This window comes from Paenibacillus sp. GCM10023252, assembly GCF_042653305.1.
Lineage (GTDB): Bacteria > Bacillota > Bacilli > Paenibacillales > Paenibacillaceae > Pristimantibacillus.
This window is the reverse complement of record NZ_JBHSHW010000038.1, coordinates 1-57,671: the sequence shown is the minus strand read 5'-3', so window position 1 is coordinate 57,671 and position 57,671 is coordinate 1. Positions and strand designations below refer to the sequence as shown.

The following is a 57,671-nucleotide window of genomic DNA, read 5'->3' as shown; positions in this document are numbered from 1 at the left end:
CGAACGCCTGGCGAACCGCTTCCTCCGCGCCAAGCACATCTCCTGCTGCTTGCGCTTCAGCCAGCACTTCTCTATTCACTAGCAGCGCCTTAGCATACCCCGTCTGCACATTCAACACGGAGCGAATCATTGCTGGTATCTTAGGCTCAATATTGTGAGACTGGTCAATCATGTAGGCAATGTTATCTACCGTCTCACGAATACTTGCTTCTCCATCTAAGGAGGCTGATACGATCTCATGGAAGATGAGGAATAATTCATAGGGATTCATGGAACCAACGATTAGATCATCATCCGCGTACTTGCGGCTGTTGAAGTGGAAGCCGCCAAGCTTATTCTCATCAATGAGGTACGCAACGATGTGCTCGACGTTCGTTCCTTGGGCATGATGTCCCGTATCGACGAGCACCTGAGCCTGATCACCCAGCTTGATCGCTGCATTGTACGCCATTCCCCAATCCGCCAGGTCAGTGTGGTAGAAGGCAGGCTCGAAGAACTTATACTCAATCAGCATCCGCATGGAGGGGTCAAGCGCGTGGTACATCTCCTGAAGCGCTTCCTGCATCCAAGCCTTGCGCTGGCGCAGATGGCCCTGACCCGGATAATTGGTACCGTCCGCGAACCAGAGACTAAGATCCTTGGACCCCGTCTCTCTAGCAATATCGACACAGTCCAGCAGATGCGTGATTGCCTTGCGTCTGACGGCCGCATCCGGATTGGTCACGCTTCCAAGCATATATTCATCATCCTGGAACAAGTTAGGATTCACGGCGCCGATACGCACTCCTACACTCTCCGCATGCCGGGTCAGCTTGCTGTAATCCTCGACATGGTCCCATGGAATGTGAATGGCTACACTTGGACAGAGGCCGGTCAATCGATGGACCAGAGCCGCGTCATCAATCTTCTCATACGGCGTGCGAGGCGCATCCGAATGGCGGAACACCTTGAACCGGGTACCCGCATCTCCGAACGCCCATGACGGCGTCTCGATCTGAAGAGCTCTTAAGCGACCCTTCACCTCCTCTAGGTTAATTCCTCTGTCTCTCTGCTTCTCCTCGAACCAAGCATAAGCACGATCGGTCATGCTGCACAGCTCCTCCCAGATAGGATACATTCGTCCCACTTAAGCAATACACGTTCTGAACTCCCTCGTTAACTGCTCCAGATCCCCATCCTTGCGGAAAATACTCGAAGTCCCCGCGACAAAAATGTCCGCTCCTGCCTCTCGCATCTTGACCGCGTTATCCCAACTGACATTGCCGTCGACCTCAATCGGAATATGGCTGAAGCCCTGCGCATCCAGATAGGCTCTTGCCGCTCTAATCTTCCTCAGCGTAGCGGGAATCAGCTTCTGCCCGGCGAACCCCGGATTGACCGTCATAATGAGCAGCATGTCGATGTCATCCAGCACATGCTCAATAGTATAGATAGGCGTGGCAGGATTAAGCGCTACACTTGCAAGCGCCCCGTATTCACGTATGGCCTGCAGCGTTCGCTGCAGATGCGGAGTGGCTTCCTGATGGACGGATACCACGTCGCCTGCTCTGAGCTGGAACAGATGAAGATGCTCCTCCGGCTTATGCATCATGAGATGCAGATCGAACGGAATGGCGGTCATGTCTCGTACGCAGTTCATGAAGTCAGGTCCAAGCGTGAAGTTAGGCACGAAGTGTCCATCCATCATATCGAAGTGCAGGTATTCTACCCCCGCCTGCTCCAGTGAGCGTACCGTGCCCTCCAGTCTCCTGAAGTCTACGCACATCATGGAGGGTGAGATTCTGCTAGCGGTGCTGCCCATCCTCTCTCACTCCCTTCTCTAAGGCTTAACGATGACTCGGAACCCCGTATGGCTCTCCGCCTTAACAATCGCTTCATTGATATGCTCTAGCGGATAATGATGAGTCGCGTACTTCTTCATATCAATGCTTCCATTATTGATAAGCTCTACTGCTTGCTGATGATGTCGGGGCAGGGATCCATGCGCGCCATGGACGAACAGCTCCTTGTAATGAATAATGTTCGTATCCAGCGTTACCATGGAACGATCCTTGGGCAGTCCGCCGAACAAGTTCACCCGGCCGCGGTTCTTCGCCATGTAGATGGCATCCACTTGAGATTCAGGCGAAGGATTGCACGTAATGACGACATCTGCGCCAAGTCCGCCTGTCTCCTCCAGTACTCGCTCTATCGCATTCTCTTCCGCCGCGCAGATGTACGCATGCGCCGCTCCAATGCCTCTTGCCATCTCTAGGCGAGGTCGGGAACGATTCACTAATAAGACTCTGGCCCCCATCTTCGCAGCCACTTCGCACAGCATGCAGCCTATAGGTCCGGCACCGATAACAACGACCGTCTCGCCAAGCTTCACATTCGACAGCTCCAGCCCGTTCAGCACACAGGCGAGCGGTTCAGCAAGCGCGGCCTCTTCGTAAGAGACATGATCGGCAATCTGGTGGATGGGACCATAGGACGTCATCATTCGGTTAAGCAAGACGTAATCCGCGAAGCTGCCAGCGAATTGATAGCCCATTGCATAGTTAATCTGGCAGTTGTTGCCGATGCCGGCTTCGCAGAATACACATTCTCCGCAAGGCACATCAGCACCAAGCGAGATGCGGTCTCCTACCTTGAACTTCGTGACGTTGCGTCCTACTGCCGCGACCTGGCCGGCTGACTCATGTCCCAGAATCTGAGGCAGAGCGACTCTGCTGTTGCCATGATGATAGATACGGATATCTGATCCGCAGATGCCCACAGCCTCTACCTTCATCAAGATGCTGTCATCATCCAGCACAGGCATATCTACCTCTCTAACTACCATCTCATTCAGTTGATCCAATACCGCCGCTCTCATCATTCCTGGCTCCCCCTCGTAAGGCTAGATTGCTCTGGCACTGACTGCTCATGCACAACCATTACTTTATTGTAGAACTCCGTGCGATCTCTCATCATAACCAGCGCATCCTTCAGCTCAGGAAGCGTCACCCGATGCGTGATGAGAGCCTGAGCCGGCAGCTTGCCGGATGCCATATAAGCCATAGCCAGCTCCCACTCATTCTTGGGCAAGCTGCTGTAGGAAGAATTCCACGTTCCGGTCAAGGTCAGCTCCTTGCGGAGAATCTCCCAGTACCCTCCCTGCGACAGCTTCATCTCCCCTGCCGGATTGCCCATGAGGACGACGCGTCCGAACGGTCTGGCGGCCTTCAGACAATTGTCCCAGGATGGCGAGCTTCCCGCTCCCTCTACACAGACATCCGCTCCCTTGCCGCACAGCTCACGAACCCAAGCGGCCACATCATGCTGGAGAGGATTCACGGTATGCTCGAATCCGAGCTTCTCGGCGAAGGCCAGCTTGCCCTCATCAATATCTGCGAGCATGACCGTCCTCGCTCCCCAAGCTCTAGACCATAGGGCAAGCATTAACCCGATTGGCCCGGCCCCGCTGATCAGGACATGATCGCCAATATCGATCTTCGCCTTGCGGAGCGCATGAATGGCGACCGCAGCAGGCTCAACCATTGCCATCTCTTCATAGGACAGACCATTCGGAGCAAGCACCAGATTCCATACCGGACTAACTATATATTCCGCCCAGGCACCGTCACGACGTGAGCCCATATAGTCGTAGTTGTCACACAGGGCATATTCCCCTATCTCACAGGATGCACATTCCTTGCAGGGAAGCAGCGGGAAGACACAAGCTGCCTTGCCTATGAGGGAATCATCGGTATGCGGTCCGACGGCAATAATCTCTCCTGCGAATTCATGTCCGGGAATAGTAGGGAAGCTGTAGGTTCCCTTGGTGAACACCCTCGGAATGTCTGAACCGCATACCCCGCAGGCACGAATGCGGATGAGGACTTCCCCTTCCTTCGGCACCGGAGCTTGCACCTCTTCCAATCTTAAGTCGCCAACCGCATGCAATACACTAGCTTGCAAGGACAGCGCCTCCTTCCTGTTAGTCCTTCACGAATTGTCGCCAGTATTGAACGGACTCGGCATGGTCGGCGATAATTCTGAATTCCGTTCCCCACGCTTCACGATGTCCAATCTCGAATACAAGCTCTGCTTCTTCAAGCCCAGACTCCTCTATCGCCTGCAGCAGCGGTTCTCCAAGAATAATGCCCTGCCTGTTGTACTCCTCGGTAAAAGGCCAATGACGGCTGTGATTCAGCTCCGTCTGTTGAATATGAATAATCGGTGAATCCTTGCCAAGCTCCCGCACCCAGCGGTAAGGATCGCGGTCGTTCGGATGCGGCGCATGGCCCACATCCAGGCAGATCTTGAACGGCACTCCTGCATTCTCATTCAACCTCTGCAGCAGCTCCTTCGTATCCTCTACCGTATTAGCCATCTCTCGGGGAATCGACATCGGCTCGAACATTAAGCAGGTCATGCCTAGGTCTCTCGCATACCAGCTGAGCTCATTCCAGTTCTTAATCCCTTCCGAGATCATGTGCTCTCTCCTCGCCGCATCATCGTAATCTGCGAAGGTGAGAATACCGAAGTGGCTTCCAGTACAATGGGCTCCCATCTCCCTTGATACCTTGGCGAACTTCTTGAACCACTCCAGCCACACCTTCCTCTGCTTAGCGTCCGGATGCATGAAGTGGTTGACCCGCGTGAATGCGCTGGTGAAGGTACTCGTTACCTCTAACCCGTACTTGCTTGTATTCTTCTGAATGAGCTCTACCTGCTCCTGAATAATCTCATCCGGCAGGAATACGTTCAGCAGATCGGCAACGAACTGAATGTTCTTCACCCCCATCTCTTCTGCGACAATCCGAGCCCATACGTGAGGTTCAACATACTTATTAATGGCGAAGCCAAGGTTCATTCCAAGCTTGAGGTTGGCCGGCATATGTCCTTCTCCTTTCTATGTTTCAGTAATTATGTATTTAATACTAATATGTATTAGTGATACATTCAATTGTTATTTCTTCATCCCCCTGGCTCCCCCTTCACAAATTTGGCCAAAAAAAAAGCACCTCCGCATTCTCATGCGAAAGTACTTTATTAGCTCTTAGTGAGTCAAATCCCGAACGCTCTTGCGCTCAATTAACTGGGTAGGAAGCTGCAGCGTCCTTGGCGGCATCTCTGGATGTTGGATTCGCTCATGGAGAAGCAGGGCAGCTTGAAGGCCGAGCGGCTCTCCTTGCTTGCGAACGGTCGTCAAGGGAACAGCCAGCAGGCTCGCCATCTGGAAGTCGGTATAGCCGACTATGGACAGCTCGCCTGGAATAGTAATACCTGCTTCTAATGCAGCGTTCATAAGCTGCAGAGCGACATAATCATTCGAGCAGAATACAGCGGTCATCTGCGGGTTGTCTCGAAGATAACGGAGGAGAATGTCCCGAGAATCAGTCTCTTGAAGTCTCTGCCCGTCTCCTGGGCTCGTGAGCACAGAGGAGGACTGCACGGGAACACCTAGATTCACATGTGCGGCAGCATACCCATCATAGCGGTCCTCGCGGCTCATGATCCCGGTAATCTCCTCCGATATGAAGCCGATGTGCCTATGTCCCTTGCGAATGAGATACTCCGTAAGCTCATACGCACCCTGGTAGTGATGGTGAACGACGCTGGACAGATTAAGCTCTCGGAACAGCCGGTCTACGACGACAATCGGGAACTTGTCTAGGTGCATACGCAGCACCTCATCCCCACAAGTCCTCCGATTGCCGGGGAAGAGCAGGATGCCAACTAATCTGGACTCCTCGCGAAGCTCACGAATGAATTGGTCCTCCTGGTGAACGCTCCCGTCTGTGAATCGGAACAAGGATTCATAACCAAGCCTCTTCAGCTCTCTTGCTGCCGCCGCACACACTTGGCCAATATATTCATCCATGACAGGGACCACGATGCCTACTGCCTTCGTTCCAGCTTGAACGGCTTGACTGTCAGTATATGACTCTACCCCTTCAGGCTGTCTGGCCAGGAAGGTTCCTCGTCTAGGCATGCGGTATACGATGCCCTCGCTTACAAGATGCAGCATCGCTTCCTTGCTCGTTCGCGTTGATACGCCGAACAGCTTCGCAAGCTCAACCTCAGATGGCATGGGGTCGTGGGGCTTCAGACCTCGTTCCCGAATGAGTTCTAATATTTTCACACGCATCTGTTCATATAGGACAACCGGACCTCGTACCAGCTTCTCTCCACTCGACATAACTCCGCCCTCACCATCTCTCGTCTCATTCGACGCTGATACATTCGTAGTCCATTAATGTATCAACATCATACAACGGGGGAGGCCATGACGTCCAGAGGAGCTACCGAATGATTGCCCTCATCCCCTCAGGCAGCCTTATCTCATCGTAGTGAATATCGCCGTTCTCATCCTTATGCCACTTCACTTCGATTAAGCCTCGGGCATGGGGGACGGTACCCTCCGCCGAGGACACCCCAGACGTATCTACATGCAGTATGACCTCATCAGGCTCATTAACGGTCGGGAGATGCACGCCAAGCACATGCTTGCTCAGGAAGTAAGTCGGGCAAGCCGACCAAGCATGGCATAGACTGAGGCTCAGATCATAGTATTCAGGAGTCTGGCGCAGCCCCTGCTGGAGGAACCAGCCCCAGCCTTGCCTCATCATATGCTCAGCGACATCTGCAAGTCCGAGGAGATATAGTCCTTCGAAGATGTAGAAGGAGAAGCTTGGGGATACGTACACACCTTGCTCAGGACCATAGCCGTTCACGAATAAGGAGCGCAGATCTTCCTTCACATGACGCATGACCCTCGGTCGCTGCTCCTCGGTCATCACCCCAGCACGCGCAGCGAACAAGCTGGCGTGAACGGAATGGGTGCTGCGTGTTGGATTATCGCTGTAGCAGCCCTTGTCTTCATCCCAGAGTACACGGCGGATGGACGACTCGAGGATATTCATTCGACGCTCCAGCTCTGCTTGATCCTGTTCTCTGCCGATGACACCAGCAAGTCTAGCAGCCCATCGGAGTGCAATGAGATACGTGCAGCTGAATACACAGTGAACCCCCGTACTATCCATGTACCCATCTGTAATCGCCAAGTCGCCATGGAATCCCCCATAGTGCGCCTTAACACCGCGCTTCACGTCCCACTCCGAATCAAGCAGCAAGTCATCTCGTTCATCCGCGAGCTCATGGAACCAGGACAGATTACGGGTAATGGCTTCCCAATATTGCTCGATGAGCTCACGGTCGCCCGTCTGCTCATAATAGACGCCGAAGCCTTCTAGTGCATTCAATGCAAAGTCCGATATCGTGTAATCCCCTGTGTTCGGATAGACAGCTCTGAACTTGCCGGTGGTGTCAGGAGATTGTCCAACCAGCTCCAGACAACGTCTCATTAAGGCATGATCGCCGAATAACACAAGATTATTATGATATTGAATATTGGTATCCCGAATGTACTGCCCTCTCTCCCTCGTGACGCAATCGGTATAGCCATCTTCCATATTCACAGCTTGTGTCCTCGCCCCCATGGCCCAGATCTCATTCAGCAGAGGATCGGAGCAGTGGAACCTCCCCTTCTGCTCTGCTGGATAGCTTGCCGAACGAAGCTCCAGCCCTCGGAGGATGATGTCTCTCTGCGGCTTACGAACGGTGAGCTGCAGGTAGCGGAAGCCTCTCGGCTGTGTGATCCTCCAGTCCAGGAGCGCTTGATGGTCCGCTCCAATGGCCCGATCGCCCAGTCCATACCAATGATAATGACGGAGATGCTGCTGATCCGCGTTCAGATGTTCGCTGTAGGTAAGGTCTGCGACGGCACCTCCAGCTCCTTCAAGCAGCAGACGAGGCCGCGTTAGCCTAGTCATGCCTAGATCAATGAGGACTGAGAAGCCTTCCGGATAATCCTCCTGATGGAAAGTATGACCTTCTAATTCATTAGGCGTGAGCTGCTCCCATGGTTCACCATAGCAGTCCCAGCCGGTCCCCATCTGAGGACTCGTTCCCTGTTCATCGGCGAACACAGGAATCCAGCCGCCGATCTCTTCCAAGTTGTCTTCCGGGGAGTAGGGCAGGAGCTTGCTGCGAAGCAGGCGGTCATACACCTCATGTGCAAGTACAGGGGTTCTCCGGAAGTGAGTGCCGCACCCTGAATCGCGCTCTGCAGAGACAAGGAGCCCTGCCCCCTTAGGAAGAGCGAGATAATGATGAACCATATCTTGAAGCGCCTCTCCGGCAGCCATATAGTAATTCCAGCCTTCATGCAATTGCACACGGTGATTGAGACGCATGCTGTGGACTTGTGATGGAACACCGGCCTCCAGCGGCTTGCCGTTCACCCATGTATGCTGGTAGTACAGCCCCATCGTTACGGTACAAGCCTCAGGTGTATAGATCCAGGTCGTGCAAGCATAGAATCTGCTATTCTGATCCGGCTCATGAATCTCATTCACATGGGGCATCGGTACACTGAAGCTGTATACCTCCTCCCGTTGAGCCAGTGGAAGGACGTGTAGCACTCGCTCCGGCTGAAGGAGTGTCCCTGACATGTAGGGGATGGAACGGGGCTTCAGCGCTCCCCACACTTCTTGGTTGCCCAGCTCTACTGCCGGCTTCCATGGTGTGTCCCCACCCTCTGCAATATGCCAATCTGTATGATCAAGCCGTTGATCATACAAGTCTGCAGCCTTCAGGAACAAGCTTGCCTTGGCTGCATAACGATAAGCCGGCGCTTCGCTGGCCAGCCATGGAGCCGTCCCAGTAGCAAGGTCGATTCTCGGTCCATTCCTCTGGGCGATGCCCCCCCAAGCCATGAATCCAGCTTGCGAGAGCATCGTGATGAAGCTCTTGTGGCCGACGTAATTCACTTGTACAGCAATGACGTTCCTTCCCGGCTTCAGGTGCTGCGACAATTCATGGGTGTCATAGAGCGGATACCTGGGATCGAATCGAACAGGGCCCGAGCCTATGTCATTCCCATTGACGTACAGCTGATAAGAAGTGTCCGCGAATAGATGCAGCAGCGCTTCCTCAGGACGGGCATCCAGCTTCAGGGTAAGCTTGAACCGGGCGAAGAGGTTCCTGCCTTGACCCTCTGGGTCTGTCCATATGGCTCTTACCTTGTCCGGCTTATCCGTTAATAAGGCGATCTTCTCTTGTTGTTCCATTCCTGTACACTCTCCCCTGCATGCATGATAATCCTTTACATCATGATGAGGTTAATTATAATGAAGCTAATCCTATCCATGCGGGTGTGAATGAGACAACATCATAGGGGAATGATGACAAATCGCCGGGAGGTATTGAGTGATGCGAAGTTCTAGAATTCTAACAGGCAGGGAAGTGTATCCTGACGAGCAGCCTATCCATGTCAGCCGTTCAGAGGAAGGCTTCTATCTGGAGCAGCATCGTCATGAATTCATTGAGATCATCTATGTGGAGGAAGGGAGCGGCTTCCATTATATTGAGGAAGAGCTCATTCGCGTGCAGCGAGGGGATATATTCTACTTGCCCGTAGGAGTCTCTCATGTGTTCAGGCCGTCGGGCCAGCCTCCTGCCCCGCCTCTCGTTATCTATAACTGCGTCGTGCAGTCTGCTTGCCTCATTCAGTTGAATAAGCAGTACGAGCTGAACCTTCCTTATTGTCCGAATGAGGATAACTCGGATGCAACTGGAGACCATCCGCGCAACTGGTATAGGTTCCGAGATCAGCAAGAGGAATTAGGGGGCATATTCCGAAGTATGGCACGGGAGAGCATGGGGAGGAGATCTGGCTATACAACTGCGCTTGCTGCCTGGCTGCTGCTCCTGCTTGTTAAGCTGTTCCGTCAGGAGGAGGAGCACCCTTCCGTGCCTGCTTCAATGGCCCACGCCAATGCCATGCAAGCCGTGCTTGGCTGGCTGGAGCTGCACTACAGCGAGGCCGTTACGGCAGAGAGCGCGGCTGCGGTGGCAGGGATGAGCACAAGGCATCTGCACCGGCAATTCAGACTGCACACGGGGCTATCCTTCCTGCAATACTTGCAGAACAGACGAATAGAGCGCAGCTGCCTCTTGCTAGAGACTACTGCGCTCAGTACCAGCGTCATTGCTGATCTGGCAGGCTATCGTGATCGGAAGAGCTTCTACCGCGTATTCAGGAGAATAACCGGTGTCACCCCGATGGCTTACAGGCAGTCTCGGCAATCGTGACAATGTCTCTTCCCTCACTAGAGGAATTGAATGTTGTGAGCGTGCTTCGTATGAAGCCACAGATCATCTTCATTCTTCACTCGCTTATCATTCAGATAGACATGCTCGAACATAATATGATCGATAGGATAATCTGATAGTCCTCCTATGATGGAACAAGTGTAGCCGCTGTTGAAGGACTGCTCGATGGCGTGGATGTTGCTGAAGTGAATGTTGCGTATGCCGCCCTTAGCTGCATCGAAGTTCCATCTGGAATCTACCATGCGGATATCGATAAGCTTATCGTAGAAGTGCTCAATTCGAATGTGATTGTACCGAATATCGCTGACGACCGCACGGTCCCCGTTATGAATGCTCATAATTGAGCCGAAGCCATGAACCGCGATGATGTCAATATTGTCGAATACTATATCGCTTACCGACTCCGTTCGCAGCTCGAATCCAATCTCAAGCGCATTGCCTGCATTCCCATCGCTCGTGTACATGACGCTGTTCTTCACCACGATGCCGCTGACATCCTGCCCCCAGTCCAGCTGAGCATTCTGAGGGTGAAGCTCACGCAGATCCAATGCCTTGACGGCAATGCAGTCATCATTGTTCCGAATGAACACCCCGTCGATGACCACATCCTTCGAGCCAACGATGTCGATGCCATCCGAAGAGACACAGTAGCCAATCTCCTTCACATTGCGTATGAGCACACGCTCACAGGCGCCAAGGACAATCATCCAGTGGGGGGCCTCAATTAGCGTAATTCCTTCCATGAGAACATCTCGGCACCCCTCCAGGACGACGAAGAACTGCCGCCCTTCTCCACGTTGAGGCACCAGACATCCATCCAGGACGCCCCTCCCAATAATCTGAATATGGTTAGCGTTCGTTGAACGAATGACGCCTCGGACGACAGCCCCGCCCTCCAAGTACACGGTCTGGCCGCTATGAATGCGTAGGATGCCAACGTCATAGACCTCGCCGCCTCTGAAGTAGAGGACATTCGGATCCTTCGGATCCGGCACATGTTCTTCCAGCGGATTGGCGAACAAGAATAGCGGCATGGCTTGTCCATTCAGCTCAATGTATAGATTCATCGGCTCCTTTATTGTGAAGCAAGCCGTGTCAGCAGCTGTCACCTCTGCTATGACCGCTCGGCTTAATGGACGAACGACAACGCTCTCTAACGGAGCATTCGAACGAATCCTTATGAATGCTTCTCCTGTGAAGGAGAACGTTGCGAAGTTCGCTACCGTGGCTGGGTACACGAAGACTGGCTCTCCGTTCACTTCTACTTGGGTGCCCTCCGCTGCCGGGCAGCTAGCTGGATACGTATAAGTAACAACTTCGCTATGGCTAGTATGACTGGTATGGCTAGTATGGCTAGTATGGTGCATAAGACAACTCCTTCGCTTATGATGTAAGCCCCCATACTATATCGTATCCCCTGATTCAGCTCTACCACTATCCTTACTATTGCTAACACTCTTGTGACTTGATCGTATGATTCTTCAAGCTGCCTAGTCCCCATTGCTCCTGGAGAGCAGTCAGGGCAGTCCTGCCTAGTACAGGAATATACAGCTCATACTCTGAACGTACGCCATCGTCAATTGGGTACCCTTGATGCACTTCCCGAGGACTTCCGCACCACTAGGGATGTTGGCAGCTTAACCATCTTCCGCTCAGCATCTGGATTATCCATGAGCCCCAAGAGCAGCTCTGCTGCCTTCGCACCTATCTCTTCCTCTTGCTGGACAACACAGGTTGGCGGCACTTGATTCATGAAGGAGTAGGTATCATCGTCGAAGCAGACGACGGATAGGTCTTCCGGCACTCTCTTGCCCATGGCGAGAGCAATCTGGATGATTCGCATACCGATTCCATAGTTGCTTGCGAATACGGCTGTTACTTGAGTGTTCCTATGAAGATAGCTGCGAATATCATCCTCATGGAGTTCATCCAACAGCAGTCTACGGTCAACAGGCAGCCCGCAATCCGACAGAGCGCGCTCATAGCCTGACAGCCTGTCCTCAAGACTTGTCGTTCCTGTCAGCTTAGAAGAAGCGAAGGCAATCTGTGAATGTCCTAGGTCAAGTAGATGCTTGACCCCTTCGTAGGCTCCCTGCTCATGATTGGAGCAGACACAGTTCGTCTCAATTCCCTTCAGATATCGATCTATAATGACAATTGGATATCGATCTAAGGTAAGCCTCAGAATGTCCTCGTTGTAGCTCTCCCCGTCAACGGGATAGACAATTATTCCGCTAACCCCAAGCTCGACTGCTTCTTGCATGCGAAGCTTCTCTCTTGCTGCATCCTCATAAGTGCTGCTAAGCAGCAAGCGGCATCCCGCTTGGTCTAACGTCCTCTCTATCCCCTTCAGCAGGTTGCTGGTGAACCTGTTATCCACACGTGGCAGCAGCAAGGATACGATAGGCTTCTTCCCCCTCTGCTTGTCCGAAGCATACAGAATCGGTCTCCCATTCTTCGCGACGAAGCTTCCCTTGCCCTGAATGCGATAGATCCTGTCTTCCTCAACCAGCTTATCGAGCGCCTTCTTAATGGTGATGCGGCTGACGCTGAACTGCGAGGCAAGCTCATTCTCCGAAGGCAGCTTCTCTTCCGGCTTCCAGGTCCCTGCTTCAATGCCATCTATAATGTAATGGTGAATCTGAGTATACATAGGGGTCTGCTTCTCCCGTTGTGTCATCCATCCCACTCCGTTCCATGTAATAGTACAAGCATACAACTTACTCCTTATGAATTCAATATTTCTATTTACAATAAGCTTAATTACGAATATCATTGGTCTATATATAATATAACAAGTTAACTATACAAGTTGTATACTTGTATATGTAACGGAGGGTATCTAATGACAACACAGACTCATGTTCATGTCCTATCACACACACATTGGGATCGGGAATGGTACTTGCCCTATGAGAAGCACCACCTGAAGCTCATTCGACTCATGGATTCCGTACTTGAGCTGCTTGATCGGGACCCGGAATTCAAGAGCTTCCATCTCGACGGACAGACCATAATAATTGAAGATTACTTGCAGGTTCGCCCTGATATGCGGGGCAAGGTTGAGAAGTATGTTCGCGAAGGCCGCCTCATTAATGGACCTTGGTACATTCTTCAGGATGAGTTCCTGACGAGCAGCGAGGCTAATGTGCGCAACTTGCTGATTGGTCATCAAGATGCAGCTGCATTCGGCCCGGTAGCCAAGATCGGATACTTCCCTGATTCCTTCGGTAACATGGGACAAGCTCCGCAGATGATGCGCCAAGCTGGCATTGAAGCTGCTCTATTTGGCCGAGGCGTTAAGCCAACCGGGGCCAATAATGTAGTGACTGACGGAGACTTCGAATCTCCCTACTCCGAGATGGAATGGGAATCCCCTGACGGCTCTAAGGTGTTAGGCATTCTATTTGCCAATTGGTACCATAATGGAATGGAGATTCCCGTTGATCCCGAAGAGTCGAGAGTCTATTGGGAGCAGAGAATGCAGGATGCTGCTAAGTATGCTTCCACTCCGCACCTGCTCTTCATGAACGGATGCGACCATCAGCCAGTTCAAGCGAATCTGACCGAAGCGCTGCAGGTTGCGAAGCAGCAGTTCCCTGATGTCGAGTTCATTCATACGAACTTCCCTGATTATATTAGAACTGTGCAGGGAGCCGTTAGCCCTGATCTGAAGATCATTCGCGGAGAGCTCCGCAGCCAGCGCACCGACGGCTGGGGAACACTGGTCAATACAGCCTCCGCGAGAGTCTATATTAAGCAAGCCAACCAAGCCTGCCAAGCACTGCTAGAGAAGGTGGCTGAGCCGCTGGCTGTCCTTGCCAGCAACGTTGGAGTTCCTTACCCTCATGACTTATTCACGTACAATTGGAAGATGTTAATGCAGAATCACCCTCATGACAGTATCTGCGGCTGCAGCGTAGACGAAGTTCACCAAGAGATGATGACGAGATTCTCGAAGAGCCGCCACCTGACCGAAGGTCTGATTGAGGAGAGTACAGCGTCCATTACCGGGGAGATTAACACTGATATCTTCAACCATGCGGAAGCTGTTCCATTCGTTGTCTTCAATACGGCAGGAGTTGAGCGCAGCGGACTGATCCGCATCGACCTGGATCTGGAGCGCGTGCCGCTCTATGAACCATCCCCAGCTGAGATTGCGCAAGGGCTAGCCTCACACTCCATTGAAGGGAAGATCGTTAACCATGAAGGTCAACTCGTACCCGCTGTATTCGAGGACTTAGGCGTAGGATTCGGGTATACACTGCCATCGGACAAGTTCCGCCAGCCTTATATGGCAAGACGAGTTCGAGTTGCCATACAAGCAGAGCACGTTCCGGCTGGAGGCTATGCCACTTATGCGTTCATCCCAGGTCCAGCAAGCGAGGCTGCTGCTGCAGATCATCAGGATTCATTGCGTTCAGAGGGGAATACCGTTGCCTTCGATAACGATAAGCTGGGTGTCATCATTGCAAGCAACGGCACATTCACCGTCATGGACAAGGCAACCGGCAAGCTGTACCGCGACTTAGGCTCCTTCGAAGATACGGGGGACATTGGCAATGAATACATGTATAAGCAGCCTGCTGGGGAGCAAGCTCGAACAACTGCACACCTTCAAGCTGATATTCAGGTGCTTGAACAGAGTTATCTTCGTACAGTCGTTGCGATTGAATTAGATTGGGAGATTCCTGCCCACGCGGAGTCAGCGCTAACGGTCGAACAACAGCAGATGGTACACTTCCCTGACCGCAAGTCGCAGCGCACGAGCACGACTGTTCCGCTCAAGCTGCACACCGTGCTCACGTTGGAGAGGGGAGCCGACGTACTCGGTATCCGAGTGTCCTATAATAATCAAGCGGCTGACCACCGGCTCCGGATGCTGTTCCCAACGGACTTGCAATCCGATGTCCATGTGGCTGATTCGATCTTCGAGCTTGCAGAGCGGGATAATGTTCCTGCAGTAGAGTGGAACAATCCTAGCAACTGCCAGCATGTTCAGACCTTCGTTGCTGTGGATGAGCAAGCTGCTGGACTTGCCGTTGCCAATCTTGGATTGAATGAGTATGAGGTTATGCGTGACGGTCGCAATACAATTGCAGTCACTCTGCTGAGAAGCGTTGGTGAGCTGGGAGATTGGGGCGTATTCCTCACCCCCGAAGCCCAATGCATAGGGGAACAGACGGCTGAGCTCCAGCTCATACCATACCGAGGCAGAGGGAACCGTCACGATGCTGCTGTCAAGGCTGCTCTGTTCCATACACCATGGACAGCTGTCCAGACGACCGTTCATTCAGGCTCCTTGCCTGCGGTCCATCGCCCGCTTCAATGGGGGGGCAGCGAGTTGATACTATCTGCTGTGAAGCTTCATGCTTCCACTGGAGATCAGATCATTCGCTGGTACAACACCTCGAACAAGCCTGCACAGCTCACTATTCATGCAGATGCTGCCAAGCAAGCTTGGTACAAGAGCAATATACTTGAAGAGAACCTGCTGCCGCTCATACCTGCTGATGGCTTGCTGACGATAACCGTCGGCCCTGCAGAGATTATAACGTTAGGCTGCAGACGAGCAGATTAACTAAGGGTATGAAGTACACGATGTGCTATAGACTACCGTAATAGTAAGGCGGTGCCGAGCTTGTACGCTCCTGCACCGCCTTATACTGTGTTAATCCGCTTTTTCTTAATAACCTGCGTAATGATGAACATGAGAGGAATATAGCCGTATATGACATATAGGCCAATGGTCGAATACAGCTCATGCATCCGCCTGATGCTGCTGCGATCTTGTACGAAGTGCTCCAGTATGAGAAATCCGGCAAGTAATCCTAGCAAGCCTCTGCTCGGCTTCACTCTTAACGTATTCTTCATGCCGCGGCAAGCGACCCACAGGCTGATGCCAATGTTAGCTACAATCTTAATCATCCACAACGATATCGCTAAGTACTCTAATCTCTGTAGAATCGGCACCTCGATAATCATGATCATCGACAGTGTCGGCCATATAATCTGACGCAATTGTCCTTCGCTGTAATACATGAATGTAATGAAGGAGGTAATAAGATAGAGTGACGTGACGAAGATGACCGTCCAATGTGCCCACTTCTGCGACTTGGCCGGTGTCTTGATGAAGGGATAGTACATGATCAGCGCTTCGAAGCCCATGAATGGATACAGCATACTCTTGGAAGAGCGGACGATATCCTGGAGCGAATGGTTCATTACGGGCAGCAGATTCATGGGATGGCGGAACTTGAACGTAATGACGAGGATGGGAATAACAAGCAGATAGGAGAGAATCATTCCCCAGAAGGACAAGCCAGTAATCGCGCGGAATCCTCCCGACACGGTGTAGTGAATGAGCACAACCAGAGCTATACTGATGGCGAGTACGCCCATCTCTGGAAATATCCACACTTGAATAATCTCGATATAGGATCGAAATTCAACAAACGCGCCTGAATAAAAGTACAATACAATTAGCAAGTTAACGCCATTCCCGAGCCACTTCCCGAAGTATCTCAAGTTAATGGACGTTATGTCCTCTGCTTCGTGATGGGCGGTAGACAAAATACGATAGATCATCCAGAGAATAACATGCACGCTAATTGCCATGAGCAGCACAGAGATCCATCCATCGTAACCCGCATCTTGAATCAGTTCACGTTGAAAATTCAATACACCTACGCCAACCATACTGACATAAATAAGAAAAATGATAAAAAAGGGAGAAATCGTATTTTTTTCGTTCATCGTGTTAGCCATATTCTCCCCCTAGCCAGCATCGCCATTTTATTCTGTCAGACCATATTGGGCAATGTTTACTTTTACGTTCACCTTGGTCTCCAGCTGTGCATATTGTCTGTAGAACTTCTCCTCATTCCACTGCCTGGAGCGGCTTCGCAACAAATCACCGAATCCGATTGGATCTACTTTATTTTTTTGGAACAGGTCAATTAACGAATAAATCTCTTGACTAAAATAGGACTCCAACATGCGCTCCAACTGAGCAATCTCGTAATTGGAACGTAAGTTGATTCGATCGGGCAGATCCTTTACTTCCACTTTCAATTTCAAATCAATCGCAATAGAAGGAATCGGTTCGAAGCGATTTACGGTATAACTCACTTTAGAGTGTATGCTGCTCATTAAGAGGAACTCATTAGCACTGCTCTTCGCTCCTGAGCCTGCAATAGGAATCATGTAGCTTCCATTCTTCGAGTTGTCCAACAGCAGCTTGAGCAGGAAGGATTCTCTAATCCCAATATTGGCAACGTGCTTGCTGCCTCGGAATAATGCGAGTCCGTCTATCTTAATCTCTCCCCGCTCCACCTTCAGTCGCGGGAGGAATAGATCCCGGCCTTCGCCATAGTAGTTGAACAAGATCTCATGAAGATTCTGCATGGGCAAGTTCCCATTCCTCATGTTCTGCTCTATCATGGAGGATAGAAAATAAGGCCGATGTGTCTTCTGAACTATCCTAAGCAAGGCTGACCCTTCTCCGTCTGCTACAGCCATCTGAAGCATCGTGGGAATCTTGGGATCCCTGGACAAGCTGTTGATCTCCCCTTCAATTCCTTCACTAGCATAGGACTGCCCGAACAACACCATTCTTAATTGTCCGTATTGAATAGGGTCCTTCGTCTTCGTATTCAGTCTTGGCATAATGTCGTAATTCGAGTTCGACTCCGTATCCAGCAGCTGCAGCTCTGCTTGGCCCCTATCCTTGTAATGAGCGATTAGGACCGCACTTCTCACCCGATGATTAGGGGCTGTGTCGAAGCTAATCGTCTGAACCAATTCCATCTGGTCAATAATATGCTGATCACAGCCAGCAAGCAGCGCACACGTGAACGTGACTAGAATGGTCCACCTTGTCATCAGAGCCATATCCCAATCCTCCCTTCTTCCTATTAGCTACTCATCATCTAATTCATGCTTGCGCTGCACAACCTTCGGAGTGTACCTAGTTGGAGCACCGGTCCTTAAGTATTGAGGTCTGCGATTCAGCCATTGATACGAGGAACGAATGAAGCTGTCCCTTAGATCTGTCACTCGCAGCGGGAAGGCAGGCAGCATATAGGGAGAGCCCAAGGACGTTAGCCGGGTGATATGGACAAGAATGAATCCAATCCCGAAGAACATCCCGATGCCGCCCCAGCTTGCAGCAAGTATAATGATGGGGAACCGCAGGAAGCGAATCGTATTCGACATCTTGTAGATCGGTGTTGCGAATGAGGCTAAGGCAGATAATGCAACTATAATGATTAATACATTGCTCGTCAGAGCGGCTTCCACGGCCGCTTGCCCCAGAATAATACCTCCAACGATGCCCAAGGTCTGTCCGATTCTTGAAGGCAGCCTGGCCCCCGCTTCTCTTAGGAACTCGACCGTTATCTCTAAGAACAGAACTTCAATGAGCGGAGAGAAAGGTACGTTCTGTCTAGAGTAGATCAATGGCCCGAGCAGATCCTTCGGAACCACTTCGTAGTGGTACGTTGTTATAGCAACATACATGGCAGTAGCGAATAAGGAGAAGAAGACGCCGAATATCCGGATCATTCGGAAGAAAGAACCAATCATCCAAGGCAAATAATAATCTTCTGGAGATATAAAAAAATCAAACAAAGTAGAAGGCCCGGTCACAAAGTAAGGGGACCCATCGCTTATGACTGCAACCTGACCACTGATTAAGGCATAGACGACCCTATCCCTTCGTTCTGTTGATAGGAACAATGGAAATGGAGTCCATGTATTGTCACACATAATCTCATCGAGCTGAGAGGAATCGAATACGAGTTCAAAATCAATATCTCGCAGTCTTTGCTCCATCGTGTCTATGTATTGCTTATTGGTAACTCCTTCAAGGTACAGCAAGGCAACCTTAGTCTGGGAGAGGGAACCGATCGTAATCTCTCTGACAACTAAGTTCGGAACCTTGATTAGCGCTCTGATCAGCCGAATATTCGTATGAATATCTTCGACGAATCCGACCTTAGGACCAACTACACTGAATTCATTCTCTGTATCGTTGCTGTCTCTTAACCCTAACATATTAGGTATGTTAACGAGTGCACATGGAAGGCTGGACTTATCAATCTGAATCATGATAGAACCGCAGAGCAGCTTAGCTTGAACTGTATCAACCTCATACGTAATCTCAATGTCATCGATGGGAACCCATGCCCGGATATGTTCGAGTTGTTCCAGCTTCTCCTCTCTGCCGCGATCTTGCATAGGAAGTATCACATGATACTGGAGCAGCTTCTCATCTATTAATGTTTTGTAATAGGAGATAGTGAGTTGCTGATCTGGCAGATTAATGGATGTCGTTACGAAGTCACTGGATTGTGCACATCTCTCTAGCAGCTGTTGTAAGGTCTGGCTCGATACCTGAAGCTGGTTCATAGGCTAATCCGTGATTCCTTCCTTCTATAAGTTGACTGCACGCCTGTTATCATAACCAAAAACCCCTGAATTATCCTATTCAAGCACATAGGATGACTCAGGGGTATCACTCAGAGTTATTAATCAGGGTTCAAACTTAAAGGAAGTGTATGTCTCTAGCTAACTCTACGACCATTCTTGCCTCACGGGCGGACTGTGCGTGCTCACCATGAATTATGATATTGTCGAATACGATATCCTCTACCATATGCTCCTCATCCCAGCCTCGGATAATCGATACAGGGTACGGACCGTCAACAACTTGTATATCCTTGAAAACAATACCTCGAATGGACCCCCGCTCTTCATCCCTGGAATACTTAGAATGAAGAATCTTAATATCGAACAGCTTCTCCTGGGCATCCTCTACTCGTATGTTCTCATAGTGAATGTCAGAGATGGCCGCTCGGTCCCCGTGATGAATGGTGAACGTACCGCCGGACTGATGTCCCTCGAACTCACAGTGGATAATATCGCAATTGAAGAAGACGACATTGCGGATAGACTCGCAGCTGGTCTCATAGCCGATCTCAAGGCAGTTGCCCCAATTCGCGTTCCAGAGCACGCACCGCTCGACCCTCACATTGTTCACATTCTTAAGCCCCGCAGGATCCATATAGCTTACCGCCTTCACGGCAACGCAATCATCATTAGACCGGATGAAGCAGTCTTGAATGGTCACGTTCTCTGAGCCGACGACATCAATCCCGTCTCCTGTTCCTTCGAACGTAATGATGTTGAGATCAGCAATGGATACATCCGTACAAGCAATCGGAACGACATGCCAGTTCGCACCGTCCACGATAGTGATGCCTTCCAAGCGGACATCCCGGCACCCGACCAGCTTGATCATCTGTGTCCGATTCTCATAAGGAAGCACGGGACCGTTCCGCCAGTTCGATCCATCTAGAACGCCTCGTCCCTTGATTGTAATGCCGTCTGCATATTCTGCAATGACCCTTCCTCTCACAATAGCCCCTTCTTCAAGATACAGGGTCTCTCCCGCGTGCAATCTAATCTCACCTGCTTCATGAATCTTACCAGCTTCGTAATAATGAATGCCCGGTCCGCGAACGGGCTCGTCCTTCTCCAGCTCATGCACGAATAGCAGCAGCGGGCTTCTAAGATCGCCGTCGAGCTCCAAGCTCAGCTTGGATGGAGAAGCCACGCTCACTCGAAGCTTGCTTCCTTCCCGCTGCGGTGTCAGTCCTGCCTTCAGCGGGCGAAGCTTGTATTCTGAATAAGGGTGCAGTACATCTATCTCCATATCCGCCACGCCATTGAGCGATATAATTGCGTAGCTGGCCACGTCGCATTGATGCACGATAACCTCTTCTCCATTGACCTTAAGTCGATACTTATCCGAGAGCCGTACGCTCTGATTCAGTTCCATATGGCTAAGCTGCTGATTCATAGGTGAATCCATCCTCCTTCGAGATCGTCTGCTCCTATCCTAATTCGATGGAGCACGTCACACAATAGAAGATAGGCAATTGCCAACAGAATTCAGAGGTAGTGACGACGATATTCCCCGGAGAGGTTCAACAGCTTATTCCCCGGTTGAAGCGGATAACGAAGGATAGAGCAAGTGATAGACACGATAGATAACCGCTGCGGCTTCCGCTCTTGTCAGCGTATCATTCGGAAGCAAGGCGTTGCCGGTCCCCTGGATTAGACCTGCCGCTGCCAGAGCTGACGCGCTGTCCACCGCATAGCTGCACAGCTCTGATTCGTCAGCGAACGGTGCAAGAGCGGCATACTCCCCTTCAGGAAGGGGGTGTCCTCCCAGGGCAAGAGCGCGCTTCAGCAGGACCATCATGTCCTGTCTCTTCAGAGAGGCATCCGGCAGGAATCGCCCATCTGCTGTACCGTTCACAAGTCCGATAGAGCTTGCTGTGCGTATCGCATCATAAGATGGGTTCGAGACTGGCACATCCGCGTAAGATCGGCCTTCCTCCTTAGCTGAGAACGAGAACAGGCGAAGAAGCATGTGAACGAACTCGGACCGAGTGACTGAGGCTGTTGGATCATACTTACCTTCGGACTTGCCCCTAATAATGCCCTTGGCCGCCATGGATGCAATGTATGGCCTAGCCCACTCGGCTTGCTTCAGGTCATTGAAGGACGCTTCTACATAAGCTACCGCATATTCACCCAGCTCTGCCGCCTGGAAGACAACACAGCGTCTAACCGCATCATAATGCCCGCTTGAGACGGTCTGCGAAGAGCCTTCATCCTTGATGTGAAGGATGGTGATGAAGTCTGGGTTCTCTCCCTTCCCAAGCTTGTATGGAATGCTGACTTCCATTACAGCTGTGGGTTGGCTAAGCTTCACTGGCTTATCGTCAGCGAGCAGGGAGACCGCAACGCGCGGACGGTCTTCAACGATCTTCATGACCTCAGCTCGTAGTGCTTCCTTCCCTTGACCTATCGTAAGCAGCATGTCATCCGCGACCCCATTCGGCTTAGCTTCCGCGGCTGCCAGCCACAGATCCTTGTTCGTTCGTAAGCTGCCGAGCTCCGTGCTGACCATTAACTGCTGATTCGAATTCATAGCTGACAACGCTTGGACAGGAAGATCGACACCATAGGCATCAGCGCCCTTGGCCTCATCTAATGCAATCTCTACCGTCCGAACTTCCTGCTCGGCGCCTGCATCATTCTTGAAGACTAGCTTCACAGCTTCCGTATCCAATACCGCCTTCGCGAGTCCTTCATTCTGCGGGTAATAGGAGGTCGGTCGAATCGTTATTCGGCCATCTGGATGTCTTACAATCTGCGACTGTCCTGCTGGGTCCGTTCCTCCGCCAGTACCGCTAGGTCCAGGGTCCGTCCCTCCTCCCGCAGGAGGTCCCTCTGGCTCAGCTTGTTGAACGTTCTTATACCAGCCATAAGCAGGCGCTTCCGTAAGCAGAATATTATCCGCATAGAACTTCACCAGTGAGGTCTCGTCCTTCCAGATGAACAGCTGCGGCGATTCCATGACAGCTGGTGTGGTGAATGAGATCTGCTTATACGTATAGTTGCCTTCCGTGAACGACAGCTTGTGCTGAACATTCACACCGCCCTGCTGATACTGGAACCCAATCTCCGTAGGATGGTCGCTGCCAATCGCAGCTTCATGTGTTCCCCATGCACCAAGCACATACGTTGTATTGGGCTTAAGCGGCATCGGCTGACCGCCGCCGTCACCTGCAGACGGGTTGCCGCCTGTCCCTACTTGCAGAGCTTGCAATCCACTGACAACCCGGTCTGCTTCCTTGGTCACTGACAAGGTCGAAGACCAGTTCATCCAGCCTGTCAATCCAGCTTCGAACCCCGCATTAAGCACCGGATTCTTAACTTCAGTCAATACAATTCCGTCGGTATAGAAGTCATAGCCTGCACCGATTGCCTTCGGCTTCCAGATGAACAAGGTGCCGCCTGTAAGCTCCGGCGGAGTAGTGAAGTGAAGGCTCTTATACGTATACTCCTTCTCATTGAACGGAATTCTATAGTGCACTTCCTCCGATTCGCCCGGCACGGAATACTTCATTCCAATCTCCGTCTCCTGACCTGCAGCCGGACTGTCTGTATTCATGCCCCAGGCTCCAAGTACATAAGTCGTATTCGGCTTCAGAGCGATGCTCTGTCCGCCGCCGTCACCGCCGGCACCGGTATGCCCTACCTTCAGCGCGGTCACGCCGTCAATCACTCTCGTTGTATCTGTCTCTAAGGATTGGGTCCAATTCGACCATCCCATCAGCCTGTCCTCGAAGGATCCGTTGGCAACGAGATTACGTACTTCCTTAAGGGAGAGATCGTCGAGATAGACATCATACCCCTGCTCGCTCTTCGGCTTCCAGATGAAGAACATACCGCCAGACAGCTCAGCCGGCGTTGTGAACACGAGCTGCTTGTATTCATACTCTGCCTTGCCATAGACAAGCTTATGATGGACTTCACCTGCGACGCCCGGCGTAGAGTACTTGTAGCCAAGCTCCAGCTCTTGGCCTGCTGGTATATCTGCGCTTGCCTTGCCCCAACCGCCTAGGACATAAGTTGTGTTAGGCTTCAGCTCGAACGCTTGTCCTCCTCCATCTCCACCAGCACCCGAATGAGGAACCTTAAGCGCATGTGAGCCCGCCATCCCTTGGGGGCTCTCTACGACAAGGGAATTACTCCAATTCATCCAGCCGTTAAGCCCGCTCTCGAAGCTGCCGTTCGTCAGGAGATTAGGGGCCTCTGTATCAACAGCAATGGATTGATAAGCGATATTATTATGAAGATTGCCATCTCCTGCTTCAATGAGCTCCGCCACCACCTGGAAGTCCTTGCCCTCCTGGACTTGAATGGGTACCAGGCTTGTCAGCTCGATATCGCCTCCCGCTGGGACCGTTACGTTCTGAATCACCCACCCGGCAGGATATCCATTCTGCTTGAAGGCTACGTGTACAGGTGTATTCACCAGATCTACGGTTCCTCTATTCTTCACCTTCGCCGTTAAGGTAATGGCATTACCTGCGGATACAGGCCCATCCTGGCCTGTTCCAATATGTGCAATAACGAGATCGGGACTCCCTGATGGAATAGCGTCATCAGCAATGGCCGTCCGTTCATCATTCTCGGGCCGCACATCTCCCGCATATTCCACGACGGCCTTAATGGAGGCTCCCCCGCCATGCCACGCCAACACATCCGAAGATACCGTAAGCCCTTGCTGGAATGGCAGCGGCCCCGCTGCTTCCTTCACGGAAGACAGCTGATCATTCACATAGAACTTGACTGTGAACCGGTCCGTGTCAGCTAGATTGGACGTTCCCGTATTCTGTATGACGGCAGCGGCCGTCGCTTGGCCCGATGCTGCTGCTGTCCCGTCTACGGCCAGCTGCACGACCGCCAGATCAGCTCCGTCTTCCGTATACAGGCCATGGTTGTCGTCCCAGATCAGCTTACCGGACAAGGACAGGTTCGAGGGCTCGCTGCCATCTATCCGATTGACCTTCCAGCCTCCGGATTGTTCGGCTCCTGTCGTCAGATTGAACTTATCCGTTCCATCCCAGTGCCAGTACATGCGTCCAGCCTTAAGTCGGGGGGCGACATCATACATGGTCCGGACAGCCCCAGTATTCGATGGCAACCCATCTGTCCCATACTCTCCAATAATAATAGGGAGCCCCAGGCTGTGAATGCGTGTTATATATTGCTGAAGTCTTGTGCTGGCTTGATCCCATTCTCCATACATATGAAGGGCGTAGACGATACCGCCATAGACCGAGGATAGCGCTGGACCCTCCTGAATAACGGCGCTGTCCTGATCGCCGTTCTTATAGCCGTAACCTTGTCCCCAATTATGCTCATCCAGCACAATCAGATTATTCGCTCCCTCGGCACGAACCGCTTGAATGAATGTCTCGTGAACGTCCTTCCAGCGCTGAATGGAATCCGTCTTGGACAGTCCCCCCGTTCCTGGTTCGTTGAGGAAGTTGAACCATACATAAGGGTTGTCCCGATACGTTGCCGCCAGACTCCTCCAGAATGCAGTGGTCTGCTCCATAGAAGGGTAGTGCTTGTCCCCATCTGTATAGGCATTGTCCTTCGGATATTCCCCTGTGAAGTCATGATTCTCGAGCATGACAACCATCTTCTTCTTCGTGAACCATGTAATTAGCTTATCGAGATCCCCATTGTTATTCGGAACGCCGTTCGCCTCCAGCCGAGGGAACATATTGACACGAATCGCATTGAACTTCCATACCTCGGTCATGAGATCCAGATCCTGAATCGTATCTCTCGACCATGGCCATCTCGGGCCGTTAACGTTCACCCCTCGAATAATGAATTCCTGACCGTCAGGGCGCTTAATCGTCTGTCCGTCAAGGGTGAAGTTGCCGTCTGCCATCGTAGGCAGGGCACCAGCTGGCTCAGATGGCTGAGGTACTGCAGGGTAGATGGATGATGTCTCGGTAAGGGAGAAGTCATCCAGCCGGAACTCCTGCGTACCCGACTTCCATATTCCCAGCTGAGATTGGTTCGCTGCATCAGGCCCGTATTCGGTGTTCGCCGGCGTAATGAAGGTTGTCTCGTAATAGGCGTAGTCCGTATTGCTGACGGTAATGGTCTCGAAGTCCGACCGGATAGCTTCTCCGACCGTCTTCAGCTTAACGATTACGCTGCCGCTTCCTGACGATACCTTGCCCCAGAAGCTCAGCTTGTAGGACTTGCTCGGCTCCAGCGGAATGAACTGGCCCGCCCCTCCATTGCCCGCACTGCCAATGAGCAGCGCACTTGCACCGCCATGAACATCGCTGGACGTAATGTCTGCATGACTCCAGTTCGACCATGGAGCCATGCCTTGCTCGAAGCTGGCGTTCACAATTAAGGTATCCTGCGAAGCAGGCGCATTGCTTGCTTCTGCTGTCCGTAACGGAACGACAGGAAGAGCCACCACCGCCAACAAGATCATTAGCAAGGGAAGCTTTATCCATTTTATATAGACCTTTTTCATATTACCTTCATCTCCCTTAACCGATCGATTAGTAATAGCGCTTACATATTAAGTTTACGAGGGATTGTTCTCTCGTGCATCGTCAAGCTGTCGGATCAAGGGTAGACTTGTGTCGCGAGCTGCTGCTTCAGCTTGGGTCAACCTCTGAACAATAGTCTAACCCCGTACTGCATGGTGCAGTGCCGGGGTTAGATAGGGTTACTCCTTGACCGATCCCAGCATGATCCCGTTAATGAAGTAACGCTGGAGGAAGGGGTAGATAATCATAATCGGAATCATGGTGACGAAGATCTTGGCCGCGTTCAGCGTCTTGTTGGACACCTGAATGGCCGAAGGATCCGTCGCAATGCGTGTTGGGTCGATCTGGACGACAATCCCTTGAATATAGGTCTGGAGAGGAATCAGATTCTGGTCCTGCACCATGATGAGCCCGAGGAAGTACTCATTCCAAGTGAACACAATGCTGAACAGAGTGACGGTCGCCAGGACCGGGATGGAGAGCGGAATGTAGATCTGGAACAGCATCCGCCATGGTCCAGCGCCATCCATAGCCGCCGACTCGTCCATCTCCTTCGGAATACTCCGGAAGTAATTCATAACCAGAATGACGTTGAAAATATTCACAATCATAGGAAGCACAAGACCAAGGAAGGTATTGGTCAGATGCAGCTGCCTCATAATCATGTAAAACGGAATAATACCCGAGTTGAACATCATAACGAAAATCAGAAGCCACATATATATGGGCCGAAGCGGGAACTTCTTGTCACTTCGTGAGAGCGGGAACGCCAGCATGATAGACACGAAGAACGAGAGAACAACGACGGCGATGACGCGCTGGACCGAGATGCCGAAGGCATGGAGGAAGCGCTTATCCTGGGTGATCTTCACATAGTTCTCGAAGTTCAGCCCTTGCGGGTAGAACGTGACGAGTCCGGCGTTCGCGGGTCCCGGTGAACTGAGCGAGATCGATATCGTATGAAGGATCGGGAAGATACAGATGACGGAGACAAACAGCATAATTACATAGATGATGGCATTAACAGGATCAATGGGCTTACGGGTCTTCTTCACGGCTTGAGCCTTAGCCGGCTCAGCAATGGTAGTCAAGATGAGCTCCCCCTCTCTAGAAGATGCGGTAGTTAGCGAACTTAGAGGCCAGCTTGTAGGCCACGACTATGAGAATGAAAGAGATAGCCGACTTGAACAATCCAATGGCCGCCCCAATCTCATATTGGAAGTCCTGCAGCCCTACACGATAGACATAAGTATCAATAATGTCGCCTGTCTCATACACAATCGGGTTGTACAGATTGAAGATCTGGTCGAATCCTGCATTGAGGATGTTCTGCAGACTTAGTGTGCCAAGCAGAACGATCGTTGCAGCTAGTCCTGGAATCGTAATATACAGCAGCTTGTGCCAGCGGTTCGCACCGTCAATCTCTGCTGCTTCATACAGCGTAGGATTAATATTCGTCAGAGCAGCTAAGTAGACGATCGCAGCGAACCCGAACTCCTTCCAAGTATCCGTCGCAATCACAATGGTACGGAACCAGTCGTTGCTCCCGAGGAACATGATAGGCTCTACGCCGAAGCGGCCAATGAACTTGTTAATGATGCCGTCCAGGCTCAGCATATCGCGCAGAATACCCGCTAGTATGACCCAGGACAAGAAGTGAGGCAGATAGACGATGGTCTGTACGACCCGCTTGAACAGCCGCTTGCGAACTTCATTAAGCAGCAATGCGAAGACGACTGGGACAATAATGCCAACCGCCATCTTGAGTATCGCAATAATAAGCGTATTTCGAATAATTCGGATACTGTTCTCGTTATCCCATATAATTCCGAAGTTTTCGAACCCCACCCACTCCGATTGCCAGATGCCGAGACCAGGGTTGAAGTTTTTGAAGGCAATGACGATACCTGACATCGGCCATAGATTCATGAGGATAATTATGAGCAATCCAGGAATCAGCATGATCTGGTAGTGCATGTATTCCTTCTGGAATAGGCGCCTTATCATATTCTCTCTCCTTCACTTAGTAATAACTTGTATGTAAGCCTCATTATATAGGGAAGGGATACAGGGATTAGAGGCCTTGCTGTTGCCTCGTGGGGGGATTATTGTCGCTAGTTCACCAGTGCAGCCTCCCTTCCACCTGCGCAAATAGAAGAGGCGCGGAATCTCCGCGCCTCAAGCTGTTTTTTTATTTCTTAGCTGCTTCGTTAACTTCCTTCGTAATCTCATCTCCGCCTGATGACTTCCACTTCGCAGCGAAGCTGTCGAAGTAATCAAGGGACTCGTCACCCATAATGATCTTAATGTAAGCTTCCTTCTGCTGATCCTGCAGCAGCGCCCACTTCTTCTCCATCGTAGGCGTGGTGCCAGGGAATGCATTGAATACAATCTCTTCCTTATTATCAATCGTTGGCTTAAGACCGACTGCCCATGCAGTGTACTGCTGCCAGTTGCTCACATCATCCTTGGCTACAGCCTGATCCTTTAATGGCTCGTAGGATTTAATCTTGTCGAAGATCGTCTTCTGCTCCTTATTGAGCGTGCTCTCATCTGCTTGGCCATCCAGAACCTGCTGGAATAACGTCATCGTCTTCACAACGGTATTGTGATCCGTCATCCCTGCTCCAAGACCAGGGAATTGTGGATGCTTCTCGGTTGCATCCTTGTAGAGACCCGTGTTCCGAGCATCAATCAATTCTTCATACTTGCCATTCTTCACATCAACATTAAGGTTGATTAGCTTCACAATCAGCTCAGGATTCTTGAAGCCCTTGCGTACTACATAATAGCTGGTAGCAGGAGTATCAATAGAAGCATGGATGACACCGTCCTTCGCAAGGCCATAGGCCTTCCACTTCGCATTCGGGTCATTGGTCACACTGTTCTGCATCGGCCAGAGCGGAGCCCACCACGGCTGGAAGAACAAGCCTGTCTTATTCGCGCCTATATCCTCTGCCGTCTTCCCGTTATCCTTAATTGCGAATTCCTTATCAAGCTCGCCGTTCTTGTACATCTCAGCAGCGATCTTCAGGCCTTCCTTCACCTGAGGCTGAATGCCGCCCCAATCGATGCTGCCATCCTCCTTCTTCACCCAGATAGATGGATAGGCGCCGAGATAGTTGAATACCGCATCGAACTTCTGCATATCGCCGGACTTGGAGGAGACGCCGTCTGGCGCCGCACGCAAGGACAACCCCATGCCTTTCTTATCAGCGAATGCCTTAGCAACGGTACGGAGATTCTCAATGGAGGTCGGCTCAGGCAGCTTCAGCTCCTCCAGCCAATCCTGACGGACCCATACAACGTTGGTCTGGGACATATCCATCTGAGCTGGAATCGCCATGATCTTCCCATCATAGGTCACTTGCTTCAAGGATACATTGTCCAGAGCACCGTAGATTTCCTTAAGACGCGGAGAAGCATACTTCTCGAATACCTCAGTCAGGTCCTCAATCATATCTCCCTCAACCAGCTGCTTCAGCAGCGCATCGCGCTTGCTGCCTTCAACGGTGAATACATCCGGGATATCGCCGCTGGCAATAGAGATAGCAAGCTTATTGGCATATTGTTCACCGTCTGTTGGGGCCATCCATTCAATTTTTTCCTTCACATTCAGCTTCTCTTCCTGGAACTTGGTGAACATATTATTTTCATAAGATTCCCCTGCCGGGAATTTCGGATCTTGATTAATTCCGCGTACCGTCGTATATTCAACCGTTTCTTCATACTTGCCAATGGGATCTACAGGTTCTGTAGAGCTTGACCCTTCATTGGTTGCTGCTGGTGTATCAGAGTTCGTGTTGTTGCCTTTGTTGTTACTGCCGCTGCTGCATGCGGCTGTGGTCCATAATATGGCTAAGATTAGTGAGAGCAGCATGAATGTCCTGCTGTGTCTGGTGAAGAGCTTCATTTTGTTTACCCCCTGATTCGTTGTGGATGTAACAGCTTACAACCCAATCATAGATTAGTTCTTCAGCAATTTAGGGGAGAATTCAGTTGCTTGTTGGGTCGTCTTTTGTCGTCAGTTGACCGCCCAATCTAACCTCACGTGGAAGTCTGCCGGTCTGCTGTCGGAAAAACTTGCTGAAATACTTGTCATCCTGAAAACCTACCGCTTCAGAAATCATATAGATGGGCTGATTCGTCTCTTGAAGCAGGGTCATTGCCCGGTCAATTCGGAGCAGGTTGTACAGCTCATGGAAGGAGATGCTGCTGAATTGCTTGAAGCAATGGCTGAAGTAGCTTCGATTAATATTCACCTTGCGAGACAGCTCGGTCTGCCCAACTCCGTCACTCATCTCGTCCATCATCATCTGAATGGACCGGATCAGACCAAGGCACACCTCCTGAGACAGCTCCTCCGATCGGAACAGCTTCCGGATCTCGCTCAGCCACTGCATCCATTGCTCCCAGAATGAGAACCCTTGCCGGGGATGAGGCCATTCCTGCAAGGAAGCCATTAGAGGAAGATGCCTCCAGGCAGACACCGTACCGAGCAGTAGAGCGGTCCAACTGTCCATAGGCGGCTTCACTATCCGCACTTGCTCCGTCCATGCCCTGAAGGCATCATCGTCGTATACCCAGTCGAATCGCTTCCAATTGTACTCCAGCATATCCATACTTCCTGACGAGGCTAAGGGATGCTGGATCTCCTTCCAGGTCAGCTCAAGGACAGACACATCGAAGCGATATTCGTAATACAATCGCTTCTCATACAGCTCACTGAATAGATTCATTAAGGTCTGCTGAGGTGCTGCTCCCATTCCATGAATGACAGCTGGAAGCCACGCCGCGGTATTGACGGTATGAAGCACAGCCTCTCGCGTAATGGACGGCTGCTTGAGTCTCGCCCCTTCCAGCAGGAGAGCCTTACGGCCGATGACCGTCACACTCTCCTCTGAACTCATGAGCGGCAGCAGCTTCTCTTCCCTGAGCTTCTCGGCCTCTTCAGCCCCTAGTGAGAGGAAGAATATCCCCCATGGCTCTGCCGGAGCAAGCGGGATATCGCGGGCAGTCCGCCGATTCTCCTCCTTCATCCGCGTGGAGATACGGGCTATAGAATGATCAAGTGAGGCATCCTCAAGCTCGGTCTTGACAATATAGTCGATCGCTCCTAATCGAATAGCCTCCTGTGCGTAGTGGAAGTCCTGATGGCAGGTCAATACGACAATGGTCACCTCCGGATACCTCCGCTTAACCTCCTTAATTAATTCGAAGCCAGGCATGATCGGCATCGTTAGGTCAGTAATGAGCAAGCCTACCGAAGGATGCTCCTCGAGGAACTCGAGCGCCTTCTCCCCGTTCGCGGCTTCGCCGACAATCTGTATGTCATGGCTCTCCCATGGAACCATATGGATTAATCCCTTGCGGACAAAATACTCATCATCTACGATTAGTGCGTCAATCATTGGCATTCTCCTTCACTATCGCTGGTATGCGGATCGTCATAGTCGTCCCTTCCCCCAGCTTGCTCTTCACATCTAATCGATAAGGAGGCCCAAAATGAAGCTGAACCAGATTATTCACATAATTAAGACCGATGCCGAAGCCCTTGGCTGGTCCGCTATTATCGCTGAGCAAAGCATTAACCTTGTCCTCGGTCATGCCCTGGCCGTTGTCTGTCACCGTTAAGACTAAGTGCTGCTGCGTATCCATCTCTGCCGTTACAGTAATAATGCCCCCTTCATCCTTGAAGGCGTGGTACAGCGCATTCTCCACCAGCGGCTGCAGAGAGAATCGAGGGATACTGAAGCTGCCTGCTTCCTCTTCCACATCGATATCGACTCGGAAGGTATAGTTGTATCGAATCTGCTGGAGTTGAATATAATCTCTGAGCGCTTGAACCTCATCTGCCAGTCGGACGATGCCGCCCTCCTTGCCAAGATTGTAATGAAGCACGCGGGTGAATACCTTCACGAGCGTAACGATCTCCTTCTGTCCGTTCATCATCGCAATCCATTGAATCGTATTCAGTGTATTATGCAAGAAGTGAGGGTTGATCTGATTCATCAGCTTCTCTACCTCCAGCCTGCGCTTGCGGTTCTCCTTCTCCTCCACCTCAGCAAGCAGCTCTCCAATCTGCACCTTCATTGCCGCGAATCGCTTAAGCACATCATCGAATTCAAGGATGCCCATGGGCACCACTTCCTTCTCCAGACGATTCATCGAGATCCACCTGATCTCTTCCTTGAATCGTGACAGCGGCCTGGAGATCGTCCGCCATATAATCCAAGCAAGGACGAGGCTCGTCATAATCGTAATTGCACTAATGATCAGGAATCGCAAGAGCCACTTATTAATATCCCGTTGAATATCTTCCCTGGCAATGAAGGCAATGAGCCTCCAGCCCTTCGAGCTCTCCTGTGCGTAGGAGACATGGCCCCCATAATCTTCCCCAGGCTGCAGCTTGGATCCGACGGGAATGAGCTCCGGCTTCTCACTGTATACGACCTGATTATCAGCATCTGTCAGTACATGAGAGACAGGGAAGCCGTACTGCTCCTCTCTGAATATATTTCTCGTGGCGAGCGAGCTCGTCTCCAGGTAGACATAGAAGTCATTATCCGAGATCATGCCGTCCACCTTACGGAGGATGGATAGCACGGGGCGGGGCTCTACCAGATTCATGGAGGGGTGAAAAGCGAAATACTCCACGTTCTTCTTCCGATTAAGCAAAGGAAAATCAGCCGGGTCCTTCTCATTGTTAACGTTATAGTAATCGAACAAATATTCCTTCGTCTCCGGAACATAGTAGAACATCGTACCGATGACAACGTTCGTATACAGAACCGATTCTAACGTTTCATTCACGCTTCGCAGCAGTCCAACCTTCTCGGAGGCTGAGGCTTTTAGGTAATTTTGAATTTTGATCCCTGTCGTACCATAGGCAAGCTGCTTCGAAGCAAAATCAAGATTATTAAGCGTGTTCTCCAGCGAGATTCGCTCCACCTCCAGATTGCTCTGAATCCCCTTCTCCACCCGATTATTAAGGAGTGAATATATAGAAGAATAAGAGGTGACACCAAGCAGAGCGAGCGGAATAAGAACGCTTACAATCAAAGCGGCTACCAGTCTCTGGCGAAGGGAACGTGTCTTGCCCTGCGGGAGGAATGGAAGTTGCATAAGCGAGCACCTCTCTTGTCTAGTTAGTTAAGTCGAATAATTCTATCGAATATAGAATGGAGATACAAGGGTTAATTGTTAGAAGGAAGAGGGTTCTTGTTGCATGACGGCTCATTGTGTGTGATATTCTGCACACAGAATACCCACTGTCATCTCCCTTCGTTCGTACTATACTAAGGGCATCACTCAGAAGGAGGTGCTCAGGCAATCAATTAAGAGCGCTTACAGGATGGTAACAACCGAGCTATTACACAATTAGAGGAGATGATGATTTGCATTACTACAACAATACGTTCAACAGAAGCCTCCCGAAGTTCATATGGCTGCTAACTATTGCTCTCGTGCTCAGCTTAACTGCTGCTGCGTCACACTCGATTCCTACAGTGCAAGCAGCAGGCAAGTTCTCCGTCTCCGGGTCCAAGATTCTGGATCGGAACGGAGTCGAGTTCGTCATCAAGGGGACTAACGTGAACGGCGAATACTGGCCATGGACAAGAGATACAGACGGCGATGCTTCCCTCATTGCAGATGTGTGGAAGTTCAATACCGTCCGTGTGAATATGTTCCCTCGGCTTGCCTATAATGGAGTAGCCAAGACTCAGAACATTACCGATATTGTAAACGCATTCACAGCTAAAGGCATTGTCGTCATTATTGAGAATCATGATGTGACGGGACGTTATCCGGAAGCCTCACCCGTAACGGTCGGCGCTGATCGTTACCCTTCGCTCAGTGAGATGGAAGCTTGGTGGAAGACGACCGCAGCTCCCTTCAAGGACAATGACCTGGTCTGGTTCAACCCGATGAATGAACCAGGCGCAGGCAGTTACTCCATGGCTGACTCGGTGAATAAGTGGTACAGCACCCATGACACACTGATTGCTGCCATTCGCAGCGTTGCCCCTAGCAACATCATCATGGTTGATGATCATGATTATGGGCAAGCGAACGGCTTCGTAGGCGGCGCAGCCAGCAATGACAGCGCAGTTGTGAAGCGTGGGCTGGATCTCAAGAACAAGTACCCGAACTTGGTATTCGATGTTCACATGTATGAGAAGTGGACGAATGGTCAGACCAGGTTCCAGAGCTACGTAGACACAATTAGAGGTATGGGGCTTCCTATTGTCGTAGGAGAATACGGCGTTGGCAGCAATGCGACCAAGTCTGTTGTCGATGCGATGTTCGCCGTAGCTGTGCCTGGCAAGGTAGGAAGAATCGTCTGGCATTGGTCCTCTGACGATGATGGCTTCGACCTGACCACCGGAACCCCGCAAGGCGGCGGTCATCAGATTAGTCACACGAACGGCACGAAGCCGACTAACCTGTCTTGGATGGGCAGCCACATATGGGATGATAATCGGGGAACATTGAGCACTCCACTCTATACTTGGGTAGCCCCTATGGATAACGGGGACTTCGAAGGTGGCCTCCGCAATTGGAACAACTGGACAGGCGCAAGTGACGATACAAGTCTGAAGTATGCCGGCTGGCATTCGCTTAAGATAGCTGCCGGAGCAAGCGGAGGCGCTGGGCAGTGGGCGGTGCTGAAGAAGGGCAAGACTTACAAGTTCACCGCATACGGCAAGCACAACAGCACGCCAGGCACACCGACGGAAGCAGGGGTCAAGTGGACGGTGAACGGCGTGGAGACGAACCACGGCCTCAGCTTCAACTCTTCTTCCTGGCAGTACAAGGAGATCACCTTCACAACGCCGAACAGCGAGATGGGCGAGATGTTGATCTTCATCTGGAAGGCCGATGCGGCAAGCCAATTCAATATCGATAACATGACATTGACGGAGTTGTAAGGAAGCTCGAAGTGCCACGTTCATTCTAATCACAATAATGAGAATACGAGTCGTCAGCGCAGCCCATCTACTATTAAGCAGATGGGCTGCGCTTATTGCTTGTCATCCATTATAACTTGCCCTTGAACGAGGGACGTTGACTTACCTTACACAATCCTATACAGTTAACACTAAGTACTAGTACCTAGTACTAATTACATTCCGAAGGGATGATGAATACCGATGAGTACCCCTAGCACTCCCAAGCTGCAATCCAATGCTGTCATTACAGCTATTGGTTCCTATGTGCCAGAACGCATACTGAGCAATGCCGATCTTGAGCAATTAGTGGAGACGAGCGATGAGTGGATCATCCAGCGGACAGGAATCCGGGAACGCCGGATAGCGCGGGAAGATGAATATTGCAGTGACCTATGCTTCGCAGCGGTGAGGAATATGATGGATCGCTACGGAGCCAGCGTTCAGGATGTCGATTATATTGTTGTTGCGACCTCAACCCCTGACACGGTCTTCCCGAGTATGGCTGCAAGGGTACAAGGGGAGTTCGGTATAGAGAATTGCGGCACGATGGATGTGCAAGCCGCATGTGCAGGATTCAGCGCAGCGCTGCAGGTGGCGAACGGCTTGATGTTGACAGGTGTGTACCGCAAGATTCTCGTCATAGGAGCAGAGACTCTGTCCAAGATTACCGACTATACAGACCGCACCACATGCATACTATTCGGTGACGGAGCAGGCGCGGTACTGGTAGAGCCTGTTCCCCATGGCGACCAAGGCGCCTTCCTTGCCTCCTACTCTAAGACCGAAGGAGCTGGCGGACATCAGCTGTACCGCTCCAGCCTCTCCTCCTCCATCGGGCCGCACGAGATCGCTTCAACGGGTACCATTGTACAGAACGGCCGAGAAGTGTATCGCTGGGCAGTCAGCCAGATTCCTGAAGGAGTGGGGCAGCTGCTTCATAACGCTGGTATGTCTGCCTCAGACATCGATTGGTTCATCCCGCACAGCGCCAACCAGAGAATCTTGGATTCCGTCTGTGAACGGACCGGGATTCCGACCGATCAGACACTATCCAGCATTGAGTATTATGGGAATACCTCCGCTGCGTCCATACCGCTGGCTCTGGATCTTGCTGTGCAAGCCGGACGAGTTCAGGGTGGAGATCTCTTGCTGCTGTACGGATTCGGCGGAGGCTTGACGCAAGCCGGTCTCATCCTCAGATGGTCAATCTAGAGCCCCTTTACCCAATCGGGCAGCCTCCATTCCTCATAAGCTATAGGAATGATGCTTGGCTACAGGGGTGAGAGGATGAAGCTTTTATTTACTTTTTTTGTACCGAGCGGCGGGGTGGAGACGTTGAATCGATTCCGCTGCCGCGCGCTGCTGCAAGCCGGAATTGAATGTCATCTGCTATATAAGCGGGATGGGGCCGGGAGGCAGAATATACTTGACATTCCGCATTATATAACAGATAGAGATGAAGACCTTAGGCACATCATTGCATCTCATCACTATGATGCGATTATTGTTACCTGCGACCATCTCATGCTGCTAAGGCTGAGAGAGGCTGGCTATCAAGGGCCGTTGATCTATGAGGCTCAAGGACTCGGAACTCTGGAAGCGGGAGCGAACACCATGAATGAAGGAACCCCCTTCATTCGTCAATACGCTTGCGGGGCGATCAGTACTCCAACCCCTCATCTCATGCAGCTGTATCACAATTATCTAGCCGGCTTCCCCTGCTTCTATGTGAATAACTTCATCGACACCTCCGTGTTCCATCATGAAGAGGCTCCCTGGCTGAATCCAACAGGCCAACCTATTCTAGCCTGGATTGGCCGGCTGGAGAGCAACAAGAACTGGATGCTATTCCTGCAGGCGGGAGCCGAGCTCATCCGCAGAGTTCCAGAGCTGCAGCTATGGATGTTCGAGGATCCTAACCTTGCAGAGCTCGGCGAGCGGGAGAGATTCCAAGCTGCAGTTGCCGAGCTTAATCTTCATCCACACCTTAGTCTTAAGCCCAATATCCCTCACTCCCACATGCCTTACTACTACTCTGCAATTGGAGATTATGGAGGAATGCTGATGTCGACATCTCGCGTGGAAGGGTTCGGCTACGTAGTTGCCGAAGCCATGAGCTGCGGCTGCCCCGTACTCAGCACCGATTCCGACGGCGTACGAAGCTTAATCCAACCGGAGGTCACAGGGAAGCTATTCTCAAGCGGGACTGTGATGGAGGGTGTCGATCAAGCGCTAGACCTGCTCTATAACAAGCCGAAGCGCGAAGCGCTCAAGCAGAATGCCCTCCTTCACATCCATACCAGCTTCTCCCCTGCTCGGTACACTGCTGATATTGTTAATGTGCTCGTTGCCTTAGGCATCAGAAGATTCGGCAGCTAATCCCTCTCCAAATATAGGTGAATGGTCCGGTTCATTCGTCGTGCCTGTACCCCCCTTGTCACCATATAGTGAGACTAGAATGTCATTACTCGGAAGGCGTGGTGTTATCTCATCGCACCCAAAGTATCAATTATTATTCCTTTCTACAACTGTGCATATATCGACCAAGCTGTAAGCAGTGCCTTGGGCCAGACGTATCCGAACCTCGAAGTCATTGTCATCGATGACGGCTCCACCCGTTATCAGGAGAAGCTTGGTCCATATATGAGGTATATTCATTATATTGGCAAGGCGAACGGCGGAACGGCAAGTGCGCTCAACTACGGCATGCAGCTGGCCTCCGGCAAGTATGTTGCCTGGCTGAGCTCGGATGACCGCTTCATGCCGGACAAGGTGGCTAGACAGGTAGCCTTCATGGAGAACATGAATGCGCAGGTATCCCATACGGACTTCGAAGTGATGGATGAATATGGCCGAATAACGGAGACAAGAGCCGCTATCAAGTTCCACTCTGCCAAGGCCTTCATCGCTGCCATGCTGAACTATTGCCCAGTCAATGGTTGTACGGTCATGATGACGAGAGACCTTATCTCGAAGATTGGCTGGTTCAATGAATCGCTGCCCTTCACTCATGACTATGATCTCTGGATGCGCATCGTCCTATCCAGAGTTGACTTCCATTACATGAATGAATCCTTAACCCTCTATCGCAGACACTCCCAGATGGGAACCGCAAGGCATATGGGCCAGATTATAATGGAGGCTGGACATACCTCAGCGAATTACCGGCTTGCACTGGAACAGCTGGTTGCTCTTCTACCCGGATGAACCTGCTATTCCATACAGAAGGGCTGTTCACCAAGGAGCTGACGCCATAGCTCCTTGAAGTGAACAGCCCTATTCATACTCTCTCATCTGATAGCCCGAATTCCAATCTGCGAGAGCAGTCTGCTCCATGAACCGGAATACTTAGCGAACAAGGCTCTTGACTCTTGCTCCGCCTCTGTCTTGTGACGGACCGTTCCCATCTCCTCATGCCATCGGTATGCGGTGAGCGGATCCTTCAGGAAGTGCATCGGATACCCCGCAAGCAGGACGCGGAACCAATAGTCCAGATCATGGGCATAGCGCAGCGATTCGTTGAAGGGACCGATCCGATCGAACAGCTTGCGCCGCATCATGACCGTACATCCATTGACTGGGTTGCCCTTAAGGAACGCGCGGTAGAAGGCATCCCTGTCATGTCCCGGCGGAGTGATGGCGAACTCAGTCATCCGGCCTGCTCCGTTAATGCAGTCGAAGGAGGTGTGGCTAATCCAAGCATCTGATTGATGCATCGCGTGAAGCTGCTTCTCAATCTTCATCGGATAGAATCGATCGTCCGAGCTAAGCCATGCTACATACTCCCCGCTTGCCAGCCGGAAGCCGTGATTCAATGCGCTTGCCGTTCCTCCGTTCGCCTTGCCGAGGTAATGGAATCTGCCTTCGTAACGCTTCAGCTTGTCGGTGTGCTTCGTGGATCCATCATCTACGACGAGAATCTCCACATTCGGATAGGTCTGAGCAAGCGCGCTCTCCATCGCCTCACTCACATAGGGGTCATTATAGAAGGGGATAACGATACTAACCTTAGGTTGATTCTCTATAGGCTTCATCATGAGCTAGATCCTCCTAGTTGCTGCCTTGCATCTTCAAGTGTGTCGGTAAGTGTGCGAAGGAACGGAATGCGGGGCTCCCAGCCGAGTCCTCGGATAGCTGAGGTATCTACCGGCTTCGGCGAGGCTCCTGGCACGGCTGCCTCATCCACAGTAACCTGCACAGCTGCGGTTGACATCGTCTTGAATTGCTCCGCAATATCTCCAAGCGTATAGAAGGAGCCAGATGCAATCGGGTAGATGACTCCCGTCTCCCCTTCCTTCAGCAGCAGCTCGTAGGCCGCCATGGCATCCCGAACATCAAGGAGGTCTCGTCTCTGCGTTAAGGAGGATAGACGGAACGGACTCGGGAGCTGATGACCAGCCTTAACTGCATACTCGGTCCGTGCAGTATGTCTGGCCAGCAGGGAGCAGAGTCCTGTGGATCTGCCTGGCCCGGCTAGATTCGAAGGCTCGGCGATGACCGCCTGAACGCCGTACATGACCGCCCAGCACTGAGCGGCAAGCACCTGCATCGTCTTGCTCACGCTGTAGGGATGCGGCGGTGCAGGCTGTTCACCGGATGCTGGCAGCAGGAAGCGAAGCATGGAGCCCGCGATGAGGATCCTCGTACGGGCTCCCTTCGAACGCACCGCTTCCAGCAGGTGGAGCGTAGCCATCAGATTCGTGTCCATATAGGCTAGAGGGGAAGTCCAGGAGGGTCCTGCTGCGTTCAGCCCCGCCAAGTGCAGAATATAATCCGGCTTGCAGCGTGCGACAAGCGCCTCTACGTCAGCCTCATTCGTCAGCTCGCACACTTCGAAGTGATCCGCATGCTGCAGCCGTCTCCTGTCTTCCTCGTCCGGCTCCCGCCGAAGGACAGCCGTAACCTCCATCCCTCTCAGGTGGAAGTATTCGCAAGCATGCTCGCCGCAGAATCCGCCCGCACCCGTAATCATGAGCTGGGGACGGTTCATTCGCCCCGCATCCATGACGCCAGCTCAGCCAGCATGACCGCATACCCTGGAGCCTGGTACGTCCAATCATCTCTGCTCGATACTAGGGTCCGATCGATGGAGATTGCCGAATTCGGCTCTATCATGAGGTCATGCTTGCCGAATGCATCGCGGAACAGATGCAGCAGATCATGCTTGGAGACCGACTGCGCTGCCGTCAGATGGACAAGACCGGCAATCTCAGGATGCTGAATGGCATACTGGATCGCCTTGGCAAGCTCCAGCGTCGTCACACCGTTCCACATCACCCGCTCATAGCCTTGAATGGTACCCTCCTGCTGCATGAACCAGTGAAGCAGACCAATGCCGTGGCTTCTAACCTCCGGACCGATAATGGAGGTGCGAATGGTCAGATGGCGCGGATGGTGCTTCACTTCGCCGAGCGCCTTCGTCCGGGCGTAGACGGTATGGCCGTCTGGCTCATCCCACTCTACATAACGCCCATCGTTGCCAGTGAATACACAATCCGAGCTAATATGAATGAGCCTTGCGCCGTGCAGGTCGGCTAGATGACCCAGCCAGTGCGGGAGCATCCCGTTCACCAGATAGGCCTGAAGCGGATCGTCCTCGGCCGCTTGATTCAGGATGCCTACTGCGTTCACGATAAGGTCTGGCTTCAGCCGGCCGACCAGCTCCTCAACTGCCTCTAGCTGCGTCACGTCCAGCGAATGTCCTTCGGAATCCCCCGCAGCACGGGTCGTATAATGAAGCTCAACATCCTTAGCCGTACGGAAAAACCGGACGAGTAAATGTCCGGCCATTCCGCTTCCGCCTATAATAAGCATTCTCATGAGAGGAACCCCCCGCGGTGAAGCATGGTTCTGATCTCTTCCTTGGTCATCAGGGATTGAGCAGAGGAGAAGCTGTCGAAGTCTACAGGAGGATAAGTGCTGTAGCGAGCGCGAAGTCCTGGAATATCAAGGGTAGGAAGAATGACGAGATATTCCTCATCATAGAGGACAGTGCTTAGGCTCTCGTAGTCGGTGAGCAGAATCTCATGTATCTTCTCACCTGGCCTAATACCTGTCTCCACCATATCAGCTTGAATGCCAACTGACTCCATCAGCACCTCGGCTAGATCGACAATTTTGCAAGTAGGCATCGTCATGACGAAGATCTCTCCGCCCTGGCTCTCTTCGGAAGCCTTGAACAGCAGCTTGATGGCATCCTGCAGCGTTAAGAAGAATCGAGTCATGCCCTTGTCGGTAATTCGAACCTGCTGCTTCGTCTTAATCTGATTCAGGAACAGGTGGATGACGCTGCCGTTCGTGCCAAGCACGTTGCCGCCCCGCACACAGACGAAGGTGGTATTGGAGCGGAGCAGGTTCGCATACACAATCAGCTTCTCACCTATAGCCTTGGTCATGCCGTAGAAGTTCGACGGATTCGCGGCCTTATCGGTGGAGATATAGATGACTCTCTTCACCGCATTCGCAATGGCCGCCTCAATGACATTCTGTGTGCCGATGACATTCGTCTTCAGCGCCTCGTAGGGCTGATCCTCACATACCGGTACGTGCTTAAGCGCAGCAAGATGGTAGACGTAGTCAACTCCCTCGCATGCCTTCATTAACGCTTCCTTGTCACGGATATCTCCAATGCAGAAGCTAAGTCTTGAGTCTTCGAATGCGCGGTTCATCGCCACTTGACTCGTCTCGTTACGGGAGAAGACGATGATCTCCTTCGGATTCTGCGGCAGCAATTGACGTATCAATTCGTATCCCCATGAGCCCGTACCCCCGGTCACTAGAATACGCTGATTATTGAACATTCCATTTCCCTCCAAGCACATATTTGACTACTGTATCTGACACATGCGGTGCCAGGTATCCATCAGGGGCCGCCCACTCGGAGGGGAGGCTGGTCATTACCTTCACGGCTTCCGCAATGGAGTCCGCATGGAGTCCGCTTACGACGTTGCTCCCGCAATCCACGGTCTCCGGCCGTTCTGTTGTCATGCGGATCGTGACGGTTGGGACGCCGAAGATGCAGCATTCCTCCTGAACCGTCCCGCTGTCCGATACGGCGCAGAAGGCATTCTGCTCGAGCTGAACGAAGTCGAAGAATCCGAATGGCTCATACCACTCTACGAGGGGATGCATCTGGACCGGCACTGCTCCGGAATCGAGCCGCGACTTCGTCCTTGGGTGAATGGAGCAGATGAGCCGCTTGCCCTGCTGCTCTGCAATCTGATTCAGACCATTCAGGATGCCGAGCAGATGAGGGGGATGATCGACATTCTCAGCACGATGAGTCGTCACCAGCACATAGTCGCGGGCGGTCAAGCTTAGGCGGTCCATTACGGTACTCTGGTCAATGAGCGGCTTATAGTGCTGAATAACTTCATAGATGGGATTGCCGGTACGCACAATTCGGTTCGAAGGGAAGCCCTCGCGAAGCAAGTTGTTCTTGCTGTATTCGGTGTAAGGCATATTAATAGAAGAGACCGCATCGATAATACGGCGGTTCTTCTCCTCCGGCACGGTCAGATCATAGCAGCGGTTGCCCGCTTCCATATGAATAACGGGAATGCCCATCCGCTCCGCCAGAATCGCACACAGCGCACTATTCGTATCACCGAGCAGCAGCACGACATGAGGCTTCTCCGCCAGCAGTATCTCTTCCATTCGGGAGAACATTCGGGACAACTGCCCCCCCAGCGTCTGTATACCTTCGCCAAGCATATAGTCCGGAGCCCTTAGAGACATCTCTTCGAAAAAAACATCACTAAGCGTCCGGGAGAAATTCTGTCCCGTATGCACCAAAACATGCTTCTCCGCAAGCCGGTCCAGCTTCCCAATAATAAGACTCAGCCGAATAATCTCCGGCCTCGTGCCAAGGACAGTTAATACTCTCATCAAGCGATCCTCCTCTTGCCCTCTCGAATGCTCTTCCTCCGGCCGGTGCGCCTGCCGGCTCTCCCCCGCCTCGCACCCGCTCTGCTTCGGCCCACCCTTGCCTTGCTTGCGGCAGGCTTGCTTCGGCGGCGTCCGCTCTTAGCTCTGCTGCGGGATCGTCTGCTCGCTCGTGTCCCAGACTTCAAGCGACGGCGGCGGAGTCTGCGGCGGCGAGTACGCCGCCGTGATGAACGCGGCTCACGTGTAGCTGCATGCAGGGTAGGCGTAGTCTGTTCACCAATTGGAGCACCCTTCGGCAGCGCAGCGAGAATATCATCCGGAAGCGTCCGTACCTCCTCGAACGAATGTCCTTGCGCGAGGAAGGCATCTTCGCTTGCGAAGGGATGCAGCACCCCGTCTTCGAAGGCATAGACCGTCGGGATACTTCCCCTTACCAGCCTGAGCGGCACGAAGCCTTGAATGGTTAGTGAATTAAGGAATTGATGCAGCCTGGTTCGATAGGCGGATAAGCCGAATGCTTGCACGACAGCTTGCTGGTTATGCCTGCTTACCAATTGAAGTCTGCGTTCATCTGCAAGCAGGGAACCTGCCTTCGCCGTTAATCCTGCAATATCGCCGGCTGGGGCAATGTAGGCTTCATTCCCCGTCGCCGTTCCGATCTCCTGAAGTCCTCCAGAGCTGTACACGACGACCGCCTTGCCGAAGATTAAGCCTTCCATTGCTGTCAGTCCGAATCCTTCAATCGTTAGGCTGGGAACGACGACGATATCCATAGCCGGATAGATCTGCTCAATGTTCTCCTCGAATCGCACCCAGCGGAACCGCTCCAGGCACCCCCGGCTCCTAGCTATGTCCAAGCAGCGCTCGAAGTACGGGGTATCTACCGGATTGCCGACAATGAGGAACATCGCCTGCGGATAGACCGCAGCGAGCTGCACCGCCATATGCATGTAATGATCTAAGCCCTTGCCTTCGTAGAGAGCAGAAGCGATGAACCCGACTACCCGGTGTTCCTCCCCGAGTCCAAGCTGCTCTCGGCGGGTCATACGGGACTCGGGCCACGATGCAGGATTGTAGTCGGCTGCATCCCATGATGGGTAGATGATGGATATCTTGTTGTGCAGGCTTAACCGATGGAAGGGCGCAGCAGTTGATCTCGAGATACAGATGAGGAAGTCGGAGTACTCGTTCAGGATTGACAAGGAATGAGACGTATATGGCGTCTCTCTGATCGTCTCCATCACTGCCCATACGACTGGGATACCGAGCGCCTTGGCTGCCATGGCTGGAAGCGGATGAACGCTAGTGTTCACTAATGCGACATCCGGCCTTCTCTCCAGCAGCAGGCCGACGAGCATGGACCACTCTTCACTCTGCTTGCTCTTCTCAATATCCAGATACAGCTGAGGCTGAGCGGTGTATAAGGTGACGACTAGGGGAATGTTGAGTATGATAACGGGAATTCCTGCAGCTCGAGCTTGCCCTGCAAGAATGCCCTCATTCGGCACCACTAGAGTACAGAGGAAGGATGTGCGCAGCTCACGCAGCATGAACATCAGCAATCTCTCTGCCCCTGTGACATAGGCCGGACTGCAGATATGGGAGAATACAATCATACTTGGCTTCGTACGCAAGGAATCCTCTCACCTCCTTCTAACCCCGGTAGTACATCATATTGACAAGGCTTCTTCCCTGCAACGACACTTGTTACGGCTACAATCGCACATTCCTCGCTTGCCAGCCGTCCGCTGCCGTCCCTTCGTGGAATCCACCCACCTATGGGAAGAGCAGACCCAGCATAACGTTCAGCCTGTGCGTATACGTATGCTCCCTCCTCGTGCGAGCCATTCCTCGCAGAGCGATCTCACGCCGTTCGTCCTCATGCGTGAGATAATATTCAATCTTCTCAATCATCTCTTGCGGAGAAGAGTAGGTGACAATCTCAACTCCTGGCGTATAATACAGCGCGAGATCATCGCGTATATCCGTCAGCTGCAGCGTCGCGCAGGCTGAGATCTCGAACGTTCTAGGGTTAGGAGAGTAAGCCGGAATGAGCGCAGAGTTGTTATTGAACGTCTCATCATCATGGGCTCGGTGCATGTTGATGACGATTTTGGAACCATTGTAGGTATGGGCAGTCTCGAGCGGATCCATCCAGCGGCCAAGCGTAATCTTGGGCTTCAGCAATTGGAAGTCCTTCAGCCGCTCCCACCATATGCCGGAGATCAGCGTATCCTTGCTCGCCAGATAGGGGGCTGTCTGATTGAAGAACTCGACACGCTTCCAGTACGCTGAGCCGACGAAGCTAATCTCCTTGCGCATGGCACGCGGAGGATTCATCGGCCTGAATTCAGACGGATTGACCCCTAGAGGCAGATAATAGACACGCTGACACCCGAGCCTCTGATAGTACTCCACACAATTCCGCTCCAGTGTGAATACCTCGTCGTACAGCGGAGCGAGTGTTGAAGTAATGTCCGTGTAATAGGGATCATCCGTGAACCAGACTGCGGTCCGAATACCGCTCGCCCTCATCGCAATGATATGCTTCGCGTCGAACTGAAGGCCGTCAAGGACAAGTACAAGATCAGGTCTTAACCGCTCTGCAATCTCCGCTACCGGCTGATTGGCATCTATGACGGTCAATTGACCGACTAGACCTCTAAGCGCGCTTGCTACCGCCTCATCCAGCGGGGAATACGGGAATCCCTTGCCGGTTGCAACGTACAGGATGTGGACGGAGCGAATGGGCATAGGAGGGGGAGCGATTCGGCTTACAATGGATTCGCATTGCCCGAACCAGTAGCCGTGGTCCCAGCCTGCACGATATCCGGCAGCCTTGCCTTCAGCCCTTGCATGACGCAAGACTGGGGCTGGGCGTGTCTTGCGGAGTGAACGAATCGCCACTTCCTTCATTCCTTTCCATGGTGTGACTTGACTCCGATGCTTAATCATTGGGGATTGGGATCGACTAGCGCGAGCAGCTGCTGAATTCGTATGATGAAGGTATGGTCCTGGAGCGTTCTTCTTAGGCCCCGGATGGCAATCCTCTGCCGTTCTTCCTCATGGCTCAGGTAATGCTCAATCTTGGCCATGCACTCCTCCGGTCCGTTGAACGTATCCAGCTCATACCCTGGCCGATAGTAGTTCGACAGGTCCTCTCTCACATCCGTTAACTGGAGCGTTCCACAGGCCGAGATCTCATAGGTTCTAGGATTAATAGAGCGCCCGGGGTAGTTCAGCTCGTTCTTATTGTCATACCCTGCTGTAGTTATGCGGTGAATGTTCACCACAATTCTGGCCCCGTTGTAATACTTGATGGACTCCTCCACCGGAAGCCAGCCCATTCGAATGGCATGCTTCAGCCGGTCATACTTGGTGAGCCGTTCCCATAATCCTCCTGCGATGAACACCTTCTTACCCTGCAGCCGCTCAGCCATCGCATCGAACAGCTCCACTCGGTTCCAGAACGCTTGGCCGATGAAGCACACATCGCTCTGATAGGCCCGATCCACCTTGAATGGCTTGAAAAGACCGTGATGCACGGCAAGCGGCAGATAGTGAACCTCTCTGCAGCCGAGCTGGCGATACAGTTCAGTCGTGCTAAGCTCATGAGTTAGAATGACATCATAATGCGGCGCAACCTTAATCGTATCCCCGGTCACATAGGGATCATCAGCGAACCAGATCGCTGTACGAATGCCCATGGCACGAACCGCATCTGCTTGCTCGAGATGATTGTCCGGGAACACATGCAGCCCGTTCAGCACGAGCATCAGATCCGGCCGTATTAATGAGGCTTGCTCTGCCATACTTGAGGAATGACCAATGTGCACTTCTCGGCATACTTCCCTTAGCGCCTCGGCTACCCCTTGGTCAATGGCTTCGAACCCTTGAGGAATATATAGAATTCGCAGTCTGCTCTTCTTCACTTCCGGGACGGGGATGCACTGCATAACTGCCTCTGCCGCTCCGTCGCGCCAGCCGATCGTGCGGCCGGCCTCGTACCCTTCCCGCATCCCTGTCTGGAAGGCGTTAGCTTGTGCAGATTGTCTTACAGCTCTAGGCTTCAACGAACCACTCCTCCGCCTTACCAGCATTCTGTCTCTTATGTATATGCGCCGCCTGTCTATGGCACATGGTCACTTGTCCTCCCCCTGCCAAAATTGGCGCATGACCATTGCAATCTAGCAGCGCTTGCTAGACTTGCAGCTTGGTAGAGTTGCGGCCGGCCTCGGCGGCAGCCTGCAGCGCCAGCCTCTCCCGGCGCTATTGCACCCAACTAGCCTCCTCCTCCTGCTGCAGCGCCACATTCCGGCGCTATTGCACCCAACTAGCCTCCTCCTGCTGCAGCGCCACATTCCGGCGCTATCGCCCTGCGCCAGCAGGCGTTAGCCCGCAAGAGCAGCTAGCATAATGAAGACCCCCAGCTCAACTTGTGAGCATGGGGGTCTCTTTCTTACCCTATGGCTGCTGTTCATATGCCAGCTGATGGCCGTCCTCGAAGCCTTTGGCGAAGCCTGAGTTGTAGCCTTCATTATAGGACTGGTCGAAGCCTTGATTGTAGGCTGCCTCGATGCTTTTGCGTCGCTTCTGTCTGACCGGCTTCTTGCGGCGGCGGAGACTGCTGCCGCTGCCCTTCTTCGTGCCGCGCAGCTTGCTCCTCTTCTTAATCCCAGTGCCTGTCCGGGTGCCTCCTGTCAGCTTGCGCTTCGTGCGAAGCGCTGTCTTACGAGTCTTGCGCCTTGGCGACAAGACCTTCTTATTCTTCTTCATCCCCTACGCCTCCTGATAAGTCTCCATTATGCAATGGCTCCCTGCCAGCTCCAGCAGCTGGACGGAGATGACCGCTTGCCAGCCATGGCGCGGGCGGGAGGCCATGACGCTTCTGTCTGCTTCGCCATGATATACCGCTAACCGCTTCGGTCAGCGTCTCTTGCAGTCCGGTTATTACCCGGATATTGTCACGTATATGCTTAGCGAGCTGAGGGGTATGTTCAGCTACAGCAGCGACACTCTCTAGGATTGATGCAATTGCATGCTGGCTCCGGGCAAGGGATCCTAACAATTCGAGCTTAACCCTTCGCTCTTCAGCTTGAACCAGACTCCATATGACGCCAGCCTGGTTCATTGTGCGATCCCGCCGCCGCTCTGAACCTATTGACCACTCACTCTCCCGATACAGCAGCCCACCAGTCATCGGCTCATCAGCACCGCCATTACCGTCATCCCCAGCTACATGGGTATCCCGCCCGTATTGCACACTTTTATACCCAGCCATCTGGTTATCACGCCCGACCTCACCGCCGCAATTCCCAGCCTTCCGTCTACTCAACCGCTCGTGCCCATCAGTCCGTCCGCCTTGGTGACCACGATCTTCAGCCAGCCTCATCCTGCCTGCACCTGCGACCATCCGAATGCCGCTGACCGTCCCGCTGCCATGGGAATTCAATCCTTGTCACCGAATTCCATTGCGTTGCCGCCATACATCATGCCGCCTCCGCTGAAGCTGCCCCCCTCGCCATCCTGCCCGAGTACAGCCTTCAGGACAGACACCATTCCTTGGCTTAGCTTGGTTACACCGTCAATGACATCAATTACCTCATCATGCAGCAGCATCGTCTCCTTAAGCTGATCCTGATGCGCTTCAAAAACCCCGTTGTTCACATGGTTGCACAGCCAGTTGCGCACCTTCTCCGCTTCCAGCGCCTTCGCTTCCAGAATCATAGCTACATTCCATTGCAAGCTTGCGGAGGCGGTCAGCATTCTCCTATACGCCTGTTCCCGTTCAGACATGTCAGAATACTCCCCCTTCCTTGTCAGCCATTATTCTTCTTCAGCACCCTCGTATTCACGCATAATGATGGCGAGCTGCGAAGCCATCGTCTCCTGCAGATCAGCTATACTATTCAAGTAGGCTACTACGTTCTTCGTCACGGTATGGGCGTTGTCGATTAAGGCGTCCACACCTTCGAAGTCCGGACGCTCATCGGGCAGCGCATGAACGAGCTGTGCCATCCGAACGGCAACATGCCGCTTGGCTTCCAGCACTCGGGCCAGCTGTTGATGCGAGTGTGACATATGCACCATAATCTCATCCTTCAATTGCTGCATGACAGTCCCTCCCTGCTGTTAACAGCATATGCGAAGGCAAGCGGTGTGATACTCCGCTTGCCTGTATGCTCCGTTCTATAACAATTGTCTCATTCGAACCGGCGATATAATGGGCAGCCCCTCCGGCAGCTCTGTCCATGCTTCTTCCGTCATGGAATAGTCAGACCGCTCATGAATACCCCATACCTCGGCTGTTCTGCTGCTGACGATGCGGCGCTTCGCCCCGTGCTCGAGGTAGTATAGGAAGCCGTCGCTGCCTTGTACCTTCACACCGTGAAGCCCCCCGTGCTCAGACAATCGGCCAGCAAGCTCTTCCCCCCTGATCGACTCCCCTAGCGGCCACCTTCTGAGCGTAACAAGTGGCAGACGAACAGTCGGAGCCAGCTCCGAATGGTCACCCTCGATCGGACGTCTAACCCCATTCTCGATCCAGTACAAGGTGTCCCCAAGCCCACTCACCATCATCGCCTCGGGATAGAATGCATTCTCACCCAGCGGTGAGGGTACTACACCTGCTCCTGCTCTTACTCCTGCCCCTGCTCCTGCCCCAGCTCCTGCCCCAGCTCCCGCTCCAGCCTCCGCATCTCTGCCGCGCATAGCCTTGACCCGGAACACGACATCATGAGGGTTGCTCCACTTCTCCATATAGAACTGCTTGTTACGGTTATTCACTTCGCTTATCTTCTCGCCAAGCGCCTTCATACTGACACTGCCGTGATGATGAATGAAGCAGTCCCCCGCTATGACCATCGAATATCCTTGCAATCTAACCCTGATGTTATAGTCATCGTCTTCGTAGTTGCCAATCTGATAGCCTTCATCCATATATCCAATCTGCTCCCACAGCTCCCTGCGGAACAAGAGGCAGAATCCGGTAAGCCGATCCGTCCGCTGCCAGCGTGCTGGATCCGACTGATTGTTGTCCCTGGCGAACTCCGGCATATCCTCGAGATTGTGATAGGGGACTTCAATCTGCTGTTCGCCGCTTATATAGTTCGTGACGGGACCAACCATCCCAATGGAAGGGTCACTGTTCAGACAGATTAATAGATTATCCAGCCAGTTGTCGGTCAGCAGCGTGTCGTTATTCAGGAGGAGCATCGTCGTCCCCTTCGCCATCATCATCCCCATATTGACCGCGCCGGCGAATCCGTAATTGTGATCGAGTATCTTGTACCGCACTTGGCCGTCCAGCTTCTCCAGATAGGCGCTTGTCCCATCAGTCGATGCATTATCCACTACGATAATCTCATAGGAGAGATCGGTATTGTCCATAATGCTCGCTATGCATCGCCTTAAGTAGTCCACCCCGTTGAAGCTGGGAATAATAATACTCGTTCCGTCAAAATTAGCACCATAACTGGCTAGCCCCGCTTCCCTTCCCTGCTGATACCCTTCCTCAAAACCAGCCAATCGGCCCGCTTCCGCCTTCTTGGCGGGAGAGCTAGTGACAGTCCGGCGTCTGAGCCGGCGGACTGGACGTCTGTTACGTCTCATGGTCATCCTCTACTCCCCTGTAACTTGATTAGAACTGCACTTGCCCCTTCGTAATCCGATCAGCCATATGGCCAAAATCCAGCGCAACCTTCCCGAGCTCGCTTGCTATTCGCACAGACAGCACAACCGCTGGAATACCTGCGGCCACCAGCGCTAGATCGAAGTCCGCTGCTCTCGCCTCGGTCATGACCCGCTCAATGTCGCCGAAGCCCTTCACCGGTGACACAACCCCCGTCACCAGGCAGCCTGCCGCGATGAGATGCTCGGCTAAGCCAGGCGCCGCATTGCCGACGACCAGAATCTTCCTTCCTTGCATCAGACGCATGAGCAATCCCGTCTGGAACAAGGAATAGTTAATGGTCGATTCGGTTACACGCAGCGTCCGAATATCAATCTGATGACCCTTAAGTACAGGGTACAGCAGCGGTTGATAATGCTTGCGCCGTGACAATGGCACGCCGACGATCTGTGCATGCCGAATCGCAAGAGCCAGCTGATCCCGTGCATACAAGTCCGGGACGGTTACTCCTGCATAGGGGAGGAACGCGCCTTCCGATAACACAGTGTCTTGGTCATAGACGATATCTTGGGATAGAGCAAGCAGCTCGCCATCGCCAAGCCGGATTACCGAGCATGGAAGCCGTCCCTCGAGCGACCGCTCCATCTCCTCATAGACAGATTGGACGTCCTGCAAGGCCATGTAATGAGGGGCAAGTGCACCGACACCGGCGGCAATGACGTCCTGCAGCTCGATATTCGGAAGCAGCACATAAGGCGGACAGACCGACTCGAGCAGCTTCTCGCCGCCTTCGTAGCGGGCTAGCTCCAGCTCTTGCCTGCGAAGCAGCTTCCGCTCGGCAGCATCTGCCGATCCTTCGGGGGCGATCTCCGGGCTGCCGGCTTGCAGGTCGGCTTGCTGGACCGCATCACGCTGAGCAGCTCGCCCCTTCAACTTCCTGGACCGCTTCCTGTTCTTCCTTAGCCGCCCCAGCTTCGTCCCCTTCGCAGTGAGAGCCGGCTTAACCGGCTTAACGGGCTTAGCTTGCTTGGAGGTGCTTGATCCTGCGGGCGGGCTAGCAGGACGTTGCTTAGGCTTAGACATCTTCTGCACCGGCTTCGGAATCAGCTTCTTAGGGCTGCTTACCTGGAGGGGCGTTGTCCTAGCTTGTGCCATCATCCCGCTTCACTCCGTTCCCTCTCCGCTTGCGCTCACCAGCACGAAGCAGAGGCTGCCACCACAACCTGTGATGACTGTACCACTCTACCGTATCGCGGAGTCCGCTCTCCCACTCTTGTTCCGGCTTCCATCCGAGTTCCTGCGTAATTCGAGAGGCATCTATTGCATATCTGCGGTCATGTCCAAGCCGATCATTGACATAAGTGAGTAAGGATTCCTGCTTCCCGAGAATACGCAGCACGGATCTTGCGACGTCCAGATTCGTATGCTCGTTGCTGCCGCCGATGTTGTACACCTCTCCCGGCGTTCCTCGCTCAAGTACGAGCTGTACCGCCCGGCAGTGATCCTTCACATGCAGCCAATCTCTGATGTTGAGCCCGTCTCCATAGATTGGCACTGGCTTGTTCTCTAATGCTCGAGTAATGAGAGTCGGAATCAGCTTCTCGGGATATTGAAGAGGTCCATAGTTGTTAGAGCAGCGCGTAACCATGACAGGCAGTCCATACGTGTGGTAAGCCGCTCTCGCGAGCAAGTCGGATCCGGCCTTGCTCGCCGAATAAGGGCTGTTCGGAGCTAGCGGTGATTGTTCCGTGAACAGCCCATCCGGCCCCAGTGTACCGTACACCTCATCAGTCGACACATGGACGAATCGTCCCACTTGATACTTAATGGCAGCGTGCAGCAGGTGATGAGTACCAAGGACATTCGTTCTAACGAAGATTCCCGGGTCCGATATACTCCGGTCCACATGCGATTCCGCAGCGAAGTGTATGACCGCATCATAACCGGAAGCCATCTCCGCCTCCAGCTTCTTGTGATCGCATAGATCCAGCTTCACGAAGCGGTATCGCGGGTGATTCGCGATGCCCTCCAGATTATGAGGATTGCCCGCATAGGTGAGAGCATCCACATTCGTAATGGAACAATTGGAGTCATTCTCCAGCATATGCAGAATGAAGTTGCTGCCGATGAACCCCATTCCACCTGTGACGAGCAGTTTTTGACCGGCCATGATTACTCATCCTCCTCCTGCATTCGACCTGCAGCCTCATACAGGGAACCGAATGTACCCGCATCCGTCCACCATCCGGACATCTTGCGATAAGTGAGCAGCCCTGCCTCCGCATAGACATTATTCAGATCTGTTATCTCCAGCTCGCCCCGCTCGGAAGGCGTCAGCTTATCAATTAAGGAGAATACATAGGAGTCGTAGAAGTAGATTCCCGTCACGCAATAATTGGACCTCGGCTCACTAGGCTTCTCCTCAATGCTCGTAATCTGTCCCGAATCGTTGAAGACGGGAATACCATATCGCTCTGGATCATGCACCTGCTTCAGCAGCACCATTGCGCCGCCAGGCTGGTCCTCGAAGACGCTGGCGTGGGAGCCAAGCGACTCCTCGAACAGGTTGTCGCCTAGCAGCATGACGAACTTCTCGCCATCCTTCACGTAAGGCTTCGCTAACATGAGTGCTTCTGCAATTCCCCCTGCTTCCTCCTGTATCCGGTAAGTGATGGATACGCCGAAGTCACTTCCGCTTCCCAGATACTGAATGAACAGACCCGCTGACGCACGCCCGGTAATGAGCAGAATCTGCTCGATGCCGGCCTCCTTCAGTCTCTCAATGGCGTAGTAGATCATCGGATACTTACCGACCGGCAGCATGTGCTTGTTCATCAGCCCGGTGAGCGGACGCAGCCTGGATCCTGTTCCGCCAGCCAATATCACTGCTTTCATAATAACCCTCCCGCAATTCGAATTAAGTCATGAAGACGGCAGGATCAATACTCCACTTGTCGATATAACGCTGCCGATTCGTCTCTACCAGCCGCTCCAGCTCTAGAGGAGCTTGCCGCTTGAAGCTTGCGCTGCCCAGATGGTGGACGAGCACATCTCTGCATATGCGAAGCTGATAGCCGTTCATTCTGGCTCTCAGGCAATAATCGTCGTCTTCATAATGTCCAGGGGAGAATCTCTCGTCCAGATCCCCAATCCTGTCATACAGCTCCCGCTTGAAAAGCAGGCAGAAACCTATTAATCTCGTGGCCGCTTCCCACTGCTCAGGCTGGCTCTGATTGACCGCAGCTGCTATCTCAGCGAATTCCTGCAGGTTGCTGAAGGTTACCTCCACCTGCTGCTTACCGCTGGCATAATTGGTAGTAGGACCTACCATTCCAATTAGGTCGGAGCTGTACAAGGCGGCAAGTAAGTTGCTTAGCCAGCTCTTCGTGACGGTGACGTCATTATTAAGCAGCAGCAGACTGTCACCTCTCGACATGCGAAGGCCTCGATTGCAGGCACTGGGGAAGCCTTCGTTGCGAGACATGGCGATGACCATCATTCTCTGCTGCCTGCACCACTCTGCCGTCTGGTCTGATCCACCATTGTCCACCACAATAATCTCATAGGGTGTACTTATAGGATCCGTATATTGTCTGATCGAGGCAACAGCTTGCTGAAGAAGCTGCAAGCCGTTGTAAGTAGGGATAATAATTGAAGTTAATCTCACAGCCCTTGCCTCCCATGCGACAGCCGCTTGCGCGAGCCATCGGTAAGCGACAGACGGCTTCCCTTAATCTCAATGGCTTGATGCAGCGCCTCTACATAATCCCCAAGACGAAGTCTTGATAGATCGGCACTCTCCCTCTTCCTTACACTTGAGATAGGAATAGAGCCGCATACCTTCATGGTCAAGCCGGCTGCGACCAGAGCAGTCTGAGCCTTCGCCGGTACCATGAGCTGCTGGCTGCTAAGGTGCTGAAGGGCTTGTCGCGACAGCGCATGCGGCAGGCGATGCAGCGAATTAGCTCCTAGATCGGCTCTTCCGATTGAAGTGTTGACGAAGGCCGTCACCCGCGCAGGGCCATCCCATTCGGTGAACAGCCCTAGTGTAGAGTGATAGTCGCATAATACGGCATCCGCGCCAGCTTCAATCATTAGCAGATAGGGAGCCAGCTGCTCTGCTGATAGCACCAAGCCTCCGTGAACGAAGAGAAGGCTCTCTGTCCTGGCAAGCTTAGCTCCAATTGCTCGCTCTACATCCTCTTGCACATCGTCCGGATGGTATACGACGGTTACTCGGCTATCCATGCTGGAGGGCTGGGGGAGGCTTGAAGCTGCCCCTGAATGAACGACCGTAATCTCAGCCAGCGGCAGACGGCACAGCTCCTGGAGCACAGCAGCTGTTAGGATAGGGTCTCGCACACCGACCACTACCGCTCCAGCCTCACGTCTAAGCGGGAGCATGACGAGCCGGTCGCTTCCCCGGACCTTGCCCTTCGTGCTTCTCCAGCCTTCTCGGAAGGCCCGGCCCGCCTTCAGTATAGCGGGGAGCTTATCAGGACTGATCACTCTTCCGTTGCTGATCCACTGCTTCGTGAATGCTTCACTCATAGCCTTCACCTCAGCCTTCGTGTCCGTTGGGTCATGCTGCACATGGCGTTGCCCCCATCGCTTGCCCGCTGCGGCCATCTCCTTCTCCAGCAGTCCCCTGCGCCCTGCGCCTTCAGATCCCCTGCGACGGCTGGTGCGGGTCCTGCGTCTACCAGGCATTGCCTTCATATGCTCACCCACCTCACCTTACCATCTCCCGACTGCGATGCTGATCCATGAATCCGCCCCGCTCGCCAGCTTGAGAGGTCATCCATGCAATGGCTTCCAGATGGTCTCCTAATATGACAATCTCTAGCGGGCTCACTCTCTCCCGTTCCAGCCTCGGCGGGTTCAGCTTGCCTACATTCACATAATGGACAGGTTCTACTCGAAGACCAAGCCGTACAGCCATAGCGTGCGCAAGCGGCGGAACAGACAGCGCTTCAGCACCGATGTGCTGCAAGGCATTCCGGCTAATCGCGTGTGGAATGGCCGTCATCGAAGTGCCTCGAAGCTCCGGGCGCTCCAGCATCGTGTTAAGAGCATGCTTCGCAAGCACGACGCTGTGGACGTTCTTCTTCGCCACCGGACCTGAGTAGTCATTAAGCGCGACGTCCACCCCTTGCAGGACAGCATGGACGAATGGCCGCAGCTTAGCCGCAGGAATGACCATATCCCCATCAATGAAGAGAAGCACACTCCCTCTCGCAGCTTGCGCTCCGACACTGCGTCCCACGTCGTGGCCGAGCGGCTTGTCGTATACCAGCAGTCTAGCTCCTGCTCGCTCAGCGATCTGAATGGAGCCATCCGTTGACCCGTTGGCTACTACGATAACCTCCGTCAGAGGATGTACCGCTGCGGCCTCACGCAGCACGCGGCTGAGCGTCCGCCGTTCATTCATGACAGGGATAATGACCGACACAACGGGATCCTCTGCCTGAGCCCTAATAGGCACACTCTGATAGATATTCTCTGTGCTGCCACGCATCGTGCTTTTTTTAACAAGCGCTACTGGCTTGGCAGCGTGATTTTTTATGACCTTCTTCTGAGGAGGAAGAGAATGCCGCCCAGGACGCTTCGTCCCGCGCTTCGTCTCCTTCGGCCTAGAGGCTCGCAAGGTTTTGCGCGGCTTGCTGTTTTTCGTCACGGTTCGTTTTCTGCTTGGAACGGCGGCCCTGCTTGCCTGCTTGCGCTGCTCTGAAGACAAGACTGGCTTGACGAAGAGCTTGCGTACACTTCGCAGCTGCGCAGCCCGCCCCGCCCTCCGGGCACTTGTCCGACTGAGCCTCATAGGCCGACCCTTGAATGGAGCATTCATCTGTATCACCTCTTTGGTTATGCCCTATCGTTCGTGCATACCGCTTTCGGGGATTTTACAACACATTGTATGTGGCACCTAATGTTCTGCAACGGCATATGTACAGGTCTCAAGACGCCAGCCTTGAAAAATAAAACAAACAACAAGCCGCCAAGGAAGCGATTGGCGCAATCTTAGGTGTGCCGGGTTACGGAAAGGGTGTTTTCCTTCTTTCCTTCACTATCCCCTTCACTCAGGTTCATGTTGGAATAGCTATAATGATCTGATCTGAGCGAAGGGGATAGTGAGCAAAAGGAGAAAAAACAGATGGCGACTGCAACTAAACCAGTAAATACTGGCTGACCTAATCATACAAAAAGCCAGCGGAGGTCCGCTGGCTATTGGCTGCTGTCTTCATCGCTTCGTTACTTGCTTCCAATTGCAATCCAGTTCAGGCAGCCTTCCGGCTCCGGCCCAATTCGTGTCCGAATGACGGAGAGGATGGCGCAATCTGGATACTTATGCTTAATGCTGGCGTAGCAGGAGGCGTGCTCGGTCATCGCAGTTAAGACGTAGCGATTGCTATTGAAGGCCTCCGGGAATATGATCTTAAGCTCAATCTCTTCGCCCTGGCCCCGGAATGAGTAATCCGACAGACCGAATTGTTGAAGGGCTGCTCCCTGCGACCCTGCCGCAATGACAGGGGAGAAGGTAAGCTTCGCCGGGGAGATGGAACGATTCTGAAGATGGCGCTCCTGAATAATCTCGGGACTGAGATGCTCGGCATTCACCGCTGAGTCGCTAAGATGTACCGAACCGATGGATCCGGCTGACAGCTTATCTCCCGTTACGCAATAGCTGCTAAGATGCGCTTCTTCGATGCACCCGTTGTTCAGCGTGAAGCTCGTTATCAATCCTGGTACCAGATGCTCCGCTGTAATAGCATGGTGAGCAACATGACGAGACTCAATAGCGCCGTCTGCCACATGGCGGGACTGTACACTGCTAACGGACAACTTCTCCGATGTAATGCTGTACGGGGTAAGCTTGCTGGATGCGATGGCTCCGTCAGCAATCTTATCCGCCGTGACGCTGCCGTCTGCCAGCTTATCATTGAATACGCTGCCTGCCGCTAGCTTGCTAGCGGTAATGCAGCTATCCGCCAGCTTATCTTCAGTGACGCTGCCTGCTGCCAGCTTCTCTTCAGTGATACTGCCTGCGGCCACCTTCTCCGAGGTGACGCTGTCCACTGACAGCTTGCTCGCGGTGAT

At 52.6% G+C, this 57,671-nt stretch carries 45 protein-coding genes (1 of these 45 running past the window's edge); 6 read left to right on the top strand and 39 right to left on the bottom strand.

Annotated features, from left to right (window positions below):
• The 7 genes from rhaI to ACFO9Q_RS21390 all read right to left on the bottom strand — a co-directional run.
• Positions 1-1,087, bottom strand: the 5' portion of a protein-coding gene (rhaI, locus tag ACFO9Q_RS21420) for an L-rhamnose isomerase (protein WP_379185621.1). 113 nt of this gene lie to the left of the window's left edge; 1,087 of the gene's 1,200 nt are visible here — the first part of the coding sequence; the start codon lies at positions 1,085-1,087; its stop codon lies off the left edge, out of view.
• A 39-nt stretch (positions 1,088-1,126) separates the two neighbouring features.
• Entirely contained in the window at positions 1,127-1,801 is a 675-nt protein-coding gene (rpe, locus tag ACFO9Q_RS21415) for a ribulose-phosphate 3-epimerase (RefSeq protein WP_379185620.1), read from the bottom strand.
• Positions 1,802-1,819: 18 nt separating this feature from the next.
• Positions 1,820-2,860 (bottom strand): alcohol dehydrogenase catalytic domain-containing protein, encoded by a 1,041-nt coding sequence (locus ACFO9Q_RS21410; protein WP_379185619.1) that lies wholly within the window; start codon positions 2,858-2,860, stop codon positions 1,820-1,822.
• Positions 2,857-3,942, bottom strand: coding sequence for a galactitol-1-phosphate 5-dehydrogenase (locus ACFO9Q_RS21405; RefSeq protein ID WP_379185618.1), 1,086 nt, complete (start codon positions 3,940-3,942; stop codon positions 2,857-2,859). Before ACFO9Q_RS21405 ends, ACFO9Q_RS21410 begins: the two co-directional genes overlap by 4 nt.
• Before the next feature lie 19 nt (positions 3,943-3,961).
• Complete coding sequence (locus ACFO9Q_RS21400) at positions 3,962-4,864, bottom strand: sugar phosphate isomerase/epimerase family protein (protein ID WP_379185617.1); 903 nt, start codon at positions 4,862-4,864, stop codon at positions 3,962-3,964.
• A gap of 162 nt (positions 4,865-5,026) precedes the next feature.
• Positions 5,027-6,169, bottom strand: coding sequence for a GntR family transcriptional regulator (locus tag ACFO9Q_RS21395; protein WP_379185616.1), 1,143 nt, complete (start codon positions 6,167-6,169; stop codon positions 5,027-5,029).
• Between the two features lie 103 nt (positions 6,170-6,272).
• A complete protein-coding gene (locus tag ACFO9Q_RS21390; protein WP_379185615.1) occupies positions 6,273-9,101 on the bottom strand; it encodes a hypothetical protein in 2,829 nt (942 codons plus the stop codon).
• 142 nt (positions 9,102-9,243) lie between these two features.
• On the opposite strand from ACFO9Q_RS21390, the gene ACFO9Q_RS21385 reads away from it, so the two are divergent.
• Positions 9,244-10,125 (top strand): helix-turn-helix domain-containing protein, encoded by an 882-nt coding sequence (locus tag ACFO9Q_RS21385; RefSeq protein WP_379185614.1) that lies wholly within the window; start codon positions 9,244-9,246, stop codon positions 10,123-10,125.
• 17 nt (positions 10,126-10,142) lie between these two features.
• Here the strand turns inward: ACFO9Q_RS21385 and ACFO9Q_RS21380 are convergent, their stop codons facing one another.
• Together ACFO9Q_RS21380 and ACFO9Q_RS21375 are read right to left on the bottom strand one after the other, a co-directional pair.
• Complete coding sequence (locus tag ACFO9Q_RS21380) at positions 10,143-11,513, bottom strand: glycosyl hydrolase family 28 protein (RefSeq protein WP_379185613.1); 1,371 nt, start codon at positions 11,511-11,513, stop codon at positions 10,143-10,145.
• A 209-nt stretch (positions 11,514-11,722) separates the two neighbouring features.
• Complete coding sequence (locus ACFO9Q_RS21375; RefSeq protein ID WP_379185612.1) at positions 11,723-12,826, bottom strand: GntR family transcriptional regulator; 1,104 nt, start codon at positions 12,824-12,826, stop codon at positions 11,723-11,725.
• 165 nt (positions 12,827-12,991) lie between these two features.
• Between ACFO9Q_RS21375 and ACFO9Q_RS21370 the strand changes: the two genes are divergently transcribed.
• Entirely contained in the window at positions 12,992-15,727 is a 2,736-nt protein-coding gene (locus tag ACFO9Q_RS21370) for an alpha-mannosidase (RefSeq protein ID WP_379185611.1), read from the top strand.
• Positions 15,728-15,807: 80 nt separating this feature from the next.
• On the opposite strand, the gene ACFO9Q_RS21365 is transcribed toward ACFO9Q_RS21370, so the two are convergent.
• From ACFO9Q_RS21365 to ACFO9Q_RS21320, 10 genes are all read right to left on the bottom strand, one after another.
• Positions 15,808-16,902: a GerAB/ArcD/ProY family transporter gene (locus ACFO9Q_RS21365; RefSeq protein ID WP_379185652.1), complete on the bottom strand. Its 1,095-nt coding sequence runs from the start codon at positions 16,900-16,902 to the stop codon at positions 15,808-15,810.
• A gap of 39 nt (positions 16,903-16,941) precedes the next feature.
• Entirely contained in the window at positions 16,942-18,039 is a 1,098-nt protein-coding gene (locus ACFO9Q_RS21360) for a Ger(x)C family spore germination protein (protein ID WP_379185610.1), read from the bottom strand.
• Between the two features lie 27 nt (positions 18,040-18,066).
• Complete coding sequence (locus tag ACFO9Q_RS21355) at positions 18,067-19,557, bottom strand: spore germination protein (protein WP_379185609.1); 1,491 nt, start codon at positions 19,555-19,557, stop codon at positions 18,067-18,069.
• A gap of 136 nt (positions 19,558-19,693) precedes the next feature.
• Positions 19,694-21,010, bottom strand: coding sequence for a glycoside hydrolase family 28 protein (locus ACFO9Q_RS21350; protein ID WP_379185608.1), 1,317 nt, complete (start codon positions 21,008-21,010; stop codon positions 19,694-19,696).
• 135 nt (positions 21,011-21,145) lie between these two features.
• Positions 21,146-26,083, bottom strand: a complete 4,938-nt coding sequence (locus ACFO9Q_RS21345) for a carbohydrate binding domain-containing protein (RefSeq protein WP_379185607.1) — start codon at positions 26,081-26,083, stop codon at positions 21,146-21,148.
• A gap of 198 nt (positions 26,084-26,281) precedes the next feature.
• On the bottom strand, positions 26,282-27,193 hold the full coding sequence (locus ACFO9Q_RS21340) for a carbohydrate ABC transporter permease (RefSeq protein WP_379185606.1): 912 nt from the start codon (positions 27,191-27,193) through the stop codon (positions 26,282-26,284).
• A 16-nt stretch (positions 27,194-27,209) separates the two neighbouring features.
• Complete coding sequence (locus ACFO9Q_RS21335; protein WP_379185605.1) at positions 27,210-28,109, bottom strand: ABC transporter permease; 900 nt, start codon at positions 28,107-28,109, stop codon at positions 27,210-27,212.
• A gap of 184 nt (positions 28,110-28,293) precedes the next feature.
• Complete coding sequence (locus tag ACFO9Q_RS21330) at positions 28,294-30,015, bottom strand: ABC transporter substrate-binding protein (protein WP_379185604.1); 1,722 nt, start codon at positions 30,013-30,015, stop codon at positions 28,294-28,296.
• 82 nt (positions 30,016-30,097) lie between these two features.
• Positions 30,098-31,513: a response regulator gene (locus tag ACFO9Q_RS21325; RefSeq protein WP_379185603.1), complete on the bottom strand. Its 1,416-nt coding sequence runs from the start codon at positions 31,511-31,513 to the stop codon at positions 30,098-30,100.
• A complete protein-coding gene (locus tag ACFO9Q_RS21320; RefSeq protein WP_379185602.1) occupies positions 31,506-33,227 on the bottom strand; it encodes a sensor histidine kinase in 1,722 nt (573 codons plus the stop codon). The genes ACFO9Q_RS21325 and ACFO9Q_RS21320 overlap by 8 nt, the downstream gene beginning before the upstream one ends.
• A gap of 272 nt (positions 33,228-33,499) precedes the next feature.
• Between ACFO9Q_RS21320 and ACFO9Q_RS21315 the strand changes: the two genes are divergently transcribed.
• The 4 genes from ACFO9Q_RS21315 to ACFO9Q_RS21300 all read left to right on the top strand — a co-directional run bounded on the left by ACFO9Q_RS21315 (position 33,500) and on the right by ACFO9Q_RS21300 (position 38,263).
• Positions 33,500-35,035 (top strand): cellulase family glycosylhydrolase, encoded by a 1,536-nt coding sequence (locus ACFO9Q_RS21315; protein ID WP_379185601.1) that lies wholly within the window; start codon positions 33,500-33,502, stop codon positions 35,033-35,035.
• 222 nt (positions 35,036-35,257) lie between these two features.
• Complete coding sequence (locus ACFO9Q_RS21310; RefSeq protein WP_379185600.1) at positions 35,258-36,268, top strand: ketoacyl-ACP synthase III; 1,011 nt, start codon at positions 35,258-35,260, stop codon at positions 36,266-36,268.
• Between the two features lie 75 nt (positions 36,269-36,343).
• Positions 36,344-37,435, top strand: a complete 1,092-nt coding sequence (locus tag ACFO9Q_RS21305; RefSeq protein ID WP_379185599.1) for a glycosyltransferase family 4 protein — start codon at positions 36,344-36,346, stop codon at positions 37,433-37,435.
• An 84-nt stretch (positions 37,436-37,519) separates the two neighbouring features.
• Entirely contained in the window at positions 37,520-38,263 is a 744-nt protein-coding gene (locus ACFO9Q_RS21300) for a glycosyltransferase (protein ID WP_379185651.1), read from the top strand.
• An 83-nt stretch (positions 38,264-38,346) separates the two neighbouring features.
• Here the strand turns inward: ACFO9Q_RS21300 and ACFO9Q_RS21295 are convergent, their stop codons facing one another.
• The 20 genes from ACFO9Q_RS21295 to ACFO9Q_RS21200 form a co-directional block, all read right to left on the bottom strand.
• Positions 38,347-39,090: a glycosyltransferase gene (locus ACFO9Q_RS21295; protein ID WP_379185650.1), complete on the bottom strand. Its 744-nt coding sequence runs from the start codon at positions 39,088-39,090 to the stop codon at positions 38,347-38,349.
• Positions 39,090-40,046, bottom strand: a complete 957-nt coding sequence (locus tag ACFO9Q_RS21290; protein WP_379185598.1) for an NAD-dependent epimerase/dehydratase family protein — start codon at positions 40,044-40,046, stop codon at positions 39,090-39,092. Before ACFO9Q_RS21290 ends, ACFO9Q_RS21295 begins: the two co-directional genes overlap by 1 nt.
• The gene (locus ACFO9Q_RS21285; protein ID WP_379185597.1) at positions 40,043-40,876 is read right to left on the bottom strand and encodes a dTDP-4-dehydrorhamnose reductase family protein; all 834 of its coding nucleotides are present in this window, start codon (positions 40,874-40,876) and stop codon (positions 40,043-40,045) included. The genes ACFO9Q_RS21290 and ACFO9Q_RS21285 overlap by 4 nt, the downstream gene beginning before the upstream one ends.
• Positions 40,873-41,856, bottom strand: coding sequence for a polysaccharide biosynthesis protein (locus tag ACFO9Q_RS21280; RefSeq protein ID WP_379185596.1), 984 nt, complete (start codon positions 41,854-41,856; stop codon positions 40,873-40,875). The genes ACFO9Q_RS21285 and ACFO9Q_RS21280 overlap by 4 nt, the downstream gene beginning before the upstream one ends.
• Complete coding sequence (wecB, locus tag ACFO9Q_RS21275; protein WP_379185595.1) at positions 41,846-42,943, bottom strand: non-hydrolyzing UDP-N-acetylglucosamine 2-epimerase; 1,098 nt, start codon at positions 42,941-42,943, stop codon at positions 41,846-41,848. The genes ACFO9Q_RS21280 and wecB overlap by 11 nt, the downstream gene beginning before the upstream one ends.
• Positions 42,943-44,577 carry a glycosyltransferase family 4 protein gene (locus tag ACFO9Q_RS21270; RefSeq protein WP_379185594.1) on the bottom strand — a complete coding sequence of 545 codons (1,635 nt, stop codon included), beginning with the start codon at positions 44,575-44,577 and terminating at the stop codon, positions 42,943-42,945. The genes wecB and ACFO9Q_RS21270 overlap by 1 nt, the downstream gene beginning before the upstream one ends.
• Positions 44,578-44,719: 142 nt before the next feature.
• Entirely contained in the window at positions 44,720-45,898 is a 1,179-nt protein-coding gene (locus ACFO9Q_RS21265) for a CgeB family protein (protein WP_379185593.1), read from the bottom strand.
• Positions 45,895-47,016 carry a CgeB family protein gene (locus ACFO9Q_RS21260; RefSeq protein WP_379185592.1) on the bottom strand — a complete coding sequence of 374 codons (1,122 nt, stop codon included), beginning with the start codon at positions 47,014-47,016 and terminating at the stop codon, positions 45,895-45,897. The genes ACFO9Q_RS21265 and ACFO9Q_RS21260 overlap by 4 nt, the downstream gene beginning before the upstream one ends.
• Before the next feature lie 391 nt (positions 47,017-47,407).
• On the bottom strand, positions 47,408-47,719 hold the full coding sequence (locus ACFO9Q_RS21255) for a hypothetical protein (protein WP_379185591.1): 312 nt from the start codon (positions 47,717-47,719) through the stop codon (positions 47,408-47,410).
• Positions 47,706-48,395 carry a hypothetical protein gene (locus ACFO9Q_RS21250; RefSeq protein ID WP_379185590.1) on the bottom strand — a complete coding sequence of 230 codons (690 nt, stop codon included), beginning with the start codon at positions 48,393-48,395 and terminating at the stop codon, positions 47,706-47,708. Before ACFO9Q_RS21250 ends, ACFO9Q_RS21255 begins: the two co-directional genes overlap by 14 nt.
• Positions 48,392-48,739, bottom strand: a complete 348-nt coding sequence (locus ACFO9Q_RS21245) for a restriction endonuclease subunit S (protein ID WP_379185589.1) — start codon at positions 48,737-48,739, stop codon at positions 48,392-48,394. Before ACFO9Q_RS21245 ends, ACFO9Q_RS21250 begins: the two co-directional genes overlap by 4 nt.
• Positions 48,740-48,769: 30 nt before the next feature.
• Positions 48,770-49,057 (bottom strand): nucleoside-diphosphate sugar epimerase, encoded by a 288-nt coding sequence (locus ACFO9Q_RS21240; protein WP_379185588.1) that lies wholly within the window; start codon positions 49,055-49,057, stop codon positions 48,770-48,772.
• Positions 49,058-49,132: 75 nt separating this feature from the next.
• On the bottom strand, positions 49,133-50,554 hold the full coding sequence (locus tag ACFO9Q_RS21235) for a glycosyltransferase family 2 protein (RefSeq protein ID WP_379185587.1): 1,422 nt from the start codon (positions 50,552-50,554) through the stop codon (positions 49,133-49,135).
• Between the two features lie 28 nt (positions 50,555-50,582).
• Entirely contained in the window at positions 50,583-51,731 is a 1,149-nt protein-coding gene (locus tag ACFO9Q_RS21230; protein WP_379185586.1) for a GT-D fold domain-containing glycosyltransferase, read from the bottom strand.
• Complete coding sequence (rfbB, locus tag ACFO9Q_RS21225) at positions 51,715-52,743, bottom strand: dTDP-glucose 4,6-dehydratase (protein WP_379185585.1); 1,029 nt, start codon at positions 52,741-52,743, stop codon at positions 51,715-51,717. Before rfbB ends, ACFO9Q_RS21230 begins: the two co-directional genes overlap by 17 nt.
• A 2-nt stretch (positions 52,744-52,745) precedes the next feature.
• Entirely contained in the window at positions 52,746-53,468 is a 723-nt protein-coding gene (locus tag ACFO9Q_RS21220) for a sugar phosphate nucleotidyltransferase (RefSeq protein WP_379185584.1), read from the bottom strand.
• A 22-nt stretch (positions 53,469-53,490) separates the two neighbouring features.
• The gene (locus ACFO9Q_RS21215) at positions 53,491-54,240 is read right to left on the bottom strand and encodes a glycosyltransferase family 2 protein (protein ID WP_379185583.1); all 750 of its coding nucleotides are present in this window, start codon (positions 54,238-54,240) and stop codon (positions 53,491-53,493) included.
• Positions 54,237-55,292 (bottom strand): hypothetical protein, encoded by a 1,056-nt coding sequence (locus ACFO9Q_RS21210; protein WP_379185582.1) that lies wholly within the window; start codon positions 55,290-55,292, stop codon positions 54,237-54,239. The genes ACFO9Q_RS21215 and ACFO9Q_RS21210 overlap by 4 nt, the downstream gene beginning before the upstream one ends.
• Positions 55,293-55,305: 13 nt before the next feature.
• Positions 55,306-56,421, bottom strand: coding sequence for a glycosyltransferase family 2 protein (locus ACFO9Q_RS21205; RefSeq protein WP_379185581.1), 1,116 nt, complete (start codon positions 56,419-56,421; stop codon positions 55,306-55,308).
• A 404-nt stretch (positions 56,422-56,825) separates the two neighbouring features.
• The coding region (locus ACFO9Q_RS21200) for a WIAG-tail domain (RefSeq protein WP_379185580.1) at positions 56,826-57,671 on the bottom strand (846 nt) is incomplete at its 5' end.

Excerpts from the sequence above, each read along its gene's own strand:
- wecB (WP_379185595.1), bottom strand. The coding sequence starts at position 42,943 with ATGAGAGTATTAACTGTCCTTGGCACGAGGCCGGAGATTATTCGGCTG.
- ACFO9Q_RS21395 (WP_379185616.1), bottom strand. The coding sequence starts at position 6,169 with ATGTCGAGTGGAGAGAAGCTGGTACGAGGTCCGGTTGTCCTATATGAA.
- ACFO9Q_RS21400 (WP_379185617.1), bottom strand. The coding sequence starts at position 4,864 with ATGCCGGCCAACCTCAAGCTTGGAATGAACCTTGGCTTCGCCATTAAT.
- ACFO9Q_RS21335 (WP_379185605.1), bottom strand. The coding sequence starts at position 28,109 with ATGATAAGGCGCCTATTCCAGAAGGAATACATGCACTACCAGATCATG.
- ACFO9Q_RS21230 (WP_379185586.1), bottom strand. The coding sequence starts at position 51,731 with ATGATGGCACAAGCTAGGACAACGCCCCTCCAGGTAAGCAGCCCTAAG.
- ACFO9Q_RS21365 (WP_379185652.1), bottom strand. The coding sequence starts at position 16,902 with ATGAACGAAAAAAATACGATTTCTCCCTTTTTTATCATTTTTCTTATT.
- ACFO9Q_RS21330 (WP_379185604.1), bottom strand. The coding sequence starts at position 30,015 with ATGAAGCTCTTCACCAGACACAGCAGGACATTCATGCTGCTCTCACTA.
- ACFO9Q_RS21375 (WP_379185612.1), bottom strand. The coding sequence starts at position 12,826 with ATGACACAACGGGAGAAGCAGACCCCTATGTATACTCAGATTCACCAT.
- rpe (WP_379185620.1), bottom strand. The coding sequence starts at position 1,801 with ATGGGCAGCACCGCTAGCAGAATCTCACCCTCCATGATGTGCGTAGAC.
- ACFO9Q_RS21290 (WP_379185598.1), bottom strand. The coding sequence starts at position 40,046 with ATGAACCGTCCCCAGCTCATGATTACGGGTGCGGGCGGATTCTGCGGC.
- ACFO9Q_RS21265 (WP_379185593.1), bottom strand. The coding sequence starts at position 45,898 with ATGATTAAGCATCGGAGTCAAGTCACACCATGGAAAGGAATGAAGGAA.
- ACFO9Q_RS21370 (WP_379185611.1), top strand. The coding sequence starts at position 12,992 with ATGACAACACAGACTCATGTTCATGTCCTATCACACACACATTGGGAT.
- ACFO9Q_RS21355 (WP_379185609.1), bottom strand. The coding sequence starts at position 19,557 with ATGAACCAGCTTCAGGTATCGAGCCAGACCTTACAACAGCTGCTAGAG.
- ACFO9Q_RS21240 (WP_379185588.1), bottom strand. The coding sequence starts at position 49,057 with ATGCAGCAATTGAAGGATGAGATTATGGTGCATATGTCACACTCGCAT.
- ACFO9Q_RS21345 (WP_379185607.1), bottom strand. The coding sequence starts at position 26,083 with ATGAAAAAGGTCTATATAAAATGGATAAAGCTTCCCTTGCTAATGATC.
- ACFO9Q_RS21280 (WP_379185596.1), bottom strand. The coding sequence starts at position 41,856 with ATGTTCAATAATCAGCGTATTCTAGTGACCGGGGGTACGGGCTCATGG.
- ACFO9Q_RS21380 (WP_379185613.1), bottom strand. The coding sequence starts at position 11,513 with ATGCACCATACTAGCCATACTAGCCATACCAGTCATACTAGCCATAGC.
- ACFO9Q_RS21360 (WP_379185610.1), bottom strand. The coding sequence starts at position 18,039 with ATGGCTCTGATGACAAGGTGGACCATTCTAGTCACGTTCACGTGTGCG.
- ACFO9Q_RS21210 (WP_379185582.1), bottom strand. The coding sequence starts at position 55,292 with ATGAAGGCAATGCCTGGTAGACGCAGGACCCGCACCAGCCGTCGCAGG.
- ACFO9Q_RS21285 (WP_379185597.1), bottom strand. The coding sequence starts at position 40,876 with ATGAGAATGCTTATTATAGGCGGAAGCGGAATGGCCGGACATTTACTC.
- ACFO9Q_RS21350 (WP_379185608.1), bottom strand. The coding sequence starts at position 21,010 with ATGAATCAGCAGCTTAGCCATATGGAACTGAATCAGAGCGTACGGCTC.
- ACFO9Q_RS21390 (WP_379185615.1), bottom strand. The coding sequence starts at position 9,101 with ATGGAACAACAAGAGAAGATCGCCTTATTAACGGATAAGCCGGACAAG.
- ACFO9Q_RS21245 (WP_379185589.1), bottom strand. The coding sequence starts at position 48,739 with ATGTCTGAACGGGAACAGGCGTATAGGAGAATGCTGACCGCCTCCGCA.
- ACFO9Q_RS21320 (WP_379185602.1), bottom strand. The coding sequence starts at position 33,227 with ATGCAACTTCCATTCCTCCCGCAGGGCAAGACACGTTCCCTTCGCCAG.
- ACFO9Q_RS21255 (WP_379185591.1), bottom strand. The coding sequence starts at position 47,719 with ATGAAGAAGAATAAGAAGGTCTTGTCGCCAAGGCGCAAGACTCGTAAG.
- ACFO9Q_RS21410 (WP_379185619.1), bottom strand. The coding sequence starts at position 2,860 with ATGATGAGAGCGGCGGTATTGGATCAACTGAATGAGATGGTAGTTAGA.
- ACFO9Q_RS21295 (WP_379185650.1), bottom strand. The coding sequence starts at position 39,090 with ATGAAGCCTATAGAGAATCAACCTAAGGTTAGTATCGTTATCCCCTTC.
- ACFO9Q_RS21305 (WP_379185599.1), top strand. The coding sequence starts at position 36,344 with ATGAAGCTTTTATTTACTTTTTTTGTACCGAGCGGCGGGGTGGAGACG.
- rfbB (WP_379185585.1), bottom strand. The coding sequence starts at position 52,743 with ATGGCCGGTCAAAAACTGCTCGTCACAGGTGGAATGGGGTTCATCGGC.
- ACFO9Q_RS21310 (WP_379185600.1), top strand. The coding sequence starts at position 35,258 with ATGAGTACCCCTAGCACTCCCAAGCTGCAATCCAATGCTGTCATTACA.
- ACFO9Q_RS21325 (WP_379185603.1), bottom strand. The coding sequence starts at position 31,513 with ATGATTGACGCACTAATCGTAGATGATGAGTATTTTGTCCGCAAGGGA.
- ACFO9Q_RS21235 (WP_379185587.1), bottom strand. The coding sequence starts at position 50,554 with ATGAGACGTAACAGACGTCCAGTCCGCCGGCTCAGACGCCGGACTGTC.
- ACFO9Q_RS21220 (WP_379185584.1), bottom strand. The coding sequence starts at position 53,468 with ATGAAAGCAGTGATATTGGCTGGCGGAACAGGATCCAGGCTGCGTCCG.
- ACFO9Q_RS21385 (WP_379185614.1), top strand. The coding sequence starts at position 9,244 with ATGCGAAGTTCTAGAATTCTAACAGGCAGGGAAGTGTATCCTGACGAG.
- ACFO9Q_RS21205 (WP_379185581.1), bottom strand. The coding sequence starts at position 56,421 with ATGAATGCTCCATTCAAGGGTCGGCCTATGAGGCTCAGTCGGACAAGT.